The sequence below is a fragment of the Izhakiella australiensis genome, assembly GCF_002006995.1.
Lineage (GTDB): Bacteria > Pseudomonadota > Gammaproteobacteria > Enterobacterales > Enterobacteriaceae > Izhakiella > Izhakiella australiensis.
The window spans coordinates 1-57,671 of sequence record NZ_MRUL01000021.1 but is presented as its reverse complement, the minus strand read 5'-3'; the positions used below and the strand labels follow the sequence as shown (position 1 = coordinate 57,671).

The following is a 57,671-nucleotide window of genomic DNA, read 5'->3' as shown; positions in this document are numbered from 1 at the left end:
CGTGGTCAGCAGTGCGCCCAACAGCCATAACAATAGCGCCAATGCCCGCGACAAATAGCGGGAAATGCGGAGTGTAGTACGGAAAGAAACTAGATATTTCAAAGAATGCTCACTGCAATGTGCGGGACAGGAAGACAGGTGTTATGAATGGAAATACACTAGCTTTATCCGTTGGAAAAAGCCAGTAACAGACGGCAAAAAGCACCTGGCTGACCGTGAATTTGGCGAGTTAAGCGCAGAAAGTAAAAGTCGCCAGGGATAAAGTGCAAACGGGAAGGAATTAGCTGACAGCGACCGCCTGGCCGCTGTCACTTTGCAAGTTTATTTAACCGGAATTTGCTGCGTTATGCAGTGGATATTACCGCCCCCCAGCAAAATCTCACGTGCCGGCACCCCGGTAATCAGATATCCCGGATAGAGGTCTTTCAACATGGCCGCGACGTCAGCATCAAATTTGGCGTCAAGCAACGGATAGACTATCTGCTCATTGGTAATAAGATAGTTGGCATAGGATGCTGCCAGGCGCTCTCCCGATTCACGCTGCATTCCTTCAGATACGTCAATACCATCAGCCTCCTCCTGAGAAATATAGAGCGGTCCGGGAAGCGGAATTTTATGCACTTTAATTTTACGTCCCTTAGCATCGGATTGACTCGCCAAAAAATCCAGCGCTTTTCTGGAAATATCATGCTGCGGGTCCGATGGATTATCGCACCACGTCAGAACCACTTCGCCGGGCCTGACAATATGAATTAGATTGTCCACGTGACCGTTGGTTTCATCATTAAACAGGCCGTTGGGGATCCAGATAACTTTATCCACCGCCAGGTATTCACAGAGTACAGCCTCGATGGCATCGCGGTTCATGTGCGGATTGCGGCTGGGATGTAGTAAGCACTCTTCCGTCACGAACAGCGTTCCCTCGCCGTCGCTATGAATGGAGCCACCTTCCAGTACAATCGGCGCGCGATAGCTATCAAACCTGCCGACTTCACAGACCTTTTGCGCAACGCGATCATCTTGATCCCAGGGAAAATAGAGGCCATCCGTCAACCCGCCCCAGGCATTGAAATGCCAGTCAACGCCGCGCCGCTCTCCGTCATCATTAATCACAAAAGTAGGACCAATATCACGCATCCATGCGTCGTTGCTGCTCATTTCCAACAGGCGAATATTTTCCGGCAGCAGCTCACGCGCGTGACCAAACTGGGCTGCGCTCACCACCATGGTTACCGGCGTGGTTTGCGCTATCGCTTTTGCTACCTCAACAAAGGTTTTCTGCGCCGGTTTCGCGCCGTTTCGCCAGTTGTCACAGCGTTCAGGCCATACCATTAATATTTCCTGATGCGGCTCATGCTCACCGGGCATTCTGAAGCCGTCCCGACGTGGTGTTGAATTAATTCTTTTACTCATGAGAAATTCCTTTTCATATATGTTTGTGCTGAGAGTAAGGAGTATGGGAGCTCCCGCCCTCATTTTTATGCATTACAGCAAGGTGCAGCAAGAATTCACCGATCAAAATGGTCGCGACAACCCCTGCCAGAACCGGTCCACTGTAGGCCCAATCCAGCTGCCAGCTAATCAATGCAGGGAAAATAAATATCACCACGGCCTGCAGGATAATCAGAAAGCAAATGCTGCTGAGCACCCACTGCACCAGAGCATTTCCCGGTACTTTAAAAGGGCGAGGCGTCGCTGGATCGCTGATGCGAAGCTTGATAAAGGCAGGAAACATAAACAAATAAGGCAGCAGAAATATACAGCTGGAGAAAGCAAAAACCGACCAGAACAGCTCGTCGCTGTCTTGAGCAAAGAGAGCATAGGCCGCAATAACCAGCGTCGAAATGATACCGGTAAGCATGTTAGCCCCGACCGGCGTGCCGTGTTTGTCTGACATTTTAGCAAATACCGCGGGCAGTTCCCCCTCCCCAGCAGCTTCGGCCGCCGCGCGACTGGCCCCCATAGTCCAGGTCACCATATTGCCGAGAAACGTCAGCAATGCCATGGTCCCTACCAGATAAACCATTGCAGAACCCAGAACGGAATTACCGAATAGCTTATGCAGCGTGTCGACAATTCCGCCGACCAGGCTAATATTTTCCACCGGCAGCGCCATCAGGATGCCGACGGTGCCAAATACATACAAAAATGCCGTAATGCCTGCGGCAAGGAAAATAGATTTCGGCATGTCATTAACGTCTTTCATCTCTCGGGTCATCGTCGCAACCAGCTCAAACCCCATCAGGTTGAATACCAGAGCCGGCAGGAATGATACGCCCGTATCCAGGCGGGGCAGGATAGCCGAGAAGCTGAACTCGTTGGCGACGCCATGTCTGAATGCATAAATACAACCGCAAACGCCCAATACGCCAATTACCGAAACTTTAAGAATAGCCCCAACGTTTGATACCCATACGCCAACGTCAACCGATACATTACATATCCAGACGGTCAACCACGTGAGGGCAATACATAAAATAATCAACCACAGCAGCGGCAATTCAGGAAAGAAAAGATTAGCAAACATGCCTGCACACATAATATAAACCGCAGGCATCCACAAACCCACGTTCACCCAATAGAACCAGGTTGTACGCACGGCCCAACGATAGTTGAACGCTTTTTTCACCCAATCATATATTCCCCCCTCCCCCGGATAGGTTGTACCCAGCTCTGAGGTAATAAGCCCGTAAGGTATAACAAAAACAATCAATGTTACCAGCCACCAGCCAATTGCGCTGACGCCTATAGAGGCCGAAGCGGTCAAAGTATCAATAACTATAACTGCGCAAAGGCTAAACAGCGCAAGGCTGCCGACCCCGAGTTTCCTACCAGAAACTTGCGTATCCATGGGTTATCTCCGTTAATAATTATCATGTATTTTAGATTGTTAACCGGCTAATACTCCCTGCCAATATAGGTTTATTGCTTCACCGGCGAGAAAACCAGAATCAATTATCGAAAAATAACCACACCCGGATATAAAATTCGTGAACAAGGCCGTAAATATCCGAAAGTAATTTTAGCGACCAGATATCATTGATTCTGGTCAAATCTAAACCCACGTCCCTCGCGCTACTTTTAATAAAACAAATCATAGAGAGCTAAAGGAAAAAATATGAACGAGGAAAAACCCGTACTGGTCGTTGCCGTAGGAGGCAATGCTTTATTACAGCGCGGTGAGCTGATGAGCTATGAGAATCAGAAAAAAAATATAGACATCACCGCACGTTCTTTGGCTGAGCTTAATAAGTCCTGGAAGGTCGTCATTGTCCATGGTAATGGACCGCAGGTTGGTCTGCTGGCGCTTCAGGGTTTGTCTTATCGCGATGTTCCGCCTTATCCTATGGATGTACTGGGCGCGGAAACGCAGGGAATGATTGGTTATATGTTAGCGCAGTCATTGCACCAATATATTCCCGAGATGACAGTCAGCACCCTGTTAACCCAGGTCATCGTCGATCGGAACGACGCCGCATTTAAAGATGCAAATAAATTTATCGGACCGGTTTATAGTGAGCAGATTGCCAAAGAAAGAGCGCAGGAATTTGGCTGGCAGATCAAACCCGATGGCGAATACTGGCGCCGCGTTGTTCCCTCGCCAGCGCCGCAATATATTGTCGAAATTGATAGCATTCATGCGCTACTAGCCGCCGGTCACATGGTCATCTGCTGCGGTGGCGGTGGATGCCCGACGGTGGCTCAAGCGCAGGGGCTTGAAGGGATTGAGGCCGTCATTGATAAAGATCTTTCAGCCGCGACGCTCGCTAAGCAGCTAAATGCCAGTCATCTTTTGATTTTGACTGATGGTGATAACGTATGCGTTAACTGGGGAAAACGCGATGAAAAACCCCTGCATGATATTAGCGTCGAACAGATTGAAAAGTACGAATTTGCTGCCGGCTCAATGGGCCCGAAAGTCACCGCGTGTTGTGATTTTGCCCGCCAGACATCGGGGATCGGACATATTGGTTCACTGCATAAAGCGGCGCTGATTATGGCAGGCAAATCAGGCACACATATTCACCTGTAACAGAAGCTAAAATGAGAAAAGAACCCACAGAACATCGTCTGCAAAGAATTCGTGAGGCAGCAGTGCAGCTTGCCTCACAACGCAGCGTAAATATGATATCGATTTACGATGTCGCTCGTGAGGCTGCCATTGCAGCCTCCACCGTTTATCATCATTACCCGAATATTGAAGCATTGATCTGTGAATTAATGAATGATGTTTTTCGTGATTTTTCCGAAATTCTGCAACATGCGGTTGATGACAGCCAGGTAAAACACTGGACTGATATCAACCGTATGATTGAGAAAAGCTTCGTCAACTATTATCGTAATACGCCTCTGGTTCAACATATCCTTTTAGGGCAGCATACCTATTCCTCGATTCGTCATGCCGATGCGCAAAACGACTTGCTACTGGGTAAGCAGGTTGAGGATATATATCAACGTTATTTCATACTGCCGGCGCTGCCACAAGATGTGAATATATTTTCTATTGCATTGCAGGTTGCGGATAAAGTCTATTCTATGAACTATCGGGAAGGCGGCGAAATTGCGCCCGAAATGGCACGCGAGGCGATTATTATTACTGAAGCTTATTTAGGTTCTTACCTCCCTAAAAACCTGGCTCGCGTTATATAAGTCGTCACTTCACCCGATAAAATTCCCGTACAGCATTTAATCCTGCCGCATCAAATCATCTTAACACTGATGTTAACTGAAATAAAATCTTCACTACCCTATTCAACCTCATCAAACCAGAGCCAGTTCCGGCTCATCTTCATTTTTCTTTATGATAAAAACTAACACATCAGCGTTTTATTCCCTCATTAAAACTCACTATCGAAAAACAGCCCCAGAACGACAGAATAACAGGCATGATGTCATGATTATTATTGATTTAAGGAAATAAAAACCGATTTCTGATTCTGATTGAAGAAAAATAAATTCAGCCTGTCAATAATACTCTCCGTAACCTTTATATATGCCTCGCTGGCATCTTATTTTAGACAACAAAGGAGCTGTTTATGAGATTACCATCATCCAGCGCTACTGATTTGCATAAACCAACCCTGCGCCACTTCCTTAATACTCAGGATTTTAGTAAACAGGAACTGTGCGATATTCTGCAACTGATGACGCTGCTAAAACAGGCGCGACGCGATAACGCCGTGCCGCCACTGTTTAAAAATAAATCCGTCGCGATGATCTTCGAGCAACCGTCTACCCGCACGCGAGTCTCATTTGAAACTGCCGCAACCATTCTGGGCGGCCACGCGCTATTTCTTTCACCAAAAGATATTCATCTGGGCGCCAAAGAGTCACTGGAGGACACCGCGCGGGTTCTGTCTCGCATGTGCGATGTCATTATGGCGCGCGTCAATCATCATGAAACGGTGGCAGGTCTGGCGGAACACTCTACGGTGCCGGTAATTAACGGCCTGTGTGACTGGCTGCATCCAACGCAGATTATGGCTGACCTGTTTACCATGCAGGAACATCTGCCAGAAGGTAAAACGCTCAGCGACCTGACCGTCGCCTTCGTGGGCGATGCAACCAACGTTGCCTCATCGCTGATGTTCGCCTGCACCCAGTTTGGCATGACCTTTAAGCATATCTGCCCCGAACGCTTTAAAGCGCCGCAGAAGTGGATTGATATCGCGCTGAATAACTGCGAAACCTCCGGTGGTAAACTGGTGATTACCGATGATACCAATGCCGTTAAAAATTGTGATGTTGTTGTCGCGGATAGCTTCTACTGGTTTGGCCAGGAGGATGAAAAAGATATTCGCTTATCCACTTTTATTCCGGACTATGTCGTCACGGAAGAAATGATGCACAAAGCCGGCCCCAATGCGCTTTTCATGCACTGCCTGCCAGCAAACGATCAGCGTGAATGCACCCGTGAGGTTATGGAGTCAGCCAATTCGATCATCTTTGACGAAGCGGAAAACCGCCTGACCGCGCAAATGGCCCTGCTGGTCTACTTTAGCCATAAAGATATCGCGATCCCTTCACAGGAGCGCAAAATTGAGCATTATTACCGGCTGCACTCATTTTTAGGCGAGCTGTAGCCATTTAAGGTTCAGACTTAAATAAAAAAGAGAGGAGCCGTTAAGCTCCTCTCTTTTTTCAGGCCGTCAACACAAAGACTTATTCGTCGTCTGCGGCTGGCTCATCATCGCTGTCAGCTTCAGGGGCGATTTCATCCTCGCCCTCTGCGATGCTGCCGTCAATGGAATCCAGCTCTTCGTCTTCCACCGGCTCTGCTACGCGCTGCAGGCCCACTACGTTTTCATCTTCAGCGGTGCGGATCAGAATAACGCCCTGGGTGTTACGACCAACCACGCTAACCTCAGACACCCGGGTACGCACCAGCGTACCAGCATCGGTGATCATCATGATTTGATCGCTGTCGACCACCTGTACGGCGCCCACCACCGGTCCGTTACGCTCGGTCACTTTGATCGAGATAACGCCCTGGGTTGCACGCGATTTGGTGGGGTATTCGTCGTTTCCGGTACGCTTACCATAACCATTCTGGGTCACGGTCAGGATGGCGCCCTCGTCACGCGGTACGATTAACGATACCACGCGATCGCCTTCGGCCAGCCTGATACCGCGCACGCCGGAAGCGGTACGGCCCATCGGACGCACTGCCTGCTCGCTAAAGCGCACCACTTTACCACCGGCCGAGAACAGCATCGCCTCATCCTGACCGTTGGTGAGCGCCACGCCGATCAGCTCATCGTCTTCACGCAGATTAACCGCAATGATACCGGCACTGCGCGGGCGACTAAACTCATTGAGCGCGGTTTTCTTCACCGTACCATTGGCGGTCGCCATAAATACGTTCCAGCCTTCGGCATACTCCCGAACCGGCAGGATGGCGGTAATACGCTCGTTGGCTTCCAGCGGCAGCAGGTTGATAATTGGGCGACCGCGCGCGCCGCGACTGGCTTCCGGCAATTGGTAAACCTTCATCCAGTAGAGTCGGCCACGGCTGGAGAAGCAGAGAATGGTGTCGTGGGTATTCGCCACCAGCAGCCGGTCGATAAAGTCTTCGTCTTTAATTCTTGCGGCGCTGCGTCCCTTGCCGCCACGACGCTGCGCTTCATAGTCGCTCAGCGGCTGATATTTCACATATCCCTGATGCGACAGCGTGACCACCACGTCTTCCTGGTTGATCAGATCTTCGATATTGATATCCGCGCTGTTCGCGGTAATCTCGGTACGACGCTGGTCGCCGAACTGCTCGCGCATGGCCTCCAGCTCTTCGCGAATCACTTCCATCAGGCGCTCTGCGCTTTCCAGAATGCGCAACAGCTCGGCGATCTGCTCCAGCAGCTCTTTATACTCATCCAGCAGCTTCTCGTGCTCAAGGCCCGTCAGCTTCTGTAAACGCAGGTCCAGAATGGCCTGAGCCTGCTGTTCGGTCAGGTAATACTGACCGTCGCGAATGCCATACTGCTCTTCCAACCACTCCGGACGTGCGGCGTCATCGCCAGCGCGTTCAAGCATTGCCGCGACGTTACCCAGGGCCCACGACTGCGCCATCAGGCCCGCTTTAGCTTCAGCCGGCGTCGGCGCACGGCGAATAAGCTCAATAATGGGATCGATATTCGCCAGCGCAACCGCCAGTCCTTCAAGGATATGGGCGCGGTCGCGCGCTTTGCGCAGTTCAAAAATGGTGCGGCGGGTAACGACTTCACGACGGTGGCGCACGAAGGCTTCAAGTATGCCCTTGAGCGTCATAATTTTCGGCTGCCCCTGATGCAGAGCAACCATATTAATACCAAAAGAGATCTGCAGCTGAGTCAGCGAGTAAAGGTTGTTGAGCACAACCTCGCCAACCGCATCACGCTTCACCTCGATAACGATACGCATACCATCTTTATCGGATTCATCACGCAGCGCGCTGATGCCTTCAACGCGTTTATCCTTCACCAGCTCGGCGATCTTTTCGATAAGACGCGCTTTGTTAACCTGGTAAGGGATTTCGTGGATGATGATGGTTTCACGACCGCTTTTAGCGTCAGTCTCCACTTCACCGCGAGCGCGGATATAAATCTTACCGCGTCCGGTACGGTAGGCCTCTTCAATCCCACGACGACCGTTGATAATCGCGGCGGTTGGGAAATCGGGTCCGGGAATATGCTCCATCAGACCTTCAACCGAAATGTCTTCGTCATCAATGTAAGCCAGGCAGCCATTGATCACTTCGGTGAGGTTATGAGGAGGAATGTTGGTTGCCATACCTACCGCGATCCCTGAAGCGCCATTGATCAGCAGGTTCGGGATTTTGGTCGGCATCACTTCGGGGATCTGCTCGGTACCGTCGTAGTTTGCGACAAAATCGACGGTTTCTTTTTCCAGATCCGCCTGCAGCTCATGGGCGATTTTCGCCATGCGAACTTCGGTATAACGCATGGCCGCGGCGGAGTCGCCGTCGATTGAACCGAAGTTACCCTGGCCATCGACCAGCATGTAGCGCAGTGAGAAGGGTTGAGCCATACGGACAATGGTGTCATAAACAGCAGAATCACCGTGGGGGTGATATTTACCGATGACATCACCAACGACGCGGGCCGATTTTTTGTAAGCCTTATTCCAGTCGTTACCTAATACATTCATCGCGAACAGTACGCGACGATGCACCGGCTTCAGTCCGTCACGGACATCCGGCAGCGCGCGGCCAACGATAACCGACATCGCGTAATCCAGATAAGAGTTCTTTAACTCTTCTTCAATATTGACCGGTGTGATTTCTCTGGCCAGGTCGCTCATGTAGGCGCTTTCCTTCTAAATTATTCCCGGATTCAAAGGTGCAAAATAATATCACATAGTGCTCTGCGGGTGAATGAAAAGCGTGGTGCAAAAGCGGAAATAGCGCTTTTTTGCCGTCCTGCCCATTTAATGCAGAACGCGATATACTCGCGCAAAATTACGTGGAGTGGTAAGCCTATGAGTACGCAACAGCAAGCCAGTTTGAAAAATGTTGATAGTCAGGAGATCGCTAAATTTGAAGCGCTGGCTTCACGCTGGTGGGACACCGAGGGCGAGTTCAAGCCGCTGCACCGGATTAACCCGCTGCGGCTGGGTTACATTGCCAGCCGCGCTAACGGTCTGTTTGGTAAAACGGTGCTCGACGTCGGCTGCGGCGGCGGTATTTTAAGCGAAAGCATGGCGCGCGAGGGCGCGAAGGTTACCGGTCTGGACATGGGCGGCGAGCCGCTGGCGGTGGCGCGGCTGCACGCTTTAGAGAGCGGCCTTGAGCTCAGCTATGTCCAGCAAACCGTTGAGGATCACGCCGAACAGTATGCCGGCCACTACGACGTAGTAACCTGCATGGAAATGCTGGAACACGTTCCCGATCCCGCCTCGGTGGTTGCGGCCTGCGCACGGCTGGTAAAACCGGGCGGTGAAGTCTTCTTTTCCACCATTAACCGCAACAGCAAAGCCTGGCTGATGGCCATCATTGGCGCGGAATATGTGCTGCGAATGGTGCCGCGCGGCACTCATGACGTGAAAAAATTTATTCGCCCTGCCGAACTGTTGCGCTGGGTCGATGAAACTTTGCTACGCGAACGCCACATTATCGGACTGCATTTTAATCCGTTTGCCAATAAGTTCTACCTCGGTCGCAATGTCGACGTGAACTACATGCTCCATGCCCAGCGTCCCCAGGATAGCTAAACGGGCGCATCGTCGCCGAAGACCTTCGGCGACGTCAAAACAACCATAATAAATTGTTAGCACCAGCCTGGCTGACAGATCGTTTTACTGTTTTACAGGCCAGCGACAACCGATCAGACTGCCTGTAATTTTTAAACGCGGCGCACATCCAGCAACAGGTTAGTTGTGGCGAAAAATAAGCCAGTCGTTAACTGCATGCACAAGAAACCAGCGCTCGATCAAATTTTAAAAGATTGATAATCGCGCTTGACAGTAATCACAACCCTTTGGCTATGCGGTATTGAGTTAATTCGGAATTGCTAACCTCAAAATTTTCTAAAAATCAAGGCTTGTAGCCGTCGGGGAAATTACTAAAATACTCACCATCTAGTGATTCATTCATCCAGTACCCCCTATATATAGTGTTTATTCACAGAGTTACCCACACCGTAACGGTGTGTGAATAAACCGGGGATACTTTCTTATTACGGACAGGGTAAAACGCGACATGAATCAGAGTCTGCTTGTCACTAAACGCGATGGCCGCACCGAACGTATTAATCTCGATAAAATCCACCGCGTCCTTGACTGGGCTGCCGAGGGACTGAACAACGTATCCGTTTCACAGGTTGAGCTGCGTTCCCATATCCAGTTCTATGAAGGAATCAAAACGGCGGATATCCATGAAACCATCATCAAGTCAGCCGCCGACCTGATTTCCCGCGACGCGCCGGATTATCAGTATCTCGCCGCCCGCCTTGCCATCTTCCATCTGCGTAAAAAAGCCTACGGACAGTTTGAACCGCCGGCGCTGTACGACCAGGTGGTGCGTATGGTGGAGCTGGGCAAATACGATCGCCATCTGCTGGAAGACTACAGTAAAGAAGAGTTCGAGCAGATGGACGGCTTTATTGACCACTGGCGCGATATGAACTTCTCCTATGCGGCAGTGAAGCAGCTGGAAGGTAAATATCTGGTCCAGAACCGGGTCAGCGGCGAAATATACGAAAGCGCGCAGTTCCTTTACATCCTGGTGGCGGCCTGCCTGTTCTCCGGCTATCCGCGCGAAACCCGTCTGGATTACGTCAAACGTTTCTATGATGCCGTCTCTACCTTTAAAATTTCACTGCCTACGCCTATCATGTCAGGTGTGCGCACGCCAACCCGCCAGTTCAGCTCCTGCGTTCTGATCGAGTGCGGCGATAGCCTTGATTCAATTAATGCCACTTCCAGCGCCATTGTGAAATACGTTTCCCAACGCGCCGGTATCGGCATCAACGCCGGACGCATCCGTGCGCTGGGTAGCCCGATCCGCGGTGGCGAAGCGTTCCATACCGGCTGTATTCCGTTCTATAAGCACTTCCAGACGGCGGTTAAATCCTGCTCACAGGGCGGCGTGCGTGGCGGTGCGGCCACCCTGTTCTACCCGATGTGGCATCTGGAAGTTGAAAGCCTGCTGGTGCTGAAAAACAACCGTGGGGTGGAAGGCAACCGCGTGCGCCACATGGATTACGGCGTGCAGATCAATAAGCTCATGTATCAACGCCTGCTGAAAGGCCAGGATATCACGCTATTCAGCCCGTCCGATGTGCCCGGCCTGTACGACGCGTTCTTTGCCGATCAGGAAGAGTTTGAGCGCCTTTACACCCGTTACGAGCAGGACAACAGCATTCGTAAACAGCGCCTGCGCGCGGTGGATCTGTTCTCGCTGATGATGCAGGAACGCGCCTCGACCGGCCGTATCTACATTCAGAACGTCGACCATTGCAACACCCACAGCCCGTTCGATCCCACCATCGCGCCGGTACGTCAGTCCAATCTCTGCCTTGAAATCGCACTGCCGACTAAGCCGCTGGAAGATGTGAACGACGAAAATGGCGAAATCGCGCTCTGCACCCTTTCGGCTTTTAACCTCGGCGCCATCGACGGCCTTGACGATCTGGAAGAGCTGGCAACGCTTGCGGTACGCGCTCTTGATGCCCTGCTCGACTATCAGGACTACCCTATTCCAGCGGCGCAGCGCGGCGCTATGGGTCGCCGTACGTTGGGCATCGGGGTGATTAACTTCGCCTACTATCTGGCAAAACACGGCGTCCGTTATTCTGATGGCAGCGCCAACAACCTGACCCATAAGACCTTTGAAGCTATTCAGTTTTATCTGCTGAAAGCCTCCAACGAGCTGGCGAAAGAGCAAGGCGCCTGCCCGTGGTTTAGCGAAACCACCTATGCGCAGGGTATTCTGCCAATTGATACCTATAAGAAAGATTTGGATGCCATCAGCAACGAGCCACTGCACCTTGACTGGGAAACGCTGCGCGAGCAGATTAAAACCCACGGTCTGCGCAACTCGACGCTTTCCGCGCTGATGCCGTCCGAAACGTCATCGCAGATTTCAAATGCCACTAACGGCATTGAGCCGCCCCGTGGCCATATCAGTATTAAAGCATCGAAAGACGGCATCCTGCGCCAGGTTGTGCCTGAGTACGAGCGTCTGAAGCAACAGTATGAGCTGCTGTGGGAAATGCCTTCCAATGATGGCTACCTGCAGCTGGTTGGAATAATGCAGAAGTTTATCGATCAGGCGATTTCGTCTAATACCAACTACGATCCCTCGCGCTTCCCGAACGGCAAAGTGCCGATGAAACAGCTGCTGAAGGATCTGCTCACCGCCTATAAATTTGGCGTAAAAACCTTGTACTACCAGAACACCCGCGATGGCGCGGAAGACGCTCAGGATGATCTGGCCCCCTCGATTCAGGATGATGGCTGCGAAAGCGGCGCATGTAAGATTTAAAGCCGGACGGGAGAGTCTTTCTCCCGTCTTTCTGACCTTATGGTATGGCGGATTCGCTCCGCCCCTTACTGCTGGACAACACAATGGCTTACACCACATTTTCTCAGAACAAAAACAATCAGCTGGACGAACCGATGTTTTTTGGCCAGCCGGTCAACGTCGCTCGCTACGACCAACAGAAATACGATATTTTCGAAAAATTAATCGAAAAGCAGCTCTCCTTTTTCTGGCGCCCGGAAGAAGTTGATGTTTCACGCGACCGCATCGATTATCAAAGCCTGCCGGAACATGAAAAACACATTTTTATCAGCAACCTGAAATACCAGACGCTGCTGGACTCCATCCAGGGTCGTAGCCCTAACGTTGCCCTGCTGCCGCTGATTTCCATTCCGGAGCTGGAAACCTGGGTCGAAACCTGGGCGTTTTCAGAAACAATTCACTCCCGCTCTTATACCCATATCATCCGTAATATTGTTAACGATCCGGCGCTGGTTTTTGATGACATCGTCACCAACGATCAGATTCTGGCCCGCGCGCAGGATATCTCGAAGTATTACGACGATCTGATCGAAATGACCAGCTACTGGCACCTGCTGGGAGAAGGCGCTCATCAGGTTGGCAACAAAACGGTCAACGTCTCCTTATATGAGCTGAAAAAGCAGCTTTATATCTGCCTGATGAGCGTAAATGCGCTGGAAGCGATTCGCTTCTATGTCAGCTTTGCCTGCTCATTCGCTTTCGCCGAACGCGAACTAATGGAAGGCAACGCCAAGATTATTCGCCTGATCGCCCGCGATGAAGCACTGCACCTGACCGGCACCCAGCATATGCTTAACCTGATGCGCAGCGGTGAAGACGACCCGGAAATGGCGCAGATTGCTCAGGAGTGCCGCCAGACCTGTTACGACCTGTTTAAAGATGCCGCGAATCAGGAAAAAGAGTGGGCGGAATATCTGTTCCGCGACGGTTCTATGATCGGGCTGAACAAAGATATCCTCTGCCAGTATATCGAATACATCACCAATATTCGTATGCATGCAGTGGGTCTCGAGCTGCCGTTCGAAACCCGCTCCAATCCTATTCCGTGGATAAACAGCTGGCTGGTGTCCGATAACGTTCAGGTTGCGCCGCAGGAAGTCGAAGTCAGCTCTTACCTGGTTGGACAGATTGACTCAGAGGTCAACGACGACGACTTCAACGATTTCCAGCTCTGATCATGGCAGACATTATGGTGGAACCGACAATTACGCTGCGCTCAACGGGCGCGCGTATCCCCTGCAAGGAACAGCATGGTTCGCTACTTGATGCCCTTGAATCTCATAAGGTGTGCGTTGAGTACCAGTGCCGGGAAGGCTACTGCGGTTCGTGCCGGACGCGTCTGCTAAAAGGTGAAGTCTGCTATGCCAGCAAGCCGCTGGCCTTTATTCAGCCGGATGAAATACTGCCTTGCTGCTGCCAGGCCAAAGGCGATATCGAAATCGATATGTGACCTTGCCGGGCCGTAACCGCCCGACAAGAATTACAGCTGTTTTTCCTCAACCACCTCAACCCAGCCGTAACCGCCGGTTGCCGGCTTACCCTGCAGCCAGCGGCGCAGCATATTCATGGCGGTCATGGCGACGGTTTCCTGACGAATACGCAGGCTGTGTCGCTGCAGATTAAGCTTTACCCGCTGGAAAAAACAGCCCTGCGGCGTGCGCAAAACGAAGGGAATCGTTTCATCATCCAGCTGTGAACCGACCACCAGAGCCAGCGCACAATCCTGACAGCGCTCAGCCATCGCTTGCGGCGTCTCATGCAGCACGGGCAGCACTTCGCCATAGCCGAGCGGCGCGCCGGCAGAGGTAAGATGCCAGCTCAGCAGGCCGCCGGTGTAATTTTCGCTGATGCCCAGCGTCAGTCCACGCGCGTTAAGCTCGTCGGCAAGTTGCACTGGCAGCGGCTCAGTTCCTTCAAAAATCAGGCTGTCGCCGGCGATTTTGCGCACTTCAGGCCAGACCATTTCCATTTGCGCGCGTATTTCCGCCGGGCCGGTCAGCTTAAGCTCAATGATCGGCATAGAAGAGCGGTAGCCCATCACGGCCCCCTGCGGCAGCGTCAGGGCTTCCAGTTCGCTGGCCAGTGAGCTTTCACCACGGCCAAAAGTCGTCAGCCGCAGGCAAATCGGTCCCGGCGCAGGGGCAAAACGGGCTTTAATTCGCGGTACGATCTGCTGTTCAACCATCAGCTTAAATTCAGAGGGTACGCCCGGCGTAAAGAAAATCCAGCAGCGATTTAGCTGCATGGCGAAACCGCAAGCGGTGCCAACGGGATTATCCAGCATCTCGGCATTTTGCGGAATTTCAGCCTGCTTGCGATTACTGGGCGCCATCACCCGGCCGCGCTCGGCGAACCAGCTCTCCATGGTGGCCAGCCACTGCGAATTCATTTCCAGTTTGACGCCAGCCGCGGTGGCCGCCGCCAGCGAGCTAAGATCGTCACTGGTTGGCCCCAGGCCGCCGTTAACGATCAGGACGTCGGCGATCTGACTACGCTGCTGCAGGGCGGCAACCAGCTCTTCCAGCTTATCGCCCACGGTCATACGGCTGGTCATTGGCAACCCTTCGGCAAAGAGTACCTCCGCCAGCCATGCTGCGTTGGTATCGACAATCTGCCCGTGTAATACCTCATCGCCGGTAGCCAGCATTTCAACTCTGATCATTTTCGCTCCGTCCGCTGTCGTTGAGCTATCCATTGTGTTGGGGTCAATAAGGAAATTCAACTGGTTATGGCAGGGCAAAACAAAACGGGAGCACCAGGCTCCCGTCAGATAACATCATAACTTGCTTAGCGCCGGGACAGTAATAATCCCAGTACCAGCCCGACGGTAGCGCCGACGCCAATGCCGTGCCAGGGTTTTTCATGCACATAGTCATCGGCACGGTAAACGGCCTGTTTGGCACGGACATAATAGGTATCGGAGGCGTTGCTTATCCGATCTTTTACCTCATTCAGCGTGCTTTCAGCTTTTTTCTTCAGCTCAATATATTTCTCGTCAGCCGGGTCACCGGATGAGGCCAGAACTTCTTCCAGCGTCTCAGTCAGCAGCGCCAGATCGTCATCCAGGCGAGTTTCAAACGGCTCAGCAGATGTTGCCATATATTCCTCCGTGCTTGTTGATATCTCTTCCCCCTCCCCTTTAATGCCGGAGCATGAAAGCTGACGGGCCAGTTATTAACTATAGACAATTATTCCCCTCCTGCGCTGACCTCAGGCCAGGAATGCGCCGATTCGTCCTCTCTGCGTCAGGCTCTGAAGCTGTCAGTCGCCCGGAACCGGTCCCGAATCACCGCCAGAGATGGAAAAAAACTTCGCTTCTTTGATTTATCTGATAAATTTCCACTGTACTGAATTTTTAAACTGACGCGATGTCGTAACTGCGGTAGCCTGGTTCGTCCGGCTACAACTGTAATGTGCCGCACATGACAGTCACTCCAATCCTCGTTCAGCAAAGGGAAATACTTCTGGCATGAATCGTAGAATGTTTATGAAAGCGTCCATGGCCTTCGCAACCCTTAGCGGTATGTCTGGCCTGTCCACGCTGTTCGCGCGCTCCGCGTGGGCGGATGCCGATATCGCCGACGGCACGGCGAAACAATTTGACTTTGACGTTCTGAAAAAACATGCCGCTAGCCTCGCCAAAAAACCCTACGGCGGGGCCCCGGCGCCATTACCTGCAACGCTCGCAAATCTGACGCCACAAGCCTATAACGAAATCGCCTACGACCCGGGTCACTCTCTGTGGCACAACATTGATGGTCGTAAGATGGACGTGCAGTTTTTCCACGTCGGTATGGGATTTAAGCGCCGTATCCGCATGTTTTCAGTCGACCCGGCAAATCGCGAAGCGCGTGAAATTCACTTTCGCCCGGAATTGTTTAATTACAATGACGCCCACGTCGACGCCAAACAGCTTGAAGGCAAAACCGATCTGGGCTTTGCCGGATTCCGCGCATTTAAAGCGCCGGAGCTTGGCAGCCGCGATATCGTCTCCTTTTTGGGCGCCAGCTATTTCCGCGCCGTTGATAATACCTACCAGTATGGTCTGTCAGCTCGCGGCGTTGCGATTAACACTTTCAGCAACGGTCAGGAAGAGTTCCCGGATTTTACCGCCTTCTGGTTTGAAACGCCGAAAGCCGGAGACACCACCTTTACCGTCTACGCGCTGCTGGACGGGCCAAGCTGTACCGGCGCCTTCAGATTCATTATCCACTGTGAGGAAAAACAGGTGGTGATGGAAATCGAAAACAATCTGTATGCCCGCAAAGATATCAAGCAGCTGGGTATCGCGCCGATGACCACCATGTTCAGCTGCGGAACCAACGATCGCAGAGTGTGTGACACGATTCATCCGCAAATCCATGATTCCGATCGTCTTGAAATGTGGACAGGCAAAGGCGAATGGATCTGCCGTCCGTTGAATAATCCCCAGCGCCTGACCTACAACTCTTTTGAAGATGAAAATCCGAAGGGCTTCGGCATGCTGCAGACGGATCATAACTTTGATGATTATCAGGACGTCATCGGCTGGTATAACAAACGTCCGAGCCTGTGGGTTGAACCCATCGGCAAATGGGGCAAAGGGGCGATCGACATGATGGAGATCCCCACCACCGGCGAGACCCTGGATAATATTGTTTGCTTCTGGCAGCCTGCTGAAGCGATCGCCGCCGGCAGCGAGCATAGCTTCTCCTACAAGCTTTACTGGAGCAGCCTGCCGCCGGTACAGAGCAATCTGGCGCGCGTTTACGCTACGCGCACCGGCATGGGTGGCTTTCCTGAAGGCTGGGCGCCCGGTGAACACTATCCCGAAGTGTGGGCGCGCCGCTTCGCCGTTGACTTTGTCGGCGGCGACCTGAAGGATGCCGCGCCGAAAGGCATCACGCCGGTGATTGATGTCAGCTCCGGGACCATCAAGCAGGTGGAGATCCTGTATGTCGAGCCCTTCAACGGCTACCGCATTCTGTTTGACTGGTATCCCAACAGCCCTTCAACCGAAGCGGTAAACATGCGCCTCTATCTGCGCACCGGCAGCCAGACATTGAGCGAAACCTGGCTATATCAGTACATTCCGCCGCCGCCGGATCAACGCAAATACATCGACGATCGGCAAATGCACGCCTGATAAACCACACGCCCTCCCCTCGGAGGGCGTTTTTTTAGCGGTTCTGCATATCAATATGCGGGATGCCATCTTCCAGATAAACCTCACTGACCGCCTGAAAGCCAAAATGGCCGTAGAAGTGCTGCAGGTGCGCCTGCGCCGAAAGAAACACCGTGCGCTGTGCCCAGTGTTTCTGGCAGCTGTCCATGGCCTGAGCCATCAGCTGCTGGCCCAGGCGTAATCCCCGTAACGACGGTGACACGATAACCCGGCCAATTTTTACCGGTTTATTCTGCCCTTCCGGTGCCAGTATGCGCGCGCAGGCAACAATATTCCCCTCCAGCGTGCCGAGGATATGGCGGTTGTCCCCCTGCAGATCCAGATTATCAATATCCAGATACGGGCAGTTTTGCTCAACGATAAACACTTGATTGCGTAACGCCAGCAGCGCATAAAGCTGATGGGTCGTGAATTCGCGGTGATGAAGATCCTGCCACTCCAGATTCATAAATAACGCTCCTACAGGCCGACTGGCCTTGCTCAGCATCCAAAACCACAGCTTACAATGAAATCCATCCGATACACTACGCCAGCCGCCTGCGACACACGGCCAGGCTGGGGCAAAAAAAACGGGCGCCTGAGCGCCCGTTCAGATTTTTTCACCGATTACATCAGCGGCTGCGCCATCTGGACCAGCGTAATCAACGGCTGCGGATAAACCCCCAGCGCCAACACCAGAATCGCGGAGATCAGCACCACCACGCCGCCGGCGGTAAAGGCCCAGTTAGCCGGCGTGTCACGCTGCATCAGCTCAGGCGGGTTCAGGTACAGGCTGACCGTCACGCGCAGATAGTAATAAAGGCCAATTGCGCTGCCCACCACAACGGCACCGGTCAGCCACCACAGATGCGCGTTCACGCCGACCGCCAGCACGTAGAACTTACCGATAAAGCCAAGCGTCATCGGAATACCGGCCAGTGACAGCATCATTACGGTCATTACCGCAGCCAGAATTGGACGGTGCCAGAACAGGCCGCGATAGGAGTAAAGCGATTCGGCGTCCGGGCCACGATACGGGCTGGACATCAGGCTGACGACGCCAAACGAGCCGAGGCTGCTGAACAGATAGCCAGCCAGATAGACGCCGACGGTTTCCAGCGGCAGCTGATGGCTCTGCACGGCAATTAACGCCACCAGCAGATAGCCCAGGTGCGCAATAGACGAATAGCCCAGCAGACGCTTAATGTTGCTCTGAGAGATCGCCATAATGTTGCCGAACAAAATAGAGGCAAAGGCGATAATTGCCAGCACCACGCGTACCGATTCATTATCGGTAACTGGCGCATAGAGAAACAAACGCATTACCACGCCAAAGATGGCGATTTTACTGGCGGTCGCAAGAAAAGTTGAAACCGGCGCGGGCGCCCCCTGATAAACGTCCGGCGTCCAGAGATGAAACGGCACCAGCGACAGCTTAAAGCCCAGTCCGACAATCATCATGCCGACGCCCGCCAACAGCAGCGGCTGCGAGATCATGCCATCATTCAGGCTATGACCGAGGCCGGCAAAGCTCAGATTGCCAGAATTGGCGTAGATCAGCGCGATGCCAAACAGCAGGAACGAGGAGGCGGCTGCCGACAGGATAGTATATTTAATACTGGCTTCCAGCGAACGTTTTTGGCGAAAAGCATAGCCGGTCAGGCCAAACAGCGGCAGCGAGATCAGCTCAATGCCGAGGAACAGCGAGGCAAGATGATTCGCGCTGGCCAGCAGTAGCCCGCCCAGGGCCGCAATCAGTACCAGCAGGTAAAACTCTTCCTTATTATCAGGAAAGCCCGCCAGCCACGGATAAGCGAAGGTACAGGTTGCCAGGCTGGCTAACAGCACCAGACCGGTGTAAAGCATCGAGTAGCCATCAACCCGCAGCAGCGGGGTAACGTCCATTGGCCCGACATGCCCGACAAACCAAAGAGACAGCAGCGCAAGGTTCAGGCCAATAACGGTCAGGGTTGCATTGACGAAATGGTTGCGTCGCCACGCAATGGAGAGCATCACCATCACCACCGTCAATCCGACGATTAACATCGGTAGCAGCGCGATCAGTTGTTGAGATGTTATTGTCATGGCGAATTACGGCCTTGTAGTTGAAATTGAAGCGTTAAACCACTGCTGAATATTGCTCATCGCGGCATGGGAGGTATCCATGATCGGCTGCGGATAAACCCCCAGCAGCAGCAGCAGAACGACCAGCACCATGATCATGGTAAATTCGCGCGTCGTCATTCCCTTGAGCGGCGTGTCCGACTTCGGCGTGCCGTAGTAGGCGCGCTGCATCATCACCAGCGAATAGACGGAAGCAAACACCAGGCCGAAGGTGGCAATCACGATAATAACCGGCACCACGTGATAGCTGCCGGTCAGGATCATAAACTCACCGACGAAGTTACCCGTCCCCGGCATACCAAGGTTCGCCACGGCAAAGAACAAAGACAGGCCCGGAATCCATTTAATGCGTTTCCACAAGCCGCCCATCTGACGCATATCACGCGTATGCAAACGTTCATACAGCTGACCGCAGAGAATAAACAGCGCGGCGGCGGAAAGGCCGTGGGCAATCATCTGCACTACCGCCCCCTGAAACGCCAGCTGGCTGCCTGTATAGATAGCAATCAACACGAAGCCCATGTGGGAAACGGAGGTGTAGGCTATCAAGCGTTTGATGTCGGTTTGCGAGAACGCCATCCAGGCGCCGTAGAATATGCCGATCAGCGCCAGCACCATCACCACCGGCGCGAACTCTGCCGAGGCGTTCGGGAACAGCGGCAGGCTGAAGCGCAGCAGGCCATAGGCGGCGGTTTTAAGCAGGATCCCTGCAAGGTCAACGGAACCGGCGGTAGGCGCCTGGCTATGTGCATCCGGCAGCCAACCATGCAGCGGAACCACCGGCATTTTGACGGCGAAGGCAATGAAAAAGCCCAGCATCAGCATAAACTCAACGCTGTGCGACATTGGCGTTTTCAGCAGATCCTGATAATTAAAGGTCCAGACGCCAGTGGCATTGTAATGCACAAATACCAGCGCCAGGATCGAGATCAGCATCACCAGACCGCTGGCCTGGGTGTAGATGAAAAATTTGGTTGCGGCATAGATGCGGGTTTTGCCATCGGTGGAACTGTGTCCCCAGAGCGCGATGAGGAAGTACATCGGCACCAGCATCATCTCCCAGAAGAAGAAGAACAGGAACATGTCGATAGCAAGGAACACGCCGATAACACCGCCGAGGATCCATAGCAGGTTCAGATAAAAGAACCCCTGACGGTCCTGAATTTCCTGCCACGAACAGAGAATCGCCATCACGCCCAGTAGACCGGTTAGCACGATCATCAGCAGCGAAAGGCCATCCAGCGCCAGGTGGAAGCTAATACCAAAACGTGGGATCCAGGACAGCAGGAATTCAGACTGCCATTGCGGAATGCCCGCAGGCTGAATGAGGGAATAGCCGCCCTGCAGCCAAAGCTGCAGCGACAAAGCCAGCGTCAGTCCCATCGCGATAAGCGCGATCCAGCGGGGTAATCTGATGCTGAAGCGCTCACATTGCCAGCTCAGGAAACCGCCGATAAAGGGGATGAGGATTAGCCAGGGTAATAACATGGCAGTTTATGTCCCTTTCTTTAAATTCTGGCGAGCGGTATTAAAACCCGGTGCGCCAGAATATTTTCTTTTAAATTCTCAAGGGATGGAGAACAACTCCATCCCGCCACTCACTTAGATCACCAGCAGCAACGCCAGCACAACTACCGCACCGATGCTCATTGAGGCGGCATACCAGCGCAGCTGGCCATTTTCGCTGAGCACCAGACCCTTATTGGCTATACGCGTGAACAGTGCAGGAATGTTCATCAGCGCATCCAGCGGATCGCGCGCCAGCAGTCGGGCAACAGCTTTGTACGGCTTGACGAAGACCAGATCATACAGCCAGTCGAAGCCCCAGGCGGCGAACCACCATGCTGCAAAGAAACGTCCCGGCGCGCTTTGCGCAATGCGGGTTACCAGCGTGCGTTTACCCAGCCACAGAGCGGCGGCAATCAGGATACCGATGATCGCTACCGAGCCTGAGGCAATTTCCAGCGTGGTTTTGCCCGCTTCACCGAAATGGTTTTCAGGCAGTACACCAGCCAGCGGCGGGGTAATCAGCGCGCCAACAAAGGTGGAAAGCACCAGCAGCACGATTAACGGCAGGTGGTGAGTGATGCCTTTACCCGCATGAGCGTGGATCTGCTCTTTACCGTGGAAGACGATAAAGATCATGCGGAAGGTATAAATTGACGTCAAGAAGGCGCCCACCAGACCTGCGGTCATCAGGTTGATATGACCGTTGGCCAGCGCGCCGAACAGAATTTCATCTTTACTGTAGAAGCCGGCGGTAATCAGCGGCAGTGCGGCTAGCGCTGCGCCGCCGACTAAGAAGCAGGTGTACACCAACGGAATACTCTTACGCAGGCCGCCCATTTTAAAGATGTTCTGCTCGTGATGGCAGGCAAGGATAACCGAACCGGAAGACAGGAACAGCAGCGCCTTGAAGAATGCGTGCGTCATCAGGTGGAAAATCGCCGCATCCCAGGCCTGAACGCCCAGCGCCAGGAACATGTAGCCAATCTGGCTCATGGTGGAGTAGGCCAGCACGCGCTTGATGTCGGTTTGCACCAGCGCGGCAAATCCGGCCAGCACCAGCGTGATGGCGCCCACGATACCGACCAGATGCAGCACTTCCGGCGTCAGCAGGAACAAACCGTGGCTGCGGGCGATCAGATAAACGCCAGCGGTCACCATGGTCGCCGCGTGGATCAGTGCAGAAACCGGTGTCGGGCCGGCCATCGCATCAGCAAGCCAGGTCTGTAACGGCAGCTGAGCCGATTTACCTACCGCGCCGCCCAGCAGCATCAGCGTAGCCCACTGCAGCATATGGTTGTCGGCGGCGAAGTGCGCCGGCGCCAGCTGCACCATCTCGTGGAAGTTCAGCGTGCCAAGCTCGTTGTAAAGGATAAACAGCGCAAAGGCGAGGAATACGTCGCCAACGCGGGTAATGATAAAGGCCTTCATCGCCGCTGCGCCGTTCTTCGGATCGGTATAATAAAAACCGATCAGCAGATAAGAACACAGCCCTACCCCTTCCCAGCCGAGATACATCAGCATCAGGTTATCGGCCAGCACCAGAACCACCATGCTGGCGATAAACAGATTGGTATAGGCAAAGAAGCGTGAGTAGCCTTCTTCTCCGCGCATATACCAGGAAGCAAACATATGGATAAGGAAACCAACGCCGGTGACCACTGACAGCATGGTCAGCGACAGCCCGTCCAGCGTCAGATTGACCTTGATATCAAACTGACCGACGTGCATCCAGGTCCACAGCGCCTGAGTAAACGGCTGCTGGCCGTGACTGAAGAAATCCAGCCCCACATAAAGGGTTACCAGCGCCGCCAGTCCGACGGAGCCCATGCCGATAGCGGCGGACAGATTCTCAGACCAGCGTCCGCGTGAAAACGCCAGTAGTAAAAAGCCGATCAGCGGGAAGAGTATGGTTAAGTAAAGAAGGTTCATCCGCGCATCTCGCTCACAGTATCAATGTTCAGGTTCTGACGACGACGATGCAGCTGCAGCAGCAGCGCCAGGCCGATACTGGCTTCAGCCGCCGCCAGGCTTATCGCCAGAATATACATTACCTGACCATCCGCCTGTCCCCAGTAGCTGCCTGCGACCACCAGGGCCAGCGCTGCGGCGTTGATCATAATCTCAAGGCTTATCAACATAAACAGCAGGTTGCGGCGGATAACCAGACCGGTCAAACCAAGTACAAACAGTATGGCAGCCAGAATGAGTCCGTGTTGCAGAGGGATCATGCGTGCTCCTCCTTTTTACTTTTTCCATCGCCCTGACGATTAGCCAGCACGTCACCTGCGCGATCTTCGCGCCCGACGTGGAACGCCACCACCAGGCCCGCCAGCAGCAGCATAGAAGCCAGTTCAACCGCCAGTACATAGGGACCAAACAGGCTGATGCCTACGGTTTTAGCATCAATCATTTTGCCGTCGATGCCCTGATCGTTAAGGGTGTGAATCGCATAAACCATCACGCACAGCAGAATGAACGACAGCGCGGCCGGGCCAAGCCAGACGGAAGGCTGAAGCCAGCGGCGCTCCTGCTCCTGGGTAGAATCACCGAGGTTGAGCATCATCACGACGAACACGAACAGCACCATAATAGCGCCGGCATAGACGATAATTTCCAGCGCACCGGCAAACACCGCGCCCAGCGCAAAAAATACGCCCGCTACCGCCAGTAGCGAAATAATCAGATACAGCAGCGCGTGAACCGGATTGGTGCCGACAATCACCCGGAGGGTTGCCAGAACCGCAATGACGCCGCAAATATAAAACGCAAATTCCATCTCTGGCTCCTTAGGGTAACAAGCCTTTGACGTCGATAGGCCGGGCTTCGTTTTCTGCGTCGCCTTTATCTTTGCCTTCGATCGCCATGCCAGCCATACGGTAGAAGTTATATTCCGGATATTTACCCGGCCCTGAAATCAGCAGGTCTTCTTTCTCGTACACCAGATCCTGACGCTTAAACTCACCCAGTTCGAAGTCCGGCGTCAGCTGGATGGCGGTAGTCGGACAGGCTTCTTCACACAAACCGCAAAAGATGCAACGCGAGAAGTTAATGCGGAAAAATTCCGGATACCAGCGACCGTCCTGCATCTCGGCCTTCTGCAACGAGATACAGCCAACCGGACAGGCGACCGCACAGAGGTTACAGGCCACACAGCGCTCTGCGCCGTCCGGGTCACGGGTCAGCACGATGCGACCGCGATAGCGCGGCGGCAGATACACCGGCTCTTCCGGATACATCTGGGTTTCACGCTTAGCAAATGCGTGCATCCCGATCATCCAGATACTGCGTACCGTGGTGCCAAAACCAACGACAATATCTTTTAATGTCATATTGTTAACCCCTTACTGCGCGTTGTACAGAATCACTGCGGCAGTCGCCAGCAGGTTCAACAGCGTCAACGGCAGACATACTTTCCAGCCGAAGGACATTACCTGGTCATAGCGCGGACGCGGCAGCGCAGCGCGAATCAAAATGAACATCATCATGAAGAAGGCCGTTTTGATTGCAAACCAGATAAATGGCGGTAGCCAGGGACCGTGCCATCCTCCGAAGAATAAAGTGACCATCAGCGCGGAAACCGTGGTAATACCGATATACTCTCCGACGAAGAATAAGCCAAATTTCATACCGGCATATTCAATGTGGTAACCATCGGCAAGCTCTTGCTCAGCTTCGGGCTGATCAAAAGGATGACGGTGACAGACGGCAACGCCCGCGATAGCAAAGGTCACAAAACCAAAGAATTGCGGGATAATATTCCACAGATGCGCCTGGCTGTTGACGATATCGATCATATTGAACGATCCCGCCTGCGCCACTACGCCCATCAATGACAGCCCGAGGAACACCTCATAGCTCAGCGTCTGGGCAGAGGCACGCATCGCCCCCAGCAGTGAATATTTGTTGTTACTGGACCAGCCGGCAAACAGCACCGCATACACCGCCAGACCTGCCATCATCAGGAAGAACAGGATGCCGATATTAAGGTCAGAGGCAGCCCATGTCGGACTGACCGGGACAATCACAAATGCCATCAGCATGGAGGTAAATGCGATCATCGGCGCCAGGGTGAAAATAGCCCGATCGGTAAACGGTGGGATCCAGTCCTCTTTGAAGAACATTTTGATCATGTCCGCGGCCAGCTGCAGCGAGCCGCCCCAGCCTACGCGGTTAGGTCCGTAACGATTCTGGAACAGTCCCAGCAGGCGACGTTCGGCGAAGCTCATAAAAGCACCGCAGCCCACGACAACCAGCAGAATGACGATCGCTTTCAGGATGCCGAGTAGCACGGCAATAACTTCCGGTGTCAGCCAACTCATTGTGCAGCCTCCTGCAGCGTTTCAATATGCTGTCCTGACAGGAAAGGCGGAATGCCGGGGAAGCCGAGCGGCAAACCAACCTGCCCCGCTTTTAGCGCGCTGGACAGGCGGATCGGCAGGCGCAGCGTTTCACCAGCGCACTGCAGCTCAACGGTAGTCCCGGCGTTGACGCCAAGCTTAGCGGCATCTTCCTGACTCACGATGGCGCAGGCCTGCGGCATACGCTGTTGGATAACAGGCGAACGCTGAGTCATCTCCTCGCTACCAAACAGGTTAAAGTAAGGCGCCACGGTCCAGCCTTCCTCAGCCTGCCAAGCGGCGGGGATCACCTCGAACCAGGCCAGATGCGCCTCACCGGCTTCAAACAGCCGCACGCCGGGGTCACCGTTACGCAGCTTGCCGCCCACTTCGTCCTGGAACTTGTTCCAGGCCTGCGGTGAGTTCCAGCCTGGAGCCCAGGCAAATGGGATCTGCGAGCGCGCCGCGCCCGGCTGGTTGTTACCTTCCATCGAGAAGGCGAACATGGTGTCGTTATCTTGCGGCTGGCGCGGTTCGTGTACGTTAATGTTGGCGCGCGCTGCGGTACGGCCGCTGGAGCGGTGCGGCGAACGCGCCAGTTTCTGTCCGCGTATGCGGAAGCTGGCATCCGGCGCGGCATCTTTAATGCCCGCCAGCTGCGGCAGCTTCGCCACCACGGCATCAATAACGTGATCCAGCTGAGTCCAGTCGGGATGACGGCTATTAACCATGCTTTCCAGCGAATGCAGCCAACGCCAGCTTTCCAGCATCACCACGCTATCATCGTAATAAGCCGGATCGTACACCTGGAAGAAGCGCTGAGCGCGGCCTTCCTGATTGATTAGCGTACCGTCGCTTTCCGCAAAGCTGGCGGTAGAAAGCAGCATGCCCGCTTTTTCCGTCGTGGCCGTGCGCTGATGATCAATCACGATAATATGTTCGCTACGGCTCAGCGCCGCATCGACAGTCGCTTTTGGCGCGTGGCGATAGAGATCATTCTCCATAATCACCACCGCATCGGCGGCGCCGCTGGTCAGATCGGCCAGCGCATCATCAAGGGTTTTACCGCCCATAACGCCAAGTCCGATGCTGTTTGCCGCGCCGGCCAGCAGGGTAATGCCGACTTCGGCACCGCGATTTTTCAACGCCTTAGCCACGTTGGCCGCCGCCTGAATCATCGCCGTGCTGCCAGAATGGGTGCCGGAAATGATCAACGGTTTTTTCGCGCCGGCCAGCGCCTGAACGATAACGTCAATTTTACCCGCCAGGGTGCTATCGAGATCGCTAACCGCCGGCGCGCTGTCATCCAGCGCGTGGGCGACAGCAAAGCCAAGACGCGCCTGATCGGCTACCGGTGCGCGGTAGCTCCACGCGGCGATATCATCCAGCCGGGTTTCGTCAACGCTGGTCGTGAACAGCGGGTGTTTGGCATGCTGACCAATGTTGAGGATAGCGGCGATCTGCCAGTCCGCGACTTTCTGCGCGGCGGCCATCTCACGGGCCTTGCCTTTCACGGCCTGGCGTACTGACAGTGCAACGCGCGCGCCGGTTTGGGTTAAATCTTCCCCCAGCACCAGCACCGCATCGTAGCTTTCAATGTCACGTAGCGCCGGCGTATGGATGCCGCTTTCACGCAAAATATCCAGCATCAGCGTCAGACGCTGCTGCTCGTCGGCAGGCATACCGGTATAGAAGTTTTCCGCCCCAACCAACTCACGCAAGGCAAAATTGCTTTCGACGCTGGCGCGCGGTGAGCCGATGCCGATGGTGCGTTTGGACTGACGCAGAATATCCGCCGCGCCGCCCAATGCCTGATCGGCGTTCAGCTTGATTAAGTCGTGACCGCGACGCTGCTCAGGCTGACGTGGACGATCCTTGCGATTAACGTAGCCGTAGCCGAAACGACCACGGTCACACAGGAAGTAATGGTTTACCGTGCCGTTATAACGGTTTTCAATGCGGCGCAGTTCACCATAGCGCTCGCCGGGGCTGGTATTACAGCCGACGCTGCACTGGTGGCAGATGCTCGGCGCAAACTGCATATCCCACTTGCGGTTGTAACGCTCGGAGTGGGTTTTATCGGTAAACACGCCGGTCGGGCAAATTTCAACCAGGTTGCCGGAAAATTCGCTTTCCAGTACGCCATCTTCGGCGCGGCCGAAATAGACGTTATCGTGGGCGCCATAAACGCCCAGATCTTTACCGTCCGCATAATCTTTGTAGTAACGAACGCAGCGATAGCAGGCGATGCAGCGGTTCATCTCGTGGGAAATGAACGGGCCGAGATCCTGATTGCGGTGGGTACGTTTGGTGAAGCGATAGCGACGGAAGCTGTGCCCCGTCATCACCGTCATATCCTGCAGGTGGCAGTTGCCGCCCTCCTCGCACACCGGACAATCGTGCGGGTGGTTGGTCATCAGCCATTCAACGACGCTTTCACGAAACTCGCGCGCTTCACCATCATCAATAGAAATGAAGGTGCCATCGGAAGCGGGCGTCATGCAGGACATCACCAGCCTTCCGCGGGTGTCTTCGGCATTTTGAAATTGCTTCACCGCACACTGACGGCAGGCGCCTACGCTGCCAAGCGCCGGGTGCCAGCAAAAGTAAGGAATATCGAGGCCCAACGACAGGCAAGCCTGAAGCAGGTTATCTGCGCCGTCGACCTCATATTCTTTACCGTCTACATGGATTGTAGCCATAGTGAACATGCTTCCATAAGTCTCGTCATTGACGAGCGTTAAACACAATTCTTCTTTCTCCAGCCTCTTTCGCACAGCTGCTGCGTTGGCTGCTTTCAGTCCCACCGGTCACATACTTTTGTATGCTCCCGGCGCGGCCTTCATTTGCCGCCTTGCCCCTGCCCGAAAGCGTTTGGAGAAAGGCTGAGTCCGTTTCGCGCCGCTGCGGCCCTGGCTGCTTTCAGTCCCACCGGTCACATACTTTTGTATGCTCCCGGCGCGGCCTTCATTTGCCGCCTTGCCCCTGCCCGAAAGCGTTTGGAGAAAGGCTGAGTCCGTTTCGCACCGCTGCGGCCCTGGCTGCTTTCAGTCCCACCGGTCACATACTCTTGTATGCTCCCGGCGCGGCCTTCATTTGCCGCGTGGATGTTTTCAGTCCTGCCGGTCACATCGCGTTACAGCCGGCTTCGCTCTGAGGCAAAAAAGTCTGGAGCTTATAAATTATTACCAGCGAGCCTTAAGCAGGTTAGGCTGAATGCCATTGATGGCACGCACGTTGCCAAACACCTGCGGCGCAATGCCGGCTTCAAACTCTTCACGAAAATATTTTATCGCGCTCTGCAGCGGCTCTACGGCACCTGGCGCGTGGGCGCAAAAAGTTTTACCCGGACCTAGCTGGCGGCACAGTTGCTGCAGGGTTTCAATATCTCCCGGCTGCCCCTCTTTACGCTCAAGGGCGCGTAATATTTTCACACTCCACGGCAGGCCGTCACGGCATGGCGTACACCATCCGCATGATTCGCGGGCGAAGAACTCTTCCAGGTTACGCACCAGCGAAACCATATTAATTTCGTTATCGACCGCCATCGCCAGCGCAGTACCCAGGCGGCTGCCTGCTTTGCCGATGCTGGCAAACTCCATCGGCAGATCCAGGTGCTGGTCGGTCAGAAAGTCAGTTCCCGCACCGCCCGGCTGCCAGGCTTTGAAAGTAAGTCCGTCGCGCATACCGCCGGCATAATCTTCCAGAATTTCACGCGCCGTGATGCCAAACGGTAGCTCCCACACGCCCGGATTTTTCACCCGGCCGGAAAAGCCCATCATCTTGGTACCGGTATCGTCACTTTTTGAAATGCCTTTATACCAGTCCACGCCGTTGGCAATGATCGCCGGCACGTTGGATAACGTTTCAACGTTATTAACGCAGGTCGGCTTGCCCCAGGCCCCTGCGCTGGCGGGAAAAGGCGGCTTGGAACGCGGGTTGGCGCGGCGGCCTTCCAGCGAGTTAATCAGCGCGGTTTCTTCACCGCAGATATAGCGACCGGCGCCGGTATGAACGATCAGCTCGAAGTCGAATCCGCTGCCCAGGATATTTTTACCCAGCAGGCCGGCTTCGGTGGCTTCGGCGATAGCACGGCGCAGATTGACCGCCGCTTCGATATATTCACCGCGCAGGAAGATATAGCCACGATAGGTTTTCAGCGCAAAGGCCGCGATCAGCATGCCTTCAACCAGCTGGTGCGGCATCTGCTCCATCAACAGGCGATCTTTATAGGTACCCGGCTCCATTTCATCAGCGTTACACAGCAGATAACGGATATTCATCGATTCGTCTTTCGGCATCAGGCTCCACTTCAGACCGGTGGAGAATCCCGCGCCGCCGCGCCCTTTCAGGCCAGAATCTTTTACCTGGTTGACGATCTCGTCGGGGGTCATGCTTTTCAGCGCTTTTTCCGCGCCAGCATAGCCGTTCTTACTGCGATACTCATCAAGCCAGACCGCCTGCTTATCATCGCGCAGACGCCAGGTCAGCGGATGCATCTCAGCAGTACGAATAATTTCTTTCACACTCATTGATACTGCTCCAGTAATCCAGGAATACCTTCCGGCGTGAGATGAACGTGGGTATCCTCATCCACCATCATGGTTGGCCCCTTGTCACAGTTGCCGAGGCAGCAGGTAGGCAGCAGCGTAAAGCGTCCGTCAGAGGTCGTCTGGCCCGGCTTGATATTCAGCTGTTGTTCAAGCGCAGCCTGAATTCCCTGAAAACCAGTAATGTGGCACACCACGCTATCGCAATAGCGAATAACATGGCGGCCAACTGGCTGACGGAAAATCTGGCTGTAAAAAGTCGCTACGCCTTCCACGTCGCTGGCAGGAATGCCCAGCACGTCGGCGATGGCGCTGATGGCGCCGTCCGGCACCCAGCCGCGCTGCTTCTGCACTATTTTCAGCGCTTCAATGGAAGCAGCTCGCGCATCTTCATAGTGGTGTTTTTCATGCTCAATCGCGTCACGTTCGCTGGCACTCAGCACAAAATCCGCAGTCGGGTCGATCGTTTCGATCTCAATTCTTTGATCGTGCATTATTAGCGGTCCACATCTGACATAACAAAATCGATACTGCCGAGGTACACGATAAGATCGGATACCAGACAGCCCCGGATCACCGAAGGTATCTGCTGTAGGTGCGGGAAGCTCGGCGTACGTACGCGGGTACGGTAGCTCATGGTGCTCCCATCACTGGTCAAATAGTAGCTATTGATCCCTTTGGTTGCCTCGATCATCTGGAATGATTCGTTAGCCGGCATCACCGGTCCCCATGAAACCTGCAGGAAGTGGGTGATCAGCGTTTCAATATGCTGCAGCGTGCGCTCTTTTGGCGGCGGCGTAGTCAGCGGATGATCGGCCTTAAACGGCCCTTCCGGCATGTTGTTCAGGCACTGTTCGAGAATGCGCAAGCTCTGACGCATCTCTTCCATTTTCAGCATTACGCGGCTGTAAGCATCACTGATACCGTCGCCGGTCGGGATCTCAAACTCGAAGTTTTCATAGCCAGAGTAAGGGCGCCATTTACGCACGTCAAAATCAAGGCCGGTAGCACGCAGGCCAGCGCCGGTTGTGCCCCACTCCAGCGCTTCTTTCATATTGTAGGCGGCGACGCCTTTAGAGCGTCCAATCAATACGGTATTTTTCAGCGCGGCGGTTTCGTACTCTTTCAGACGTTTCGGCAACCAGTTGAGGAACTCACGCAGCAGGCGCTCCCACCCTTTAGGCAGGTCGTGCGCGACGCCGCCAATGCGGAACCAGGCGGGGTGCATACGGAAACCAGTAATCGCCTCGACGACATCATAAATTTTCTGACGATCGGTAAAGGCGAAGAACACCGGGGTCATTGCCCCAACGTCCTGGATAAAGGTAGAGATGTACAGCAGGTGGCTGTTGATGCGGAACAGCTCAGACAGCATAACGCGGATAACGTTAACGCGGTCGGGCACGGTAATACCGGCCAGCTTTTCCACCGCCAGCACATAAGGCATCTCGTTAACGCAGCCGCCGAGATATTCAATACGGTCGGTGTACGGAATGTAGCTATGCCATGACTGACGTTCGCCCATTTTTTCCGCGCCGCGATGGTGATAGCCCACGTCCGGCACGCAATCAACGATCTCTTCGCCATCGAGTTGCAGAATAATGCGGAACGCACCGTGCGCAGAGGGGTGGTTTGGCCCGAGGTTGAGGAACATATAGTCCTCGTTCTGCGAGCTGCGCTTCATGCCCCACTCTTCTGGTTTGAAGGCCATCGCCTCCATTTCCAGGTCTTCTTTCTGCTTAGTCAGCAGATAAGGGTCAAATTCGGTTGCCCGCGCCGGGTAGTCTTTACGCAGCGGGTGCCCTTCCCAGTAGTGCGGCATCATAATACGGCTCAGGTGCGGGTGGCCGTTAAAGGTGATACCGAACATTTCCCAGGTTTCACGCTCATACCAGTTAGCGTTAGGGTAAATTTTAGTCAGCGTCGCAAGGTGTAAATCATTTTCCGACAGCGCGACCTTCAGCATGATGTCGCGATTACGCTCAATCGAAAGCAGATGATAGAAAACGGAAAAATCCGCAGCGGGTAACCCGGCGCGGTTGGTACGCAGACGCTCATCCATGCCATGCAGGTCGTACAGCATGACGTACGGTTTTGGTAATTTACGCAGAAACTCCGCGATTTCCAGCAGTTGCTCACGCTTGATCCAGACGACCGGAACGCCAGTACGCGTCGGTTGAATGGTAAAGGCTTCCGGCCCAAAACGGTTACGCAGCTCGCCGATCACCGGGTCATCCTGGTGATCGCGTGTTTGCCATGCTGGCTGAGCGAGATCTTGCGTGGTCAAATCAGTCATAATTTTTTCACCATGCTGGCCTGATCAATTCAGGCACTCAGTGTTGGCGTAAGGAAACTAATCTGCGCTTTACATTGTGTGTTTATTTGCGCTGATAACGTTCAATTCACTTCTGTTTAGATTTCGTCCGGCGTACGCAGGTTGGTTACGGCAATGCGTTCGCCACGCTTTCTTTCACGCTCGGACTGCATATTGGCGCGATATACACCCTGGTCGCCTACCACCCAGGATAACGGACGACGCTCTTTACCAATGGATTCACGCAGCAACAGCAGCGCCTGCATATAAGCTTCCGGACGCGGCGGGCAGCCGGGAATATACACATCTACCGGCAGGAATTTGTCTACGCCCTGCACGACGGAATAGATATCGTACATACCGCCTGAGTTAGCGCAGGCGCCCATCGAGATAACCCACTTAGGCTCCAGCATCTGATCGTAGAGGCGCTGCACTACCGGCGCCATCTTGGTAAAGCAGGTGCCGGCGACCACCATAAAGTCAGCCTGACGCGGTGAGGCACGCATTACCTCGGCGCCGAAACGCGCCACGTCATGCACTGCGGTAAACGAGGTGGTCATTTCCACATAACAACAAGAAAGGCCGAAGTTATACGGCCAGAGAGAGTTTTTGCGTCCCCAGTTCACCATGTCGTGCAGGGCATGTTCGAGCTTGCCCATGTAGACGCTGCGGTGAACGTGTTGCTCCAGTGGGTCGGCGACGATTTCCTGCTTCTGCAAAGGATAGCGGTCGTTGCCGTTGCCCTCACCGTTCGGGTCTATGCGGGTGAGCGTATAGTCCATCTGAATGCCTCGCTGTTACTGCGTATGATGGTTGGTGTGGGAGAGATCGGTTTTTTCTGGCATCCGACGTGAACGAACGGGCGTCCAGTCAAGCGCGCCAATACGGGCCAGATAGAACAGACCAGCTAACAGCACCAAAATGAAAATAGCGGCTTCTGCAAAGCCGACCCAGCCGCTTTCACGGATAGAGGTCGACCAGGCGTATAAATAGAGGGCCTCAACGTCGAAAATGACGAAGAACATGGCAACCAGGTAAAATTGCGCGGAAAGGCGCAGCCTGGCAGTACCAACCGGATTGGCGCCAGATTCGAAAGGTGTGTTTTTGTTTCTTCCTCTTGCTCGCCCGCCGAGAAACCAGGCTCCGGCTAACATCAGGCAACACAGGCCAACAGAAGCGATAACAAATACAGCGAATGCCCAGTGATGAGCGACGACTTCAGTGGTTGTAGACATACTCATTGCTTACTCATCAAAAGTGACGTTTAGCGTCAAGCCCTGGTAAATGGCGTTTCGCTTGCCACAACGATTCAAGGGAAGGAAAAAACCTTATAAACTGTGCTGGTAAATATCCAGTAGCCAGCAATTTTATGGGGTTTTTTACCCTTTTCTATAATCTTTTGTCAACTTTGACAAAAGCATCCACACGCTAATTTACATACGCACCGGGTTATTAACATATGGTGCGAAGAGATCAGGCTTAATCGAGTCAGTGGTAAAGTATAGAAAAGATCCCGACAAATGGCGCAGAAGCACAATCCGTGCAGGGACCTCGCCCATTTTGACAGAAAGCTTGTGCTTTTCCTGTACATTACTGGGGATATTTTTTTGATCCAGAGCACATTTTCAACGTTTGCGATAAAAAAATCAGCAACTCCGTTTTGCTTAGCATCATGCACGTGCAGAGGTGTTGGTTTTTTTACGGGGCTGACGAAGGGATCGTTTTGTAGAGAAAAGCAAACTAAATATAATTATAACTCGCTGCTTAAATGAGACTTTATCATTATAACCCTATAAAAAAGCCCTCATATTGATAAATTTCTATGAGGGCCGTTTAAAAGGCATAATAAGCGCGAATTAAAGCCATGCTTTAACCCGACCTTGTTACATCACTCTTCATCATCAGCGTAAACAGCGCCGTCCTGACTACCTTCCATGCTGTAAGGACTGCCGTTCGACTCCATCGCATTAAAAATAGCCAAAGCCAGCTCGTTTTCACTGTCCGGGTTGCGACACAGCAGGTATTCGGTATCCGGCAGCACTGGCAGACCTTCCGCCGCGCCCATAACCCGCAGCTCAGGGCTCATCATCTCAACCGGTCGGGCAGTAACACCCAGACCCGCTTTTACCGCGGCACGCACTGCCGCCAGGGTGGAGGCGACGTAAGAAATACGCCAGGGGATGCCGGCTTCGTTGAGGTGATCAATCGCCATATCACGATACGGACTTGGCTCATCCAGCAGCACCAGCGGAATCGCTTCGCCTGGCTGGAAAATATAATCCGCCGCGCAGTACCACAGGGTCGGCGACGTGCGCAGCACTTGCCAGGCAAAATTCATGGGACTGGACGTTGTGACGACCAGGTCAACTTCACCCTGGTTGAGCATTTCCATCATAAAAGGATTGCGTTTGACCCGCACGTCGATCGCCAGTTTGGGATAAACAGACGTCACGCGGTTAAGCAGAAATGGCAAAATGGTATCGGAAGTATCATCAGAAGCGCCGATCGTCAGCACGCCCTGAATATTGCTGTACATCAGAGAAGTACAGGCTTCATCGTTGAAGCGCAAAATTTTACGCGCATAGCCTAACAGTTGAATGCCATGCTCCGTAAGAAGCTTATTCCGTCCATGTCTGGCGAATAACTCTTTCCCAACCAGCTGCTCCAGACGCTGCATTTGCTGACTGACAGCCGACTGAGTACGGCAAACCGCAGCCGCAGCCGCCGCAAAAGTATTTAAATCCGCCACGGCCACAAACGTGCGCAGCAGGTCGAGGTCGAGATTCAGTATCGGACGATTTGCACTAGTCATTTTTTTGTTCACTTATAAGAATTTACAAACAGCTACCCTGGTGTGTCATCCGCAAAATATGCAGCGAATGACGAGTACGTAATGGCTACAATGTTGGATAATAAAACTTATCCAATGCATCACGTTTCGCGTTGACAGAAGAGGCACAGTGGCGAGGCGCGCTCACAAAGGGTCTGGCACAGTCCCGCCAAATTATCGTTCTGTCTGATACATTACTAATGCTTGCGGCCTGAACCCATAAGCTGCAGGAAGCCGCATCATAGTGACTAATTTATCCACAGATGCCTTTATGTCAGCTTGCTGTGGTACCCGTAGTGTTAAACAACTAAAAAATTGAATTACCAGAACGCTGTAATTACAGCAGTTAATATTAAGCATCCATGAACAGTATAGGTGTGAAAAAGATATATTTTACCCACCTGAAGAGGTTCCGGTTTACGGTAAACCTCTTCTGCTAGCTATCCTGACATACTGTAGCTTGCTTTTTAAGCCCCCTATGCGTAAATCTTTTCACTAAAGTAAGATTTCATCGGCACAGCTTGCGGAACGCTTTTTTTGTCCGTTGAAATTTATCGATTTGCACACACATTAAACAATAATTACATTTTTCAGTATCTGCCGACGTTTTTCCGGTTGAAGTTAAAAACGTGACCAGACGCAACATTCCCGGACTTATCTTAAGCCGTGTTTTACTGTTTCAGATTTCATCAATCCATAATTTTTTAACCAATATAAATGGCCTACCTTTACTTAGCGTTATCATCAGCATCAAGCAACAGCTTCAATTATCCGGAATCACTACTAAACAATAAAAAATCAACATTCTCTCCTGCAAATTTCTTTGATGTCATGATGGATAACCAGGACAGAGGCTTCTTTTTTACAAACGTATCAAAGCCAGCTTACAGCCTTCAAAAGCGACGGCGAGAGGAGTACATTGAGCGGGGTACATTTTCCACGGCAGGAACGGAGTACTGCCAGCAAAGGCGAACACAATGATTGCGATAGAAAAATCAACGAAGCTGGACAACGTTTGTTATGACATTCGCGGCCCGGTCCTGAAAGAAGCAAAGCGTCTCGAAGAAGAAGGCAATAAGGTTCTCAAGCTTAACATTGGCAACCCGGCACCTTTTGGTTTTGAAGCCCCCGATGAAATTCTGGTCGACGTGATTCGCAATCTTCCCAGCGCGCAGGGCTATTGCGACTCCAAAGGCCTTTATTCGGCGCGTAAAGCCATCGTCCAGCATTATCAGGCGCGTGGAATGCGTGACATGACCGTTGAAGACGTCTATATCGGTAATGGCGTTTCCGAGCTGATCGTACAGTCTATGCAGGCGCTGCTTAACAGCGGTGATGAAATGCTGGTGCCGGCGCCGGATTACCCGCTCTGGACCGCTGCCATTTCGCTTTCGAGCGGCAAGGCCGTGCATTATATTTGTGATGAAACTGCCGGCTGGTTTCCCGACCTGGACGACATTCGCAGTAAGATAACCCCACGCACCCGCGGTATTGTCATTATTAACCCCAACAATCCGACCGGCGCCGTGTACAGCAAAGAATTGCTGATGGAAATCGTTACCCTGGCCCGCGAGCATAACCTGATCATCTTTGCCGACGAGATCTACGATAAAATTCTTTATGATGCTGCGCGCCATCATTCAATCGCCGCACTGGCGCCCGATCTGCTGACCGTAACCTTTAATGGATTATCCAAAACCTATCGCGTCGCCGGATTTCGCCAGGGGTGGATGGTACTTAACGGTCCGAAAAAACACGCTAAGGGCTATATTGAAGGGCTGGAAATGCTGGCATCAATGCGCTTGTGTGCCAACGTACCGGCACAGCATGCTATCCAGACGGCAATCGGCGGTTATCAAAGCATCAGTGAATTCATTGTTCCCGGTGGCAGGTTATACGAGCAGCGCCAGCGCGCATGGGAGCTGATTAATGAAATTCCCGGCGTCAGCTGCGTTAAACCCGATGGCGCGCTGTATATGTTCCCGCGCATCGATGCCAAAAAATTTAATCTTCATGACGATCAGAAAATGGTGCTGGATTTCCTGCTACAGCAAAAAGTGTTGCTGGTGCAGGGAACGGCATTTAACTGGCCGTGGCCTGACCATGTCCGTATCGTTACGCTGCCTCACGTTGACGAGCTGGAAATGGCCGTCACAAAGTTTGGTCGTTTTCTCGAAACTTATCGCCAGTAAACACTGACAGAACCGGTTTTTGGGCGGCCTGCGCCGCTCAAAAGCCTTACCGGGACGCTGACCATGACGCAAAGCCATTTTTTCGCCCACCTTTCACGGCTTAAATTGATTAATCGCTGGCCGCTGATGCGCAACGTGCGCACTGAGAACGTATCTGAACACAGCCTGCAGGTCGCAATGGTGGCCCACGCGCTGGCCATCATTAAAAATCAGAAGTTTGGCGGCGAGCTTAATACCGACAAAGTTGCCATGCTGGCGCTTTATCATGATGCCAGCGAAGTGTTGACCGGGGATTTACCCACGCCGGTTAAGTACTACAATGCGCAGATCGCCCACGAGTACAAAAAAATCGAAAAGATCGCCCAGCAAAAGCTGATTGAGATGCTGCCGGTTGAACTACAGGATGCCTACCGACCGCTGCTGGACGATCATCTTCACAGCCCGGCGGAAGCGGCCATCGTCAAGCAGGCCGACGCGCTCTGTGCCTATCTGAAATGCCTCGAAGAGCTATCCGCCGGAAATAACGAATTTCTACTGGCTAAGAGCCGCCTGGAGAAAACGCTCCGGCAGCGCAGCAGCGAGGAAATGAGCTGGTTCGTTGAGGTATTTGTACCCAGCTTCAGCCTGTCACTGGATGAAATTTCGCAGGATACGCCGCTGTAAAAGTAAAACGGCCAGCAGTGCTGGCCGTTTTACTGATTAGTGGCGGCGATGAACGCTTACCCAGCCTTCACCGTCTTTACTGATAACCATCTCCTCAAGGGAGTTCAGCACCATTGCTACGGCGTCCAGGCGCGGCGCATCCGCAGGAGGACTCACCGCGACGACATGGCAGCCGGCAGCCAGGCCGGACAGAATACCGGCATTGGCATCTTCAACCACCACGCATTCCTCAGGTTCCAGTCCCAGCAGCTGCGCGCCCAACATATACGGGTCCGGTTCGGGCTTGCCGCGCTCTACCCTCTCTGCGGTAATGAAAATATCCGGGGTCGCCAGCCCAGCTACCCGATGGCGAGCGGAAGCGACCGGCATACTGCCGGAAGTCACAATCGCCCATGGGATGTGCAGTTCATCCAGCGTCGCCAGCAACTGGCGCGCGCCAGGCAACGCCGTAATACCCTCGGTATCTTCCGCCTCGCGCTTTTCCAGCAGCAAAAACTCCTGCTGAATCTTCTCCTCACTGGCGCCCTGCAGAAAGTGTCGTACAGACGTAATGGCCTGTTTTCCGTGTACGAAGTCCAGAATAGTTTCGGCATCAAAACCGTGGCGCGCACCCCATTCAGTCCATGCGCGTTCAACCACCGACAGCGAGTCCACCAGCGTGCCATCTAAATCAAATAAAAAACCTCTGCACTTCACGATAATTTCCTTCTCAGGCATTGAGAACTTGCACGATCTCATTAGCGCTTAAATGATATTGTCGTGGACAAGTTTGCCATATACTGAGCATCCGTTGATACTTTTCCCACATCGGCGTTTGCGCATTAAACCCGTGTTGACTGGCGTCAAAATCAGGATAGCTGCCTTCGCTTTCAACCAGAAAACGCACGTATCCCAGCAGCTGCCCTTCGGTTGCCGCATCAAAACCAAGGAAATTCAGCCGACGCTCATCAATCCCGCTTTTCTCTTTCAGGTTATTCCAGGATACCTGAAGCGCGTGGTACATCTCCATGGTCTGGATAACTTTGTAGCAGGCGTCTTCGCTCATCAAGGCGCCAAAGTCACGTTCCAGTTCGCCCATTTGTAAACCATAGCCGCGCTCAACAATAGTACGTAGCCGACGATAGTGCTTCTCCTGCGCTGGCTCCAGCAGAGCCAGAAGCCGATACTGGTTGGAGATAATTAATCGCTGAGCATTAGATATATCCATGATGCGCTCCTGTGAGGTCATGAAAGGTGATGATCTGACAACGCCAGCAGCATGCCACAGAGATAAAGAAGCAAGAAACGTAAGGATGCCTGAATTTGACGTAGCGCAGGAAGAGCGGAAATATTGTTTCCTGCGCCAGAAGTATTGGGATCAAAGATCGTCGAGAAAGGTTTTATCCAGCTGGCGGAAAGCGCGCTTGAGAACGTCAGCAAGCGCCTGATAGGTCGGACGGCCTTCAACCGGGGCCAGTGCCTGACCGGACTCAGCCAGCTTGTCACGCACCTCGTTAAACCAGTGCAGCAAAGCTGGCGGTAAAGGCGTTACCGAGCGTTTTCCTAACCACCACAGCCCCTGTACAGGCAAGCTGCAGGCAAACAGCGCAGTCGCTACGGCCGGCCCTAATTGCCCGCCTAAAGCCACCTGCCAGCAAAGCACAAAAGCGGCCAGCGGAGGCATGAATCTGATGGCGAAACGCGTTACTCTGATGACGCGATTTTCCGGAAACACTGGCGCCAGCTGTTTCTCGATGGGCCAGGTTTTCATATAGTGCTGGCCGCGCTGGAACAGCTTAAACCCGCTGACCAAATCTGAATCATTCGCCATGGCTAACCTCAACTTCTACTTTAAAATTTAAAAAATAATCGCAATAACACAACGTTACAGTACAACTTTCAAAATATTTTGTCTTTGCGGGTGACCCCGGTTATCCTGAGCGCGCTTTCATTATGATAAATGAGTATCGTCTTTGATTCTGTAGTCGGCCAGCTGTTAGCACCTGCCTTTCAAAAAAATAAGCATTTTTTGCATTATTTTTTTAAAAAAATCCCGATTTTTATCGGTAGCATGACGCCAGTCATGAATGTAACAGCTTTCATGCGCTACGCTGATAACCTGATTGACTTTTTTTTCGCCACTTTTGATAAATAGGTACTTCCATGTCGAGTAAGTTAGTATTGGTTCTGAACTGCGGTAGTTCATCACTCAAGTTCGCGATCATCAATCCCGCTGACGGTGAAGAATTCCTTTCCGGCCTGGCCGAATGTTTCCATTTGCCTGAAGCGCGTATTAAATGGAAAATCGACGGCGGTAAACAGGAAGCCCCCCTCGGTGCTGGCGCAGCTCACAGCGAGGCGCTTGACTTCATCAGTCAGCATATTTTGGCACAAAAACCTGAACTTTTGGCGCAAATTGCTGCGATAGGTCATCGTATTGTTCACGGCGGCGAAGCATTAACTCAATCTGTCGTTATCTCCGACCAGGTGGTGCAGGCGATAAAAGACGCCTCTTCCTTTGCGCCATTGCACAATCCGGCACACCTTATTGGTATCGGCGAAGCGATGAAAAACTTTCCACATCTTTCTGATAAGAATGTGGCAGTTTTCGATACCGCTTTCCATCAGAGTATGCCTGAAGAATCTTACCTGTACGCTCTGCCTTACAAACTTTACAAAGAACATGGCGTTCGACGCTATGGCGCACACGGTACCAGCCACTATTATGTCACCCAGCAGGCTGCTGGCTATCTGAATAAACCAGTAGAAACGCTGAATCTGATCACTTGCCATCTGGGCAACGGCGGCTCGGTTTCCGCTATTCGCAACGGCCAGTGCGTCGATACCTCAATGGGACTCACCCCGCTTGAAGGTCTGGTGATGGGTACCCGCAGCGGCGACATCGATCCGGCAATTATATTTTTCCTGCACGACACCCTGGGCATGAGCGTCGATGCCATTAACAAGCTGCTGACCAAAGAGTCCGGCCTGCTTGGACTGACGGAAACCACCAGCGATTGTCGTTACGTTGAAGACAATTACACGCAAAAAGAAGATGCCCGGCGCGCGATGGACGTTTATTGCCACCGCCTGGCGAAATATATCGGCTCCTACAGCGCGCTGATGGAAGGTCGCCTTGATGCGGTTATCTTCACCGGCGGCATCGGCGAAAATGCCGCGATGGTGCGTGAGCTAACGCTGGCAAAACTTGGCCTGCTGGGCTTTGAAGTCGACCATGAACGTAACCTGGCAGCGCGTTTTGGCAACGCCGGGTTTATTAACAAAGAAGGCAGCCGCCCTGCCGTCGTTATCCCAACCAACGAAGAGCTTGTTATCGCTCAGGACGCAGCGCGCCTGACCGCATAAGCATTTCTGCCGCCAGCAGCCGCTGGCGGCGCTGTTTCAGACACTCAGTAAATTGCCTGAGAGGTTTATTGTGTCACGTACAATAATGTTAATACCCACCGGCACCAGTACCGGTCTCACCAGCGTCAGTCTCGGCGTTATCCGCGCGATGGAGCGTAAAGGCGTGCGCCTGAGCGTGTTCAAACCTATCGCACAGCCGCGCAGCGGCGCGGATCATCCCGATCAGACCACCACCATTATCCGTAAAAACTCCTCCATTCCTGCTGCCGACCCGCTGACTATCAGCCACGTTGAATCACTGCTGAGCACCAACCAGCAGGATGTACTGATGGAAGAGATCATCGCCCGTTTTCACGAAAATACCCGCGATGCTGAGGTGGTGCTGCTTGAAGGTCTGGTGCCCACCCGCAAACATCAGTTCGCTTCTGCGCTTAACTATGAGATTGCCAAAACGCTCAACGCTGAGATTGTTTTCGTGATGTCGCTGGGCAATGATTCACCGGCTGAGCTGATGGAGCGCATCAAACTGACGCAAAGCAGCTTTGGCGGAAGCAAGAATAAAAATATCACCGGCGTGATAATCAATAAGCTGAACGCGCCGGTGGACGATCAGGGGCGCACGCGCCCGGATCTGTCGGAAATTTTTGACGATTCCACCAAAGCCAGCGTTGCTAACGTCGATCCTAAAGTGCTTTTTGCCAACAGCCCGCTGCCGGTTCTTGGCTGCGTGCCCTGGAGTTTCGATCTGATCGCAACGCGCGCGATCGATATGTGCCGCCATCTTAACGCCCGGGTAATCAACGAAGGTGATATCGCCACCCGCCGCGTACGTTCAGTCACTTTCTGCGCGCGCAGCCTGCAGCATATGCTGGAGCATTTCCGTCCAGGTTCACTGCTGGTAACCTCTGCCGATCGCCCTGACGTACTGGTCGCAGCCTGCCTTGCGGCGATGAACGGGCTGGAAATCGGCGCCGTTTTGCTGACCGGCGGCTATGAAATTGATGAACGCATCCGCAAACTTTGCGAACGCGCCTTCCAGACCGGCCTGCCGGTATTTATGGTAGAGACCAACACCTGGCAGACTTCGCTAAGCCTGCAAAGTTTTAATCTGGAAGTTCCCGCTGACGATACCCAGCGCGTGGAAAAAATTCAGGAATACGTCGCCAGCTTTATTAATCCTGGTTGGATTGAATCACTGACTGCGGAGTCTGAGCGCAGCCGCCGCCTGTCACCACCGGCATTCCGCTATCAGCTCACCGAGCTGGCGCGTAAGGCTGGCAAGCGCATCGTACTGCCAGAAGGCGACGAGCCTCGCACCGTTAAAGCCGCCGCTATCTGCGCCGAACGCGGTATTGCGACCTGCGTGTTACTGGGTAACCCGCAAGAGATCCAGCGCGTGGCCGCAGCGCAAGGCGTGACCCTCGGCAAAGGCGTGGAAATAATCGATCCCCACGTCGCCCGTGATAACTACGTTGCGCGCATGGTTGAACTGCGTAAAGGTAAAGGTCTGACCGAAGTTGTCGCCCGCGAACAGTTAGAAGACAACGTGGTACTGGGAACGATGATGCTGGAGGGCGCTGAAGTCGACGGACTGGTTTCCGGTGCAGTGCATACTACCGCCAACACCATTCGTCCGCCGCTACAGCTGATTAAAACCGCGCCGAACAGCTCGCTGGTTTCTTCCGTATTCTTTATGCTGCTGCCGGAACAGGTTCTGGTATACGGCGACTGCGCCATTAACCCCGATCCGAATCCAGAGCAGCTGGCCGAAATCGCCATTCAGTCTGCCGATTCCGCCACCGCCTTCGGCATTGAGCCGCGCGTAGCGATGATTTCATACTCTACGGGCAACTCCGGTGCGGGTAGCGACGTTGAGAAAGTGCGCGAGGCTACCCGTCTGGCTCAGGAGAAACGCCCGGACTTAATCATCGATGGTCCGCTGCAGTACGATGCAGCCATTATGGCTGATGTTGCCCAATCCAAAGCGCCGAACTCACCGGTTGCTGGTCGCGCAACCGTATTCATCTTCCCGGACCTGAATACCGGTAACACCACTTACAAAGCGGTGCAGCGTTCCGCCGACTTGATTTCCATCGGGCCGATGCTGCAAGGGATGCGTAAGCCGGTTAACGATCTGTCGCGCGGCGCGCTGGTTGACGATATCGTCTATACCATTGCGCTGACGGCAATTCAGGCTCAGCAGGCAGAAGATCAGCACGATTAATCAGCCGCGCACCACGGTTGACAACAAAACGGGACCTGCGGTCCCGTTTTTTATAGCTTGCGTAGCGGCGTTATCCCACCTGCTGCTGACTAAGCCTTTCGGCTTCGCTATAGCGACTGATCCACAATGACAGAGCCTTGAGCGAGTCAGGCGTGAATTCATCGCAGCGTGCGGTAATTTCTTCCGGGGTCATCCAGTAAACGTCTTCAACTTCCTCTTCCTGCATGGCAAAAGGTCCATGTGAAACGCAGCTGAATAATCCCCCCCAGACGCGGCAGTGCTCATCTTCAAAATAGAACACGCCATGCTCAGCGAAAGGCACGTCGGCAATGCCCAGCTCTTCTTCCGCTTCACGGCGGGCCGAATCCAGCAATATCTCACCGCTTTGCACTACGCCACCGGCGGTAGCATCCAGCATGCCAGGCATAAAGTCTTTGGTCTCAGTACGACGCTGAACCAAAATTTTTCCCATTCCATCATGCACTACGATGTAGGTTGCACGATGGCGCAGGCACTGTGCCCGCATCTGGGCACGGCTGGACTGTGCGATTACGTTGTTGTTCTCATCAACGACATCCACCCATTCTCCGCCTTGCTGTTGCTCCACCATCTGTTACCCTTATTATTCAGTCTTAACTGTGCCTCGCCTGCGGCGCGGCGGTTGACCCTGGCCCGGTTATTTTCCCGGTCTGCCGGCACATAGCTGCACGAGCCACCACAGCCTACTGGCTACGCTGAGCGTAAGCAACCCGTACAACCGATGGAAAATTACTGCGAACGGGACGATTCAGCCAGCCATAGCTGCACCGATGCCCGCTGCCACTGAAAATGCGCATATTCAGCCAGCGGCTCAGGCACCGAATCGCCATGCAATACCAGTCGATTTAGCATGATAGCCAGATCGGTATCGGCCAGCGACCACTCGCCAAACAGATTTTGCTGCCCGGCCGGCAGCAAGCGCCCGGCAGCGGCGATCAGCTTTTGCGCCGCTTGCTGGCCTGCGGCATCGAGAGGCGCAAAGCGTTCTCCGGCAAACAGGACCTCCGTCGGCCGTTGCTGGCGCAGCGCCTGGAGGTCGCTACGCAGCCACGCCTGAACCTCACGCGCTCTGGCGCGCTTCTCAAGGGCCCGGGGATAGAGGCGCTCATATTCCGGTGGTGCAAAGCGTTCTTCAAGATATTCGGCAATAGCCGAAGATTCAGAAAGGCGAAAATCATCAATTTCCAGCGTAGGCACCCGACGCGTCAGGGAAATATCAGCGTAATTGCCACTTTGCTGCTGGTGTCGGGACAGATCGACACGCTTAACTGAGAACGGCACGCCTTTTTCAGATAGTGCCACATATACCGACATTACATAGGGACTAAAATAACAGCCATCGGACCACAGCGTCACAGTTGGGTAGTTCATCCTGATTTCTCATCAGCAAAGCGACTTTAGGTACTCTCTGTTTACAGATTTTCTGCCGCGATGGCAATAATTGTTAGGGATATGATTGGATGGCTTTCCAGAAAAATTCCCTCTTTTAACCGTCATAAAGTTGCTCTATATTTTTTAATACGGCAGTCTCAACGGACTGGATTAATGGATAACCTCATGATCGAACTGTATTATTCCGCAACGCCAAATGGACAAAAAATTGTGCTTTTTTTAGAAGAGGCGGCGCTGCCTTATCGGTTGCAACCGATTGATCTCACTAAAGGCGAGCAGTTCAGTACGGAATTTCTCAGTATTGCCCCCAATAATAAAATTCCGGCGATTGTCGACTATCAACCGGTAGACGGCGGCAAACCGGTAGCCCTGTTCGAATCAGGCGCCATTTTGATTTATCTGGCAGAGAAAACCGGTAAATTCCTCAGCGCAGAATGGCGCGAACGCGCTATCACCCTGCAATGGCTATTCTGGCAAACCTCCGGGCTTGGCCCGACGGGGGGACAAAACTACCATTTTAACCATGTGGCAGCCCAAACCATTCCCTACGCTATCGAACGCTTTCAGGTTGAAACCCAGCGGCTGTACAAGGTACTTAACCACCAGCTTGAGCAAACGCCCTGGGTTGCGGGCGATCATTACAGTATCGCCGATATTGCCATCTGGCCCTGGATAAACGCTCACGAGCATCAGCGCATTGATCTGGCCAACTATCCGGCCATCCATAACTGGTTCACCCGCATTCAAATCCGCCCGGCAACCCAGCGAGTTATCAAACTGGCAGCGGGAAACTAGCGAGCAGCGCACCGGATTGCGCCCTTTCTCACAGCAGATCGCGCCACTTATTCTATGCTGATAAAAAGAAAACAGCGGCGTTTCAATCTGTTTGAAAAGGAGAGTAATCGTGCATATTCTGCTCACCGGCGGTACCGGGCTGATCGGCAGCCATCTTATTCCCGCCCTGCTGGTTCGCCAGCATCAGGTCAGCGTGGTCACGCGGGACGTCGCCAGCGCACGCGAGCGTCTGGATAGTCGCGTTAATTTATGGTCCGGCCTTCAGCAGCAAACCTCGCTGAATGGCATTGATGTGGTAATCAATCTGGCGGGCGAGCCCATTGCCGACAAGCGCTGGTCCGAAACGCAAAAACAGCGCCTGTGCGACAGCCGCTGGCAAATAACGGCGCGCATTGCCGAACTGATTAAAGCCAGCGCAGCGCCGCCTCAGCTGCTAATCTCAGGTTCAGCAACCGGTTTTTATGGCAATACCGGCGATCTGGTGCTTACCGAAGACGATCCCGGTCATCGCGAATTCACCCATACGCTGTGCACGCGCTGGGAAGAGCTGGCGCTGGAAGCAGAGAGTCCACACACTCGCGTCTGCCTGCTACGCACCGGCGTTGTGCTGGCAAAATCCGGCGGCGCGCTGAGTAAGATGAAGCTGCCCTTTAAACTGGGGCTGGGCGGCCCGCTCGGCGACGGGCGGCAATATTTACCCTGGATCCATATCGACGACATGGTAGAAGCAATACTGTGGCTGATAGAACATCCCGAACTGAGCGGTCCGGTAAATATGGTGGCGCCCTATGCGGTGAGGAATGAGCAGTTTTCAGCCGTGCTCGGCGAGGTGATGCATCGCCCGGCGCTGATGCGCACCCCGGCTGCGGCAATCCGCCTGATTATGGGAGAATCCTCAGTGCTGGTGCTGGGCGGCCAGCACGTGCTGCCGAAAAAACTCGGCGACTCCGGCTTTCTGTTCCGCTTTCGCGAGCTGGAGCCGGCGCTGGCCGACGTGGTATGAATAAACCAGCGGCGGTGCTTAACCGCCCGCCGGATTTGATAAGTGCATTATTTCAGCGCCCCGGAGAGAAACTGCTGCAGGCGGGTGCTCTTCGGGTTGCCGAAAACCTCATCAGGTTTACCTTCCTCTTCAATTTTGCCCTGATGGAGAAAAATCACGTGACTGGAAACGTGGCGAGCAAACTCCATTTCATGGGTAACAACCACCATGGTTTTGCCTTCTTCAGCCAGCTTCTGAATAATGCGCAGCACCTCGCCAACCAGTTCAGGGTCAAGCGCTGACGTCGGCTCGTCAAACAGCAGAACCTCTGGCTCCATAGCCAGCGCTCGCGCAATAGAAACGCGCTGCTGCTGCCCGCCGGAGAGATTAACCGGATATTTAGCACGCGCGCGCTCGTCTATCCCCACCTTATCCAGATAGCGCACCGCACGCTCATGGGCCTGCTGCTTGCTCAGCCCCAGCACCTGGATCGGCGCTTCCATAACGTTCTCCAGCACCGTCATGTGACTCCACAAATTGAAGTGCTGAAACACCATCGTCAGTCGGGTGCGCAGCGAGCGCAGCTGCTCTTTATTCGCCACCTTAAGCTGGCCGTCGGTATCACGTACCAGATTGATATTCTCTTTATTTACCGCAATGGCCCCTTCGCTGGGTTTTTCGAGAAAATTAATGCAGCGTAAAAAGGTACTTTTACCCGAACCAGACGAGCCGATAATGCTGATGACATCGCCGGCATTTGCCCGCAGCGATACGCCTTTTAACACCTCATGTTCGCCATAACGCTTGTGGAGATCGGTTACCTGTAATTTATTCTCAGACATAATTCAGCTCAGTGGGACGATGAGGGTTTAACGTGTTGCAGCCAGCGTTTTTCCGCTTTGCGGAACAGGCTTATCAACACATAAGAGATGATCAGATACAGCACGGCGGCAATGCCAAAGGCGGTAAACGGCTGATAAGTCGCGGAGTTGATGTCGCGCGCGACTTTCAGCAAATCAGGGACCGTCGCGGTGAACGCCAGCGCGGTAGAATGCAGCATCAAAATAACTTCGTTGCTGTAGGCTGGCAGCGCGCTGCGCAAAGCCGATGGCAAAATAATGCAGCGATAGAGCTTAAAGGTTGAGAAGCCATAGGCGCGCGCCGCTTCAATTTCTCCGTGGGCTACGCCGCGAATGGCGCCGGCGAAAATTTCCGTGGTATAGGCGCAGGTATTCAGCGTCAGCGCCAGCACGGTGCAATTCAGACCGCTACGGAAAAAAGCGTTCAGCAGCTCGCTCCCCTTTACCACTTCCAGGGTATACATGCCGGAATAAAAAACCAACAGCTGAACGTAGAGCGGCGTACCGCGAAACACATAGGTAAACAGCCAGACAGGCAGTCGCAGCGCTTTATAGGGCGAAACACGGGCTATCGCCAGCAGCACGGCCATACAGCCGCCCATCACCACGGAAAGGACCAGCAGCCACAGCGTAATCGCGACGCCGGAGAAACGATACCCATCGGTCCATAGCAGGGCTTTCCAGTATTCCTGAATGATATCAATCATAAGTCAGCCCTTCTTACGCCAACCGAATAGCGTTTTTCCAGCCACAACAGCACGCCGTTCGAAATAGTGGTAAATACCAGATAAATCACGCCGGCCACAATAGCGAAATAAAACGGCTGCCAGGTACTTTTCCCCGCCAGCTGCGTCGCTTTAACGACGTCTTCCAGGCCCAGCAATGAAACCAGCGCGGTCGCTTTCAGAATAACTTGCCAGTTATTGCCGATACCCGGCAGCGCAAAGCGCATCATGGCTGGAAACAGAATGCGGCGAAAGGTCTGGGAGCCGGTGAAGCCGAAGGCGACGGCAGCTTCAATATGCCCTCTCGGCACCGCCAGATAGGCGCCGCGAAAGGTTTCGGTAAAGTAGGCGCCGTAGATAAAACCGAGGGTGATGATACCGGCCACCATCGGGTCGATATCAAACTGATTCATACCGAGCAGGTCGGTCAGATTATTAAGCGCAATTTGCAGACCATAGAAGATAAGCAGCATCAGTACCAGGTCCGGCACGCCGCGGATCAGGGTAGTGTAAGCTTCAAAAATCAGCCTAAAAAAGCGGTTAGAGGAAAGCTTGGCGCCGGCGCCAATCAACCCAATAATGACGGCCAGAACTACCGAGCTCAACGCCAGTTCGAGGGTGACCGTCGCCCCTTTCAAAATAACTTCAGAATAGCCATACAGCATAAAGTAATCCTGTCTTGTCCGATCTTTCCCGCGTTTTGCCGTCGACAGCAAAACAGAGCCCCTGACGGGGCTCCTTATGACAGGTGTTGCTTAATCGCCGTACACGTTAAAATCGAAATATTTTTTCGCCAGCTTATCGTAGGTGCCGTCTTTACGCATCGATTCGAAGGCTTTATCAATCGCAGCCTTCAGGTCGGTGCTCTGCTTCGGCAGGCCCATACCGGTACCGATACCGAAAATTTTGTCATCTTTTACCGCCGGGCCGGCAAACGTATAGTCTTTGCCGATCGGCTGCTTAAGGAAACCTTCGCTGGCCGCGACTTCATCCTGGAACGCTGCGTCGATACGACCGGCAGTCAAATCCTGATACACCAGGTCCTGGTTCGCATAAGGAGTAACAGTCACGCCCTTTGGCCGCCAGTTCTGATTGGCATAGGTTTCCTGGGTAGTGCCCTGCAGCAGGCCGATAGTTTTACCCTTCAGCGATTCCAGCGTTGGCTGAATTTTTGAACCTTTCGGCGCGATCAGACGCGCATTGGCGGCGTACAGCTTATCCGAAAAGGCTATCTCTTCCTGACGCTTAGCGGTAATGGACAGTGAAGAAATGATGGCATCGATTTTCTTGGCTTTCAAAGAGGGAATGAGCGCATCGAAGTCGCTTTCAACAAAGGTACACTTGGCCTGAATGCGTTTACAGATTTCATTAGCCAGATCGATATCGAAACCGACTAATTGTCCCTGCGCATTTTTTGATTCAAACGGCGCATAGGTCGGGTCGGTGCCAATACGTAGCGTTTTCGGCACGGCGGCCAGCGCGCTTCCAACACTGGATACAGCCAGCAGCACAGAAAGAGCTAAGACCTGCTTTTTCATAGTTAACCCTCAATAAAGTGATTTTTATTATTTACTACCCTGTGGTGCCTGATAATTTGCAGTTTTCATGCCATAAATTACGGCAGCCCTTAATTTTGTTAAGAATTCCGCCACCGGCGCCCGCCGGGCACAGGTACAGAGCTTGCGCAAAATTTATAACAGGTTTGTCACCGGGAAGCGGCAAGAATGTTGCATTCTGGTGCATCTGATGCGCGAAATGCGATTCAGCACAATAATAAGCACCATAATGGTGCATCACTGCGGTGGGTTTGCACCTTTCCAGCGCATGAATAAATCATCTGGCAGGTCAATATCAAACTGGTCGATGACGCGGTTCACTGTCTGATCGACGATATCCATCACCGCTGCAGGTCGGTGATAAAAAGCCGGAACCGGCGGCATCACCACTGCGCCCATCTCCGCTGCTGAAGTCATCATCCGCAGATGACCCAGATGCAGAGGCGTTTCGCGCACGCAGAGCACCAGCCGACGGCGCTCTTTCAGTATTACGTCAGCCGCGCGGGTTAGCAGGTTATCGGTATAGCCGTGAACGATGCCGGAAAGGGTTTTGATTGAGCAAGGCAGGATCGCCATGCCGTGAGTTTTAAAAGAGCCAGAAGAGATGCTGGCGGCAATGTTGCGCCCGTCATGGACAACGTCGGCCATCGACTGCAGGTCGCGCAGACTGAAATCGGTTTCCAGCGTCAGCGTCTGCCGCGCTGCGTTGCTCATGACCAGATGCGTTTCCACGCCATCTACCTGCTGCAAGACCTGCAACATTCTGACGCCATAGATGGCTCCGCTGGCACCTGAGATACCAATAATCAGTCGCTTCATTGCCTATCCTTAAAAACAAACGGGCCGGAATAATTTCCGGCCCAGTGTAGCTGATTTGTGAGCGTAAAGACCAATCAGCCTTCGTTATGCATCTCAAGGCTCTCGACTTCGTTCTGACGCGCCATCGCTTTGGCGTCATCATTACGCAGCGACTGGAGATACTCAAGGTATCGCTGGTCGACGTCTTTGGTGACATAAACGCCGTTGAATACCGAACATTCAAACTGAGCAATATCCGGATTTTCTTCACGCACCGCCTCGATCAGGTCGCTGAGATCCTGAAAAATCAGGGCATCAGCTTTGATAAGCTGGCGAATTTCTTCCACTTCGCGGCCGTGGGCAATCAACTCAGTGGCGCTTGGCATATCAATACCATAGACGTTCGGAAAGCGTATTTCCGGCGCCGCAGAGGCAAGATAAACCTTCTTCGCTCCCGCTTCGCGCGCCATCTCAATAATTTGCTCCGAAGTGGTGCCACGCACGATGGAGTCATCCACCAGCAGCACGTTTTTATCACGGAATTCGGCGCGGTTGGCATTCAGCTTACGCCGCACTGCGCTGCGGCGCATCTGCTGGCCTGGCATGATAAAGGTGCGCCCTACGTAGCGGTTTTTGACAAAACCCTGGCGGTATGGCTTATCCAGAATACCGGCAATTTCCAGCGCGATATCAGTCGACGTTTCCGGAATGGGGATCACCACATCGATATCAAGATCTTCCCATTCGCGGGCAATCTTTGCCCCCAGCTTGGTCCCCATACGCACCCGGGCGCTGTAAACCGAAATTTTATCGATAAATGAGTCCGGCCGGGCAAAATAAACATACTCGAACAGGCAAGGATTGCTGCGCGGATTTTCGGCGCACTGACGGGTAAACAGCTGGCCTTTTTCGGTAACATACACCGCCTCGCCCGGTGCGACGTCACGCAGGAACTCAAAGCCGAGCGTATCCAGCGCAACGCTCTCTGACGCCACCATATATTCGGTGCGCCCATCGCTCAGTACGCGCTTACCCAGCACCAGCGGGCGGATACCGTTTGGATCGCGGAAGGCGACCAGTCCGTGACCAATGATCATGGCGACGCAGGCATAGGCGCCGCGCACTTTGTTATGCACCGCTGCAATAGCGGCAAAAATGTTATCAGCTTCCAGAGGATGCTGAAAACGATCCAGCTCCTCGGCAAAAATATTCAGCAAAATTTCCGAATCGGAAGTGGTATTAACGTGGCGGCGCCCGCTTTCAAACAGGTAGCTACGTAATTGATGCGCATTGGTAAGATTACCATTATGCGCCAGGGTAATTCCGTACGGAGAGTTGACGTAAAAAGGCTGGGCTTCCGAAGCGCTGGAGCTGCCAGCGGTGGGATAGCGAACGTGACCGATACCCATGTTACCCTGCAAACGCTGCATATGGCGCGCTTCGAACACATCATTTACCAACCCGTTCGCTTTGCGCAGTCGGAAGCAATTAGTGGCATCAATGGTGACGATGCCTGCGGCATCCTGGCCACGGTGCTGAAGCACCGTTAACGCGTCATAAATCGACTGGTTTACCGGCATAAAACCGGTGATCCCGACAATACCACACATGCTGTTATTTCCTCATAGCCGCTGCCCCAGCGCGATTACTGCGGCATAAAACTCGACGTGCTCTTCAGATAGTCAAAAAACCACCTGATGATGGAGCTGAATTCCGGGATAAGCTGTGACTGCTGCCAGTCCGGACTCTTTGAAAATCCGGTAAATGTATCAAGGAAAAATAAAATCGCTGCCACAATCAATACGCCACGCAGCGCCCCGAAACAGACTCCCAGCACTCTGTCCGTTCCGGACAGGCCCGTTTTTTCCACCAGCGATCCGATAACGTAGTTCACAATCGCCCCCACCACCAGGGTGGCAATAAACAGGACGGCGATGGCAATACCATTGCGAACCAGCTCATCTTCAAAACCGGTAAACCAGACTGCAAGGTAAGGGTAGTAATGACTGGCAACAAAAAAAGCACAGCCCCAGGTAACCAAGGACAAAGCCTCGCGAACAAAGCCGCGAATCAGGCTAATCAGTGCTGAAAAACTAATAATGCCAATGATGGCGTAATCAATCCAGATCATGAACTATTCCAGCGACAAGGCCCCTGCATCCAGTTCGGGGCGCATTCTAACAGAAAAAGAAAACGTTTGCGTAGGGTTTTGCAGCTTAAGAAAAAAGAAAAGCATGTCGATTAAGAAAAGCGTTAATTTACAATAAATTAACATATATTCACGCCTTAAATTGACGCTGAATGCAGAGACTCAGGCGGGTAAGGCACCTGAGTCTCTGCAACCGGTTAGCGAGCGCTGTAGGGCTTCACTACGCCCCCTAACCCGCTGATGCTTTTCAATTCGCTTACGGCGGACTGCATTTTCGCCTTATTCGCATCCGGCCCGACGTAGATACGGGTAATCTGCCCCTGCACCGGCGTCGCCGGGATGGTATAAGCACGATAGCCGGACAGCCGCAGATGGGCGACGATTTCGTTTACTCTGCCAGCGTTTTTCAACGCGCCAAGCTGTACTACCCATGCCTGACCCGTCGGCGCTTTTTCCTGCTGCGCTGGCGCCTGTTCCTGTGCTTTCGGCGCTTCAACCGGTTTGGGCTTTGGCGTTTCCTGTGGTTTTGGCTGCGGCGGCTTAGGCTGCGGTTTTTCAACCGACTTAGGCGGAGCCTGTTTTACCGGCGGCGGGGCGACAACCGTTGGCTGAGAGGGCTCCGCAGGCGCGCTACCGCCCGTATCAGCGTTATTATTGTCGGCAGCGGCGGCGTCAGCGGTATCGCTGTTCGCCGCGCTACCCGCGCCCGCCGGCGGCTGCGCCGGCAAGGATTGAGTAACCGGCGGCACCATGTCAGTGTCCTGCTGGTCACCCGGTTTTGGTACCAGAGGAATGGCCGCAAAATCCTCTTTATAGTGCTTTTTTTTACCATCCAGCAGGCCGGGCAGAATAATGACGCCGAGCGCCACAATAATCACCGTGCCTACCAGGCGGTTTTGAAACTTACTGGCCACGACCCTTCTCCGTTTCCATTGTGTCCATTACTTCAGCTACGGTGTGAAACGAGCCACAAACCAGCACGATATCCCGATCCGTCGCCTGCGTCATCGCCTGTTGCCAGGCAATCGTAACAGAATCATAACTTTTTGCCTGCGGCAGATGGGCGCTAAGCTGCTGCGCGCTGGCGCCGCGCGGTCCGGGTAGCGGCGCACAGTACCAGCAGTCAACAACCGGTTTCAGCGCCGCCAGCGTACCGGCAATATCTTTATCATGCAGCATACCGACGACGGCATGCACCTTACCCTGCGGGTTAAGCTGGCTAATCTGGCCGGCCAGGTAGCTTGCTGCATGGGGGTTGTGCGCGACGTCAAGAATCAGCCGCGGCGATAGCTGCACGGTCTGAAAGCGGCCCGGCAGCACGGCCATGGCAAGATTTTCGCGGATGATCTTCTGCGGGACGGCAAGCCCTGAAGCCTGCAGCGCCGCCAGCGCTGTCGCCGCATTCGCCAGTGGCACCTGCGGCAGCGGCAAACCAGTGAGCGCCAGCTGGTTATAACGAAAACTCCAGCTGCCAGCGTCAGGCTGTAAAGACCAGTCACGATCGCGACACAACAGCTGTGCGCCAGTCTCTTTTGCTACCTCGGCAATGCTGGCAGGCATCGCGGGATCGCCAACCACCGCCGGCTTGCCGGCGCGGAAAATACCGGCTTTTTCTCGTCCGATACTTTCACGATCCGCCCCAAGCCAATCGGTATGGTCCAGCGCAATGCTAGTAACGACGGCCACGTCGGCATCAATAATGTTGGTCGCATCCAGCCGGCCACCCAGCCCGACTTCCAGAATGACCACGTCGAGCTGCGCGGCACGAAACAGCCACAGCGCCGACAGCGTGCCGTATTCAAAATAGCTTAATGAAGTAGCGCCCCGCCCTGCTTCAATAGCAGCAAAAGAGGCGGTATGCGCGGATTCAGCAAGCTCCTGCCCCTGGATGCGCACCCGCTCGGTATAACGAACCAGATGCGGCGAACTGTAAACGCCAACGCTGAAGCCCGCCGCCATCAGCAACGTTTCCAGCATCCGACAGGTGGTGCCTTTGCCGTTAGTGCCGGCAACGGTAAAAACAAAGGGAGCAGGTTTAAGCAGATCAAGGTCGCGGGCAACCTGATGCACTCGCGTGAGGCCGAGTTCAATCGCCTTGCTATGAAGGTTTTCCAGATAATAAAGCCACGTTGCGAGGGGCGACGTGGCTTCAGGGATTTGAAGGTTGTCCATGGATACCGTTATTTATTGACGATACGTTGCGGGAGGGAGCGCCTCCCGATTATCTGTCAGGCTTCCTGGTGTTCAGCGTCGCTTTCTGCCTGAATTGACGCTTCCTCCGGCGCTGGCAGGTTCATCATTTTTGCCAGAATACTAGCCAGTCTGAAGCGAAGGTCCGGGCGGCGAATAATCATGTCAATCGCCCCTTTTTCAATCAGGAACTCGCTGCGCTGAAAACCGGCAGGTAGCTTTTCACGCACGGTTTGTTCGATAACGCGCGGGCCGGCAAAGCCGATTAGCGCTTTCGGCTCCGCCACGTTCAGGTCACCCAACATAGCGAAACTGGCGGATACGCCGCCCATTGTCGGATCGGTGAGCACAGAAATATAAGGCAAACCGCGCTCGCGCATTTTAGCTAACGCCGCGCTGGTTTTTGCCATCTGCATCAGCGACATCAACGCTTCCTGCATACGCGCACCGCCGGAAGCGGAAAAGCAGATAAACGGGCAGTTATCTTCCAGCGCCTGTTCGACCGCGCGCACGAAGCGTGCGCCCACCACTGACCCCATGGAGCCGCCCATAAAAGAAAACTCAAACGCGGCGGCAACGACCGGCTTAGCGTAAAGCTCACCTTTCATTACGATCAGCGCATCTTTTTCATCAGTTTCTTTTTGCGCGGCGGCCAGGCGATCTTTGTACTTTTTAGAATCACGGAACTTAAGGACGTCTTTCGGCTCCAGCTCGCTGCCTAACTCCAGCAGCGTACCCTCATCTAACAGGCTGTGCAGACGCGCGCGCGCATGCATGCGCATGTGATGGTCGCACTTAGGACAGACCTCAAGGTTGCGCTCCAGTTCGGCGCGATAGAGCACCTGAACGCAGCTATCGCATTTGGTCCATACCCCTTCAGGAATACTCGCTTTACGCGTCGGGGTGGTGCTCTTACTGAGAATTCGTTCAATCCAGCTCATTGATGATAAATAATCCGGTTTGTTGTGTAAAATCAGGCGGTTGCCTTGATTTATAGCCCACAAATTAGACGATATTAGACCACATATAACAACATTTCGCTACATATACATCAATAGGATAGGTGCTCATTTCGAATGAATTTAGCATTAAAACGGAGCACCTTCTCTCTCATGCCAATAATAGAATGCGTCACTACTCCCCGTACAACAACCTCGCTAAGCGCTTCTCCTTCTATCGTCTCTCCGTCATCAGTAATGAATGTCATGCCTCCCAACACAGTAAAACTGTCGCAGCCACAAAATGAGAGACGGGATATTCAAGCTTCAGATCGCTATTGTTGTACGTCCGCACCAGCCAGTAGCCACCGTCCCTAAGGCGTTTGGCTAAACACTGGAGAGGATATGCAATAACCTGAATATCGGCGTAGCGGGAACCAGTTAACTCCTGGCCGCCGCTGATCACCCGATGAGACAGGCTTTCTTAAAGAACTCGCAGCAACCCTCCCACTCAAGCTAATAGCCCTGAAATTCAACCGCTCATACGAATCTGTACGCCAGCGTGCAAATCGCAGCCGGATACGTTTTATGGAGGAGCGCAGTAAAATTAGCAATGGTACTAAGCTAAATTCCGACACATAAAAGACTGGACGTAAAAACAGTACTTTACTTTTCATTATCTGGTGGTTGGAGTAAGGTGGATGGTGTTAATTCAATGTTAACTTACCAAACTAAAAGGGGATTTACGATGTCTCATACCGACCAGGAATTTGAAGACCTCCAGGATCAGAATACGTTGTATCGCTCTGCGATTCTGGATACCACCGAAATGATCGGGCTTGGTATCGAAATCCTGACCAAGGTTGTAGTAGCAAGTAATGCTGGAACTCCTGGCTCCCTCTCCCCACACGATCAGTATCAGGCTAAGCAGACCCTGATGTATCTGAAAAAGTGCAGAGACGACAACGCCATGTTCCGTCAACCCGGCGACCCGGAGCCGCGTACGTTTGAGCAATACGAACACCCGTAACGGGTAATGCAGCGATTAAATAGCCGCCTTCGGGGTTCACTGCATTCCCGGGCGGTTTTTTATTGCCCCTTATTAGGCGACAATTACCCCGTCCGATTCGCGACAATTACTCTGGCCTGTTTGTAACCTTAGCGTCCCGTTTTTTCCCCACCCGGGAGAGGTTGTGGCGCTGAATATCAGGCAGGTCAGTTTTTACATGACTCAACGTAATAAAGGTCTTACCCAGGAAGCCGCTGCGGCTACTGCGGGCATCTCGGTCCGTTCAGGCCGGCGTATTGAAAAAGGACAGTGGCAACCGTTCGGGGAGCGACACTGGCGGACCCGCCAGGATCCTCTGGAGGATGTCTGGCTGAGCGACATTCTTCCCTTACTTGAATCCCGGCCGCAAATCTCGCCGGCAACGGTTCTTGAGTATCTGCAGGAGAAATATCCGGGCAAATATCCTGATAAGCTGCGCAGGACGTTACAG

At 53.4% G+C, this 57,671-nt stretch carries 52 protein-coding genes (1 of these 52 running past the window's edge); 16 read left to right on the top strand and 36 right to left on the bottom strand.

The genetic code is table 11. The features are described 5' to 3' along the window. The 3 genes from rcsC to BTJ39_RS20605 all read right to left on the bottom strand — a co-directional run. Positions 1 to 102, bottom strand: partial view of a two-component system sensor histidine kinase RcsC gene (gene rcsC, locus BTJ39_RS20615; RefSeq protein WP_078004602.1) — the 5' end (the start) only. Its footprint begins 2,766 nt before the window's first position; only the first 102 of its 2,868 coding nucleotides appear in the window; it begins with the start codon at positions 100 to 102; its stop codon lies off the left edge, out of view. A gap of 219 nt (positions 103 to 321) precedes the next feature. Beyond that, positions 322 to 1,413, bottom strand: a complete 1,092-nt coding sequence (aguA, locus tag BTJ39_RS20610; RefSeq protein ID WP_078004601.1) for an agmatine deiminase — start codon at positions 1,411 to 1,413, stop codon at positions 322 to 324. A 13-nt stretch (positions 1,414 to 1,426) separates the two neighbouring features. Then, complete coding sequence (locus BTJ39_RS20605; RefSeq protein ID WP_078004600.1) at positions 1,427 to 2,851, bottom strand: APC family permease; 1,425 nt, start codon at positions 2,849 to 2,851, stop codon at positions 1,427 to 1,429. A gap of 267 nt (positions 2,852 to 3,118) precedes the next feature. Here BTJ39_RS20605 and arcC point away from each other — a divergent pair, with 267 nt between their 5' ends. The 3 genes from arcC to ptcA all read left to right on the top strand — a co-directional run bounded on the left by arcC (position 3,119) and on the right by ptcA (position 6,083). Next, a complete protein-coding gene (gene arcC, locus BTJ39_RS20600; RefSeq protein WP_078004599.1) occupies positions 3,119 to 4,033 on the top strand; it encodes a carbamate kinase in 915 nt (304 codons plus the stop codon). Between the two features lie 11 nt (positions 4,034 to 4,044). Next, positions 4,045 to 4,650: a TetR/AcrR family transcriptional regulator gene (locus tag BTJ39_RS20595; protein WP_078004598.1), complete on the top strand. Its 606-nt coding sequence runs from the start codon at positions 4,045 to 4,047 to the stop codon at positions 4,648 to 4,650. Between the two features lie 386 nt (positions 4,651 to 5,036). Next, complete coding sequence (ptcA, locus tag BTJ39_RS20590) at positions 5,037 to 6,083, top strand: putrescine carbamoyltransferase (RefSeq protein WP_078004597.1); 1,047 nt, start codon at positions 5,037 to 5,039, stop codon at positions 6,081 to 6,083. A 79-nt stretch (positions 6,084 to 6,162) separates the two neighbouring features. Here ptcA and gyrA read toward each other — a convergent pair whose 3' ends face one another. Then, complete coding sequence (gene gyrA / locus BTJ39_RS20585) at positions 6,163 to 8,796, bottom strand: DNA topoisomerase (ATP-hydrolyzing) subunit A (protein ID WP_078004596.1); 2,634 nt, start codon at positions 8,794 to 8,796, stop codon at positions 6,163 to 6,165. A gap of 177 nt (positions 8,797 to 8,973) precedes the next feature. On the opposite strand from gyrA, the gene ubiG reads away from it, so the two are divergent. From ubiG to yfaE, 4 genes are all read left to right on the top strand, one after another. Continuing rightward, positions 8,974 to 9,705 carry a bifunctional 2-polyprenyl-6-hydroxyphenol methylase/3-demethylubiquinol 3-O-methyltransferase UbiG gene (gene ubiG, locus BTJ39_RS20580; RefSeq protein WP_078004595.1) on the top strand — a complete coding sequence of 244 codons (732 nt, stop codon included), beginning with the start codon at positions 8,974 to 8,976 and terminating at the stop codon, positions 9,703 to 9,705. Between the two features lie 487 nt (positions 9,706 to 10,192). After that, the gene (nrdA, locus tag BTJ39_RS20575) at positions 10,193 to 12,478 is read left to right on the top strand and encodes a class 1a ribonucleoside-diphosphate reductase subunit alpha (protein WP_078004594.1); all 2,286 of its coding nucleotides are present in this window, start codon (positions 10,193 to 10,195) and stop codon (positions 12,476 to 12,478) included. Between the two features lie 83 nt (positions 12,479 to 12,561). Continuing rightward, positions 12,562 to 13,692: a class Ia ribonucleoside-diphosphate reductase subunit beta gene (gene nrdB, locus BTJ39_RS20570; protein WP_078004593.1), complete on the top strand. Its 1,131-nt coding sequence runs from the start codon at positions 12,562 to 12,564 to the stop codon at positions 13,690 to 13,692. A gap of 14 nt (positions 13,693 to 13,706) precedes the next feature. Continuing rightward, the gene (yfaE, locus tag BTJ39_RS20565) at positions 13,707 to 13,967 is read left to right on the top strand and encodes a class I ribonucleotide reductase maintenance protein YfaE (protein WP_078004618.1); all 261 of its coding nucleotides are present in this window, start codon (positions 13,707 to 13,709) and stop codon (positions 13,965 to 13,967) included. Positions 13,968 to 13,997: 30 nt separating this feature from the next. On the opposite strand, the gene BTJ39_RS20560 is transcribed toward yfaE, so the two are convergent. Both BTJ39_RS20560 and elaB read right to left on the bottom strand, forming a co-directional pair. After that, entirely contained in the window at positions 13,998 to 15,179 is a 1,182-nt protein-coding gene (locus BTJ39_RS20560) for a nicotinamide mononucleotide deamidase-related protein YfaY (protein ID WP_078004592.1), read from the bottom strand. A 125-nt stretch (positions 15,180 to 15,304) separates the two neighbouring features. Continuing rightward, the gene (elaB, locus tag BTJ39_RS20555) at positions 15,305 to 15,616 is read right to left on the bottom strand and encodes a stress response protein ElaB (protein WP_078004591.1); all 312 of its coding nucleotides are present in this window, start codon (positions 15,614 to 15,616) and stop codon (positions 15,305 to 15,307) included. Positions 15,617 to 15,986: 370 nt separating this feature from the next. Between elaB and BTJ39_RS20550 the strand changes: the two genes are divergently transcribed. After that, positions 15,987 to 17,642 (top strand): glucan biosynthesis protein D, encoded by a 1,656-nt coding sequence (locus BTJ39_RS20550; protein WP_078004590.1) that lies wholly within the window; start codon positions 15,987 to 15,989, stop codon positions 17,640 to 17,642. 34 nt (positions 17,643 to 17,676) lie between these two features. On the opposite strand, the gene BTJ39_RS20545 is transcribed toward BTJ39_RS20550, so the two are convergent. The 15 genes from BTJ39_RS20545 to lrhA all read right to left on the bottom strand — a co-directional run bounded on the left by BTJ39_RS20545 (position 17,677) and on the right by lrhA (position 35,306). After that, entirely contained in the window at positions 17,677 to 18,129 is a 453-nt protein-coding gene (locus BTJ39_RS20545; protein ID WP_078004589.1) for a GNAT family N-acetyltransferase, read from the bottom strand. 158 nt (positions 18,130 to 18,287) lie between these two features. Next, positions 18,288 to 19,745: an NADH-quinone oxidoreductase subunit NuoN gene (gene nuoN, locus BTJ39_RS20540; protein ID WP_078004588.1), complete on the bottom strand. Its 1,458-nt coding sequence runs from the start codon at positions 19,743 to 19,745 to the stop codon at positions 18,288 to 18,290. Positions 19,746 to 19,751: 6 nt separating this feature from the next. Next, entirely contained in the window at positions 19,752 to 21,272 is a 1,521-nt protein-coding gene (gene nuoM, locus BTJ39_RS20535) for an NADH-quinone oxidoreductase subunit M (RefSeq protein WP_078004587.1), read from the bottom strand. A 114-nt stretch (positions 21,273 to 21,386) separates the two neighbouring features. Continuing rightward, on the bottom strand, positions 21,387 to 23,222 hold the full coding sequence (nuoL, locus tag BTJ39_RS20530; RefSeq protein ID WP_078004586.1) for an NADH-quinone oxidoreductase subunit L: 1,836 nt from the start codon (positions 23,220 to 23,222) through the stop codon (positions 21,387 to 21,389). After that, positions 23,219 to 23,521 carry an NADH-quinone oxidoreductase subunit NuoK gene (gene nuoK, locus BTJ39_RS20525; RefSeq protein WP_078004585.1) on the bottom strand — a complete coding sequence of 101 codons (303 nt, stop codon included), beginning with the start codon at positions 23,519 to 23,521 and terminating at the stop codon, positions 23,219 to 23,221. The genes nuoL and nuoK overlap by 4 nt, the downstream gene beginning before the upstream one ends. Then, positions 23,518 to 24,069, bottom strand: a complete 552-nt coding sequence (nuoJ, locus tag BTJ39_RS20520) for an NADH-quinone oxidoreductase subunit J (protein ID WP_078004584.1) — start codon at positions 24,067 to 24,069, stop codon at positions 23,518 to 23,520. The genes nuoK and nuoJ overlap by 4 nt, the downstream gene beginning before the upstream one ends. A gap of 10 nt (positions 24,070 to 24,079) precedes the next feature. Continuing rightward, positions 24,080 to 24,622 carry an NADH-quinone oxidoreductase subunit NuoI gene (gene nuoI / locus BTJ39_RS20515; protein WP_078004583.1) on the bottom strand — a complete coding sequence of 181 codons (543 nt, stop codon included), beginning with the start codon at positions 24,620 to 24,622 and terminating at the stop codon, positions 24,080 to 24,082. 12 nt (positions 24,623 to 24,634) lie between these two features. Then, complete coding sequence (gene nuoH, locus BTJ39_RS20510; RefSeq protein ID WP_078004582.1) at positions 24,635 to 25,612, bottom strand: NADH-quinone oxidoreductase subunit NuoH; 978 nt, start codon at positions 25,610 to 25,612, stop codon at positions 24,635 to 24,637. Then, complete coding sequence (gene nuoG / locus BTJ39_RS20505) at positions 25,609 to 28,332, bottom strand: NADH-quinone oxidoreductase subunit NuoG (RefSeq protein WP_078004581.1); 2,724 nt, start codon at positions 28,330 to 28,332, stop codon at positions 25,609 to 25,611. The genes nuoH and nuoG overlap by 4 nt, the downstream gene beginning before the upstream one ends. Before the next feature lie 483 nt (positions 28,333 to 28,815). After that, the gene (gene nuoF / locus BTJ39_RS20500) at positions 28,816 to 30,156 is read right to left on the bottom strand and encodes an NADH-quinone oxidoreductase subunit NuoF (RefSeq protein WP_176110391.1); all 1,341 of its coding nucleotides are present in this window, start codon (positions 30,154 to 30,156) and stop codon (positions 28,816 to 28,818) included. A 2-nt stretch (positions 30,157 to 30,158) separates the two neighbouring features. Beyond that, a complete protein-coding gene (nuoE, locus tag BTJ39_RS20495; RefSeq protein WP_078004579.1) occupies positions 30,159 to 30,674 on the bottom strand; it encodes an NADH-quinone oxidoreductase subunit NuoE in 516 nt (171 codons plus the stop codon). A 2-nt stretch (positions 30,675 to 30,676) separates the two neighbouring features. After that, a complete protein-coding gene (nuoC, locus tag BTJ39_RS20490) occupies positions 30,677 to 32,476 on the bottom strand; it encodes an NADH-quinone oxidoreductase subunit C/D (RefSeq protein ID WP_078004578.1) in 1,800 nt (599 codons plus the stop codon). Positions 32,477 to 32,592: 116 nt separating this feature from the next. Continuing rightward, entirely contained in the window at positions 32,593 to 33,276 is a 684-nt protein-coding gene (locus BTJ39_RS20485; protein WP_078004577.1) for a NuoB/complex I 20 kDa subunit family protein, read from the bottom strand. Positions 33,277 to 33,291: 15 nt separating this feature from the next. Continuing rightward, positions 33,292 to 33,735 (bottom strand): NADH-quinone oxidoreductase subunit A, encoded by a 444-nt coding sequence (locus tag BTJ39_RS20480; RefSeq protein WP_078004576.1) that lies wholly within the window; start codon positions 33,733 to 33,735, stop codon positions 33,292 to 33,294. A 647-nt stretch (positions 33,736 to 34,382) separates the two neighbouring features. Further along, positions 34,383 to 35,306: a transcriptional regulator LrhA gene (lrhA, locus tag BTJ39_RS20475; protein ID WP_078004575.1), complete on the bottom strand. Its 924-nt coding sequence runs from the start codon at positions 35,304 to 35,306 to the stop codon at positions 34,383 to 34,385. A 995-nt stretch (positions 35,307 to 36,301) separates the two neighbouring features. Here lrhA and BTJ39_RS20470 point away from each other — a divergent pair. Both BTJ39_RS20470 and yfbR read left to right on the top strand, forming a co-directional pair. Then, on the top strand, positions 36,302 to 37,516 hold the full coding sequence (locus BTJ39_RS20470) for a pyridoxal phosphate-dependent aminotransferase (protein WP_078004574.1): 1,215 nt from the start codon (positions 36,302 to 36,304) through the stop codon (positions 37,514 to 37,516). Between the two features lie 63 nt (positions 37,517 to 37,579). Further along, a complete protein-coding gene (yfbR, locus tag BTJ39_RS20465; protein WP_078004573.1) occupies positions 37,580 to 38,179 on the top strand; it encodes a 5'-deoxynucleotidase in 600 nt (199 codons plus the stop codon). Between the two features lie 36 nt (positions 38,180 to 38,215). Here yfbR and BTJ39_RS20460 read toward each other — a convergent pair whose 3' ends face one another. From BTJ39_RS20460 to yfbV, 3 genes are all read right to left on the bottom strand, one after another. Further along, positions 38,216 to 38,875 (bottom strand): sugar phosphatase, encoded by a 660-nt coding sequence (locus BTJ39_RS20460; protein WP_078004617.1) that lies wholly within the window; start codon positions 38,873 to 38,875, stop codon positions 38,216 to 38,218. Between the two features lie 13 nt (positions 38,876 to 38,888). Continuing rightward, positions 38,889 to 39,386, bottom strand: a complete 498-nt coding sequence (locus BTJ39_RS20455; RefSeq protein WP_078004572.1) for a YfbU family protein — start codon at positions 39,384 to 39,386, stop codon at positions 38,889 to 38,891. 150 nt (positions 39,387 to 39,536) lie between these two features. After that, on the bottom strand, positions 39,537 to 39,989 hold the full coding sequence (gene yfbV / locus BTJ39_RS20450; protein WP_078004571.1) for a terminus macrodomain insulation protein YfbV: 453 nt from the start codon (positions 39,987 to 39,989) through the stop codon (positions 39,537 to 39,539). A 332-nt stretch (positions 39,990 to 40,321) separates the two neighbouring features. Here yfbV and ackA point away from each other — a divergent pair, with 332 nt between their 5' ends. Next, positions 40,322 to 41,524 carry an acetate kinase gene (gene ackA / locus BTJ39_RS20440; RefSeq protein WP_078004569.1) on the top strand — a complete coding sequence of 401 codons (1,203 nt, stop codon included), beginning with the start codon at positions 40,322 to 40,324 and terminating at the stop codon, positions 41,522 to 41,524. 70 nt (positions 41,525 to 41,594) lie between these two features. Further along, on the top strand, positions 41,595 to 43,748 hold the full coding sequence (gene pta / locus BTJ39_RS20435) for a phosphate acetyltransferase (protein WP_078004568.1): 2,154 nt from the start codon (positions 41,595 to 41,597) through the stop codon (positions 43,746 to 43,748). 70 nt (positions 43,749 to 43,818) lie between these two features. Here the strand turns inward: pta and yfcD are convergent, their stop codons facing one another. After that, a complete protein-coding gene (gene yfcD, locus BTJ39_RS20430; RefSeq protein WP_078004567.1) occupies positions 43,819 to 44,358 on the bottom strand; it encodes an NUDIX hydrolase YfcD in 540 nt (179 codons plus the stop codon). Positions 44,359 to 44,516: 158 nt separating this feature from the next. Further along, entirely contained in the window at positions 44,517 to 45,158 is a 642-nt protein-coding gene (gene yfcF, locus BTJ39_RS20425; RefSeq protein ID WP_078004566.1) for a glutathione transferase, read from the bottom strand. A gap of 186 nt (positions 45,159 to 45,344) precedes the next feature. Between yfcF and yfcG the strand changes: the two genes are divergently transcribed. Next, positions 45,345 to 45,974, top strand: a complete 630-nt coding sequence (yfcG, locus tag BTJ39_RS20420; protein ID WP_078004616.1) for a GSH-dependent disulfide bond oxidoreductase — start codon at positions 45,345 to 45,347, stop codon at positions 45,972 to 45,974. A gap of 109 nt (positions 45,975 to 46,083) precedes the next feature. Next, entirely contained in the window at positions 46,084 to 46,977 is an 894-nt protein-coding gene (locus tag BTJ39_RS20415) for a TIGR01777 family oxidoreductase (protein ID WP_078004565.1), read from the top strand. 47 nt (positions 46,978 to 47,024) lie between these two features. Here BTJ39_RS20415 and hisP read toward each other — a convergent pair whose 3' ends face one another. The 10 genes from hisP to accD all read right to left on the bottom strand — a co-directional run bounded on the left by hisP (position 47,025) and on the right by accD (position 56,175). Further along, positions 47,025 to 47,798, bottom strand: a complete 774-nt coding sequence (gene hisP, locus BTJ39_RS20410) for a histidine ABC transporter ATP-binding protein HisP (protein ID WP_078004564.1) — start codon at positions 47,796 to 47,798, stop codon at positions 47,025 to 47,027. 8 nt (positions 47,799 to 47,806) lie between these two features. Then, complete coding sequence (locus BTJ39_RS20405; RefSeq protein ID WP_078004563.1) at positions 47,807 to 48,523, bottom strand: ABC transporter permease; 717 nt, start codon at positions 48,521 to 48,523, stop codon at positions 47,807 to 47,809. After that, entirely contained in the window at positions 48,520 to 49,206 is a 687-nt protein-coding gene (locus BTJ39_RS20400; protein WP_078004562.1) for a histidine ABC transporter permease HisQ, read from the bottom strand. Before BTJ39_RS20400 ends, BTJ39_RS20405 begins: the two co-directional genes overlap by 4 nt. A 90-nt stretch (positions 49,207 to 49,296) precedes the next feature. After that, positions 49,297 to 50,079 (bottom strand): lysine/arginine/ornithine ABC transporter substrate-binding protein ArgT, encoded by a 783-nt coding sequence (gene argT / locus BTJ39_RS20395; protein WP_078004561.1) that lies wholly within the window; start codon positions 50,077 to 50,079, stop codon positions 49,297 to 49,299. A gap of 255 nt (positions 50,080 to 50,334) precedes the next feature. After that, on the bottom strand, positions 50,335 to 50,916 hold the full coding sequence (locus tag BTJ39_RS20385) for a UbiX family flavin prenyltransferase (protein WP_078004559.1): 582 nt from the start codon (positions 50,914 to 50,916) through the stop codon (positions 50,335 to 50,337). A 74-nt stretch (positions 50,917 to 50,990) separates the two neighbouring features. Beyond that, positions 50,991 to 52,505, bottom strand: coding sequence for an amidophosphoribosyltransferase (gene purF, locus BTJ39_RS20380; protein ID WP_078004558.1), 1,515 nt, complete (start codon positions 52,503 to 52,505; stop codon positions 50,991 to 50,993). A 35-nt stretch (positions 52,506 to 52,540) separates the two neighbouring features. Beyond that, positions 52,541 to 53,026, bottom strand: coding sequence for a colicin V production protein (cvpA, locus tag BTJ39_RS20375; protein WP_078004557.1), 486 nt, complete (start codon positions 53,024 to 53,026; stop codon positions 52,541 to 52,543). 215 nt (positions 53,027 to 53,241) lie between these two features. After that, positions 53,242 to 53,958, bottom strand: a complete 717-nt coding sequence (dedD, locus tag BTJ39_RS20370) for a cell division protein DedD (protein ID WP_078004556.1) — start codon at positions 53,956 to 53,958, stop codon at positions 53,242 to 53,244. Beyond that, entirely contained in the window at positions 53,948 to 55,216 is a 1,269-nt protein-coding gene (gene folC, locus BTJ39_RS20365) for a bifunctional tetrahydrofolate synthase/dihydrofolate synthase (protein ID WP_078004555.1), read from the bottom strand. Before folC ends, dedD begins: the two co-directional genes overlap by 11 nt. A gap of 56 nt (positions 55,217 to 55,272) precedes the next feature. Beyond that, entirely contained in the window at positions 55,273 to 56,175 is a 903-nt protein-coding gene (accD, locus tag BTJ39_RS20360; RefSeq protein ID WP_078004554.1) for an acetyl-CoA carboxylase, carboxyltransferase subunit beta, read from the bottom strand. 745 nt (positions 56,176 to 56,920) lie between these two features. On the opposite strand from accD, the gene BTJ39_RS20355 reads away from it, so the two are divergent. Together BTJ39_RS20355 and BTJ39_RS20350 are read left to right on the top strand one after the other, a co-directional pair. After that, positions 56,921 to 57,202: a hypothetical protein gene (locus BTJ39_RS20355; protein WP_078004553.1), complete on the top strand. Its 282-nt coding sequence runs from the start codon at positions 56,921 to 56,923 to the stop codon at positions 57,200 to 57,202. A 163-nt stretch (positions 57,203 to 57,365) separates the two neighbouring features. Beyond that, on the top strand, positions 57,366 to 57,671 hold a 306-nt coding region (locus BTJ39_RS20350; protein ID WP_139356346.1), incomplete at its 3' end, for a helix-turn-helix domain-containing protein.

Coding starts and splice junctions, on each gene's coding strand:
- nuoI (WP_078004583.1), bottom strand. CDS start 24,622: ATGACATTAAAAGATATTGTCGTTGGTTTTGGCACCACGGTACGCAGT.
- nrdB (WP_078004593.1), top strand. CDS start 12,562: ATGGCTTACACCACATTTTCTCAGAACAAAAACAATCAGCTGGACGAA.
- ubiG (WP_078004595.1), top strand. CDS start 8,974: ATGAGTACGCAACAGCAAGCCAGTTTGAAAAATGTTGATAGTCAGGAG.
- yfcF (WP_078004566.1), bottom strand. CDS start 45,158: ATGAACTACCCAACTGTGACGCTGTGGTCCGATGGCTGTTATTTTAGT.
- BTJ39_RS20605 (WP_078004600.1), bottom strand. CDS start 2,851: ATGGATACGCAAGTTTCTGGTAGGAAACTCGGGGTCGGCAGCCTTGCG.
- nuoN (WP_078004588.1), bottom strand. CDS start 19,745: ATGACAATAACATCTCAACAACTGATCGCGCTGCTACCGATGTTAATC.
- BTJ39_RS20560 (WP_078004592.1), bottom strand. CDS start 15,179: ATGATCAGAGTTGAAATGCTGGCTACCGGCGATGAGGTATTACACGGG.
- yfaE (WP_078004618.1), top strand. CDS start 13,707: ATGGTGGAACCGACAATTACGCTGCGCTCAACGGGCGCGCGTATCCCC.
- BTJ39_RS20595 (WP_078004598.1), top strand. CDS start 4,045: ATGAGAAAAGAACCCACAGAACATCGTCTGCAAAGAATTCGTGAGGCA.
- arcC (WP_078004599.1), top strand. CDS start 3,119: ATGAACGAGGAAAAACCCGTACTGGTCGTTGCCGTAGGAGGCAATGCT.
- elaB (WP_078004591.1), bottom strand. CDS start 15,616: ATGGCAACATCTGCTGAGCCGTTTGAAACTCGCCTGGATGACGATCTG.
- folC (WP_078004555.1), bottom strand. CDS start 55,216: ATGGACAACCTTCAAATCCCTGAAGCCACGTCGCCCCTCGCAACGTGG.
- nuoK (WP_078004585.1), bottom strand. CDS start 23,521: ATGATCCCTCTGCAACACGGACTCATTCTGGCTGCCATACTGTTTGTA.
- nuoC (WP_078004578.1), bottom strand. CDS start 32,476: ATGACTGATTTGACCACGCAAGATCTCGCTCAGCCAGCATGGCAAACA.
- purF (WP_078004558.1), bottom strand. CDS start 52,505: ATGTGTGGTATTGTCGGGATCACCGGTTTTATGCCGGTAAACCAGTCG.
- nuoG (WP_078004581.1), bottom strand. CDS start 28,332: ATGGCTACAATCCATGTAGACGGTAAAGAATATGAGGTCGACGGCGCA.
- ptcA (WP_078004597.1), top strand. CDS start 5,037: ATGAGATTACCATCATCCAGCGCTACTGATTTGCATAAACCAACCCTG.
- lrhA (WP_078004575.1), bottom strand. CDS start 35,306: ATGACTAGTGCAAATCGTCCGATACTGAATCTCGACCTCGACCTGCTG.
- argT (WP_078004561.1), bottom strand. CDS start 50,079: ATGAAAAAGCAGGTCTTAGCTCTTTCTGTGCTGCTGGCTGTATCCAGT.
- BTJ39_RS20470 (WP_078004574.1), top strand. CDS start 36,302: ATGATTGCGATAGAAAAATCAACGAAGCTGGACAACGTTTGTTATGAC.
- yfbV (WP_078004571.1), bottom strand. CDS start 39,989: ATGGCGAATGATTCAGATTTGGTCAGCGGGTTTAAGCTGTTCCAGCGC.
- hisP (WP_078004564.1), bottom strand. CDS start 47,798: ATGTCTGAGAATAAATTACAGGTAACCGATCTCCACAAGCGTTATGGC.
- gyrA (WP_078004596.1), bottom strand. CDS start 8,796: ATGAGCGACCTGGCCAGAGAAATCACACCGGTCAATATTGAAGAAGAG.
- nuoJ (WP_078004584.1), bottom strand. CDS start 24,069: ATGGAATTTGCGTTTTATATTTGCGGCGTCATTGCGGTTCTGGCAACC.
- BTJ39_RS20480 (WP_078004576.1), bottom strand. CDS start 33,735: ATGAGTATGTCTACAACCACTGAAGTCGTCGCTCATCACTGGGCATTC.
- nrdA (WP_078004594.1), top strand. CDS start 10,193: ATGAATCAGAGTCTGCTTGTCACTAAACGCGATGGCCGCACCGAACGT.
- BTJ39_RS20385 (WP_078004559.1), bottom strand. CDS start 50,916: ATGAAGCGACTGATTATTGGTATCTCAGGTGCCAGCGGAGCCATCTAT.
- nuoL (WP_078004586.1), bottom strand. CDS start 23,222: ATGAACCTTCTTTACTTAACCATACTCTTCCCGCTGATCGGCTTTTTA.
- BTJ39_RS20405 (WP_078004563.1), bottom strand. CDS start 48,523: ATGATTGATATCATTCAGGAATACTGGAAAGCCCTGCTATGGACCGAT.
- nuoE (WP_078004579.1), bottom strand. CDS start 30,674: ATGCACGATCAAAGAATTGAGATCGAAACGATCGACCCGACTGCGGAT.
- BTJ39_RS20355 (WP_078004553.1), top strand. CDS start 56,921: ATGTCTCATACCGACCAGGAATTTGAAGACCTCCAGGATCAGAATACG.
- yfcG (WP_078004616.1), top strand. CDS start 45,345: ATGATCGAACTGTATTATTCCGCAACGCCAAATGGACAAAAAATTGTG.
- BTJ39_RS20400 (WP_078004562.1), bottom strand. CDS start 49,206: ATGCTGTATGGCTATTCTGAAGTTATTTTGAAAGGGGCGACGGTCACC.
- yfcD (WP_078004567.1), bottom strand. CDS start 44,358: ATGGTGGAGCAACAGCAAGGCGGAGAATGGGTGGATGTCGTTGATGAG.
- aguA (WP_078004601.1), bottom strand. CDS start 1,413: ATGAGTAAAAGAATTAATTCAACACCACGTCGGGACGGCTTCAGAATG.
- nuoH (WP_078004582.1), bottom strand. CDS start 25,612: ATGAGTTGGCTGACACCGGAAGTTATTGCCGTGCTACTCGGCATCCTG.
- BTJ39_RS20485 (WP_078004577.1), bottom strand. CDS start 33,276: ATGGACTATACGCTCACCCGCATAGACCCGAACGGTGAGGGCAACGGC.
- accD (WP_078004554.1), bottom strand. CDS start 56,175: ATGAGCTGGATTGAACGAATTCTCAGTAAGAGCACCACCCCGACGCGT.
- BTJ39_RS20455 (WP_078004572.1), bottom strand. CDS start 39,386: ATGGATATATCTAATGCTCAGCGATTAATTATCTCCAACCAGTATCGG.
- ackA (WP_078004569.1), top strand. CDS start 40,322: ATGTCGAGTAAGTTAGTATTGGTTCTGAACTGCGGTAGTTCATCACTC.
- BTJ39_RS20545 (WP_078004589.1), bottom strand. CDS start 18,129: ATGAATCTGGAGTGGCAGGATCTTCATCACCGCGAATTCACGACCCAT.
- yfbR (WP_078004573.1), top strand. CDS start 37,580: ATGACGCAAAGCCATTTTTTCGCCCACCTTTCACGGCTTAAATTGATT.
- cvpA (WP_078004557.1), bottom strand. CDS start 53,026: ATGATCTGGATTGATTACGCCATCATTGGCATTATTAGTTTTTCAGCA.
- nuoM (WP_078004587.1), bottom strand. CDS start 21,272: ATGTTATTACCCTGGCTAATCCTCATCCCCTTTATCGGCGGTTTCCTG.
- BTJ39_RS20550 (WP_078004590.1), top strand. CDS start 15,987: ATGAATCGTAGAATGTTTATGAAAGCGTCCATGGCCTTCGCAACCCTT.